Origin of the sequence: Pseudomonas sp. RGM2987 (assembly GCF_022952855.1) — a bacterium.
In the GTDB taxonomy this organism is placed as follows: Bacteria; Pseudomonadota; Gammaproteobacteria; order Pseudomonadales; family Pseudomonadaceae; genus Aquipseudomonas.
Genome location: NZ_JALJDX010000208.1, coordinates 1 through 56,503, shown reverse-complemented (window position 1 = coordinate 56,503; position 56,503 = coordinate 1). Strand labels below are relative to the sequence as shown.

Below are 56,503 nucleotides of genomic sequence, written 5' to 3'. Positions count from 1 at the left end.
CGGGCAGCGTTCGCAACTCGATGAACAGGTTCCGCGGGAGCTGGAGCCGCTGGTGGCGCAGATCAACCATCTGCTGGCCCACACCGAGGACAGCCTCAAGCGTTCGCGCAACGCCCTGGGCAACCTGGGCCATGCCTTGAAAACCCCGCTGGCGGTGCTGCAAAGCCTGGCGTCGAACGAGAAGCTCGATCCGTATCCCGAGTTGCGCAAGTTGATGCTCGATCAGCTGGAGCAGGTCCGGCAACGACTGAACCGTGAACTCAACCGCGCACGCCTGTCCGGCGATGCCTTGCCGGGCGCGCACCTGGACTGTGACCTCGAGCTGCCGGGGCTGCTGGCGACGCTGAACATGATCCATGGCGAGCACTTGCAACTGAGCTACGTCGCTCCGCCGGGCCTGCACTTGCCCTGGGATCGCGAGGATTTGCTGGAACTGTTGGGCAACCTGCTGGACAACGCCTGTAAATGGGCCGACGCCGAGGTGCGGCTGACCCTGACCGAGACGCCCGCGGGTTTCAGCCTGGCTGTGGAGGACGATGGCCCGGGCATCCCCGAGGATCGCCGCGACCAGGTGTTCAGCCGCGGCACGCGCCTGGATGAACAGACCGATGGGCATGGCCTGGGGCTGGGCATTGTGCGGGACATCGTCGACACCTGGGGCGGTACCTTGGCCTTGCACGACAGCGAGTGGGGCGGACTCAAGGTGATGATTGAACTGCCCAAGCGCTGACCACCCACATGAGCTGCGGTTGGCCTAGAGGAGCGAATGACTACTCGGGCTAGCGCACTAACCCCGTGGCGAGGGAGCTTGCTCCCGCTGGACTGCGAAGCAGGCCCAAAACCAGCCCGCGGTTTCCCAGACACACCGCGTCAGCTGGGTCTGCGACTGCTTCGCAGCCGAGCGGGAGCAAGCTCCCTCGCCACAAGGGACTTGTTACCGCCTCAGTATCCGGGACACACACCAAAACCTGTGGGAGCGGGCTTGCTCGCGATAGCGGTGGGTCAGTCACTCTCGATGCTGGCTGATCTGACGCTATCGCGAGCAAGCTCGCTCCCATAGATATAGTGCTGACAACAAACCTTGCGAAAACCCGCCGCATGGCGCTTGCAGCTTGCGGCCGCTTGCTGCAAAGTCGCGCCCTTTTTGTCCGGTGGCTTTCCATCGCTGTGCTTTGAGGTAACGATGATAAATGCAGTAATTGCCGCGGTTGGCGTCATGCTGGTGCTGAGCCTGTCCCGCGTGCATGTGGTAATCGCGCTGATCATTGGCGCGTTGGTGGGTGGTTTGCTGGGTGGACTGGGGATCGAGGCGACGCTCAAGGCGTTCAACGCCGGCCTTGGTGGCGGGGCGACGGTAGCGTTGTCCTATGCCTTGCTGGGTGCTTTCGCGGTGGCGATTGCCAAGTCCGGCATGGCCCACGCCCTGGCGGACAAAGCCCTGGCGATGGTGGACCGCCAGGATGCCGCTGGCGGCTCCGGCGTCAAATGGGTGCTGATTGGCTTGCTGGGAACTGTCGCGGTCGCCTCACAGAATGTCTTGCCGATCCACATCGCCTTCATCCCGCTGCTGGTACCGCCGCTGCTCTACGTGCTGACCAAGCTGCAGCTGGATCGCCGGTTGATCGCCTGTGTCATGACCTTCGGCCTGATCACTCCCTACATGTTCCTGCCGGTGGGCTTCGGCAATATCTTCCTCAACGAAATCCTGCTGGCCAACATCGCCCGCAGCGGCGTGGACGTCAGTGGCATCAACGTCACCCACGCCATGGGCATCCCTGCACTGGGCATGGTGTTCGGCCTGCTGCTGTCATTGTTCAGCTACCGCAGGAAACGCGTCTACGACCTGAAGAAAATCGCCCGGGTCGAGCAAGTGGCGGTGCGCTACAACCCAATGAGCCTGATGGTGGCCGGGCTTGCCGTGGCGGCGGCGTTCGCGGTGCAACTGCTGGTGGATTCGATGATCATCGGCGCCCTGGTCGGCTTCCTGATCTTCTCGCTGTCGGGGGTGGTGCGCTGGCGCGAGACCGACGACCTGTTCACCGAAGGCATGAAGATGATGGCGATGATCGGCTTCATCATGATCGCCGCCTCGGGGTTCGCCGAAGTGATGAAGGCCACCGGTGAAGTCCAGAGCCTGGTGGAAGCTTCCGCCGGCTGGATCGGCCACAACAAGGGCATCGGCGCGCTGCTGATGTTGCTGGTGGGCCTGCTGGTGACCATGGGCATCGGCTCATCGTTCTCCACGGTGCCGATCCTGGCGACGATCTTCGTGCCGCTGTGCCTGCAACTGGGCTTCAGTCCACTGGCGATCGTCTGCATTGTCGGCACCGCCGGCGCCCTGGGCGATGCCGGCTCGCCCGCCTCGGACTCGACCCTGGGCCCGACCTCCGGCCTGAACATCGACGGCCAGCACCACCATATCTGGGACACCGTGGTCCCGACTTTCATCCACTACAACCTACCGCTGCTGGCGTTTGGTTGGGTGGCGGCGATGGTGTTGTAAGGATATTCAAAAAGACTCCAGGACCGAGTCGAACCCTTCGCGAGCAAGCCCGCTCCCACGAAAGATCTGCTGTGAACACAGAATATGTGACTGCCAGCAATCCAGTGTGGGAGCGGGCTTGCTCGCGAAGAGGCCATTGAGTCCAGTGACAAAGCTGTGGACCACTCGCGCCAGTTATCTCACCTTGTCCTACAGTTTTGCCGTGCGATGCCGTTAATACAGCTAACCACGCCAATAACACCTACAAGAGTGAACAGCATGCGCCTGAGCCTGAAGGCTAAAGTCTTGTCCCTGGCAGTACTGCCCGTATTGCTGTCCGCCGTGATCATCAGCCTGACCACGGCTTTCATCTTGAAGGAGCAGGCCAGCAACGAGGTTCAGCAGACTCGCGAGCGGCTGCTTGCCGAGGCCAAGGCCACGCTGCAGAACTACGTGGCGGTGGGGCTCACGGCCATCAAGCCACTGTACGATGCCGCGGCTCCCGGCGATAAAGCAGCGCGGGCCGAGGCGATCAAGCTGCTGTCCAGTGTCAGCTATGGCAAGGACGGTTACTTCTTCGGCTACGACTCCGAAACCGTGCGCCTGTTCAAGGCTAACAGCCCGGACGGCGTGGGCAAGAGCTTCAAGGACAACCGCGACCCGAACGGTGTCTACGTCAACCGTGACCTGGTGAAAGTCGCCAAGGACGGGACCCACTATCTCGAATACAGCTCGCCGTTGCCCAACAGCCAGGAACTGGTGCCCAAGCTTGGTTACACCGAATACCTGTCCAAGTGGGACATGGCGGTGGGCAGTTCGGTCAACCTGGACGGCATCGAAGCCCAGGTGGCGCTGGTGGAAGCCAAGGTCCATGAGCGGGTGCAAGGCGTGATATTGAGCATTGTCGGGATCGCCGCCGTGGTGTTGCTGGTGATTGCGGTGGTGGGCTTGCTGCTCGCCAATACCATCCTGCGGCCGCTGCACCTGATGAAAGACAACCTGGATGACATCGCGGCGGGCGAGGGCGACCTGACCCGGCGTCTGGCGATCACCAGCCAGGACGAACTCGGTCAGCTGGCCGGTTCGTTCAACCGCTTCGTCGACAAGATCCATGGCCTGGTACGCCAGATCACCGACATGACCTCGCAACTGACCGGGCTGGTGACGCAAGTCTCCGAACAGGCCCAACGCTCCGAGCAGGCCATGGAGCGCCAGCGCCACGAAACCGATCAGGTCGCCACGGCGATCAACGAAATGTCCTCGGCCGCCCAGGAAGTCGCTCGCAGTGCCCAGGGCGCTGCGGTTGCTGCCCAGCAGACCGATGAGGAAGGCCAGTCCGCCAAGCGCGTGGTGGCCGGCAGCATCCAGCAGATTCATGCGTTGGTGAATGACATCCGCAGCAGCGGCGTGTCCCTGGACAGCCTGCAACAGGACGTGGCTTCGATTGTCAGCGTGCTGGGGGTGATTCGTTCGATTGCCGAGCAGACCAACCTGCTGGCCTTGAACGCCGCCATCGAGGCCGCGCGGGCCGGGGAAGCGGGGCGTGGGTTTGCGGTGGTGGCCGATGAAGTGCGGGCGCTGGCCAGCCGGACCCAGCAAAGTACCCAGGAAATCCAGGGCATGATCGACCGCCTGCAATCGGGCACCCATGCTGCCGTAGAAGCGATGCGCCGCTCCAGTGAGGCCGGCGATGGCACCTCGGTGCGCGCCAACGAGGCGGGCGCGTCCCTGGACACCATGGCGCAGCTGATCGGCACCATCAACTCGATGAACGCCCAGATCGCCAGCGCCGCCGAGGAACAGACCGCCGTGGCCGAGGAAATCAACCGCAGCGTGCACCAGATCGCCGTGGCGGTGGACAGCGTCGCCGACGAAACCCAACTCGGCGCCCAGACTTCCCGCAGCCTGAACGAACTGGGCCAGCGCCTGGGCAAACTGGTGGGGCAGTTCCGCATCTGACCCAGGCGGTGCGGCAGGAGCTGCCGAAGGCTGCGATCTTTCGCTCCTCGATCCAGATGTATCGCCTGGGCAACCGGGCCCTATCGGGAGCGGAGGATCGCAGCCTTCGGCAGTTTTGCCGCGATCCAAAGGCCGCACCGGCCCCCTGTGGGAGCGGGCTTGCTCGCGAAAGCGGTGTGTCAGAAGTGAATATATTGCCTGACACACCGCATTCGCGAGCAAGCCCACACAAGGACTGGCGGTGGCGGCACTAGGCCTGGCGCACATCCCGCATCAACAACCCGAACCGCAGATCCACCGCATCCGGGATCGGCACATACACCACATGCCCATCCCCCGGCGCGACTTTGATGGCCTGGCCCTTCACGTCCTGCAATTGATGCAGGTCGAAGTGGAAGTTGCCCTTGGGCGTCATCAGTTCCAGATGATCGCCCACCTCGAAACGGTTCTTGACCCGCACCTCGGCCAGCCGCTCGCGGCGTTCGCCGGTCAGTTCGCCAACGAACTGCTGGCGCTCCGAGACCGAATGGCCGTTCTGGTAGTTCTGGTATTCATCATGCACATGGCGCCGTAGGAAACCTTCGGTGTAGCCGCGTTGTGCCAGGGATTCCAGATCAGTCACGAGGCTGCGGTCGAACGCCCGGCCGGCCACCGCGTCATCAATGGCCCGGCGGTACACCTGAGTGGTGCGGGCGCAATAGAAGTGCGACTTGGTCCGGCCTTCGATTTTCAGCGAATGCACGCCCATGTGGGTAAGCCGCTCGACATGCTGCACGGCCCGCAGGTCCTTGGCATTCATGATGTAGGTGCCGTGTTCGTCTTCGAAGGCCGGCATGGCTTCTTCGGGGCGGTTGGCTTCATGCAGCAGGAACACCTGTTCGGTAGGCGTGCCGAGGCCAAGGGTCGGCTCGGGCTGGCAGGTCTGCACGATGTCGCCCACGGTGTTTTCCACCGCCGGTTGCGCCGAATACTTCCAGCGGCAGGCGTTGGTGCAACTGCCCTGGTTGGCGTCGCGCCGGTTCAAATAGCCGGACAGCAGGCAGCGCCCGGAATAGGCCATGCACAGCGCGCCGTGGACGAATACCTCCAGTTCCATGGCCGGCACCTGTTGGCGGATCTCGGCGATTTCCTCCAGGGACAGTTCCCGGGACAGGATGATCCGGCTCAGGCCCTGTTGCTGCCAGAACTCGACGCTCGCCCAGTTCACGGTATTGGCCTGCACCGACAGGTGGATCGGCATCTGCGGGTAGTGCCGGCGAACCAGCATGATCAGCCCCGGGTCGGACATGATCAGCGCGTCCGGCGCCATGGCGATCACCGGCGCCAGGTCCTTGAGGAAGGTGCGCAACTTGGCATTGTGCGGGGCGATGTTGACCACTACGTAGAAGCGCTTGCCCATGGCTTGGGCCTCGCGGATGCCGAGGGCCAGGTTGGCGTGGTCGAATTCATTGTTGCGCACCCGCAAGCTGTAGCGCGGCTGGCCGGCGTAGACCGCGTCGGCCCCATAGGCGAAGGCGTAGCGCATGTTTTTCAGGGTGCCGGCGGGTGCGAGCAGTTCGGGGGCTACGAGAGGCATGGTGGCGTCGGATCGCAAAAAGCGCGCAGGCTAGGCCATGGGCGGCCAAACGGTATTGACCTGGATCAATGCCGACGGAGAAACGCGACGGCACTCCCGCGTGCCCGGGAGGACTAACGTGTATCCCGCCTTTTGGACATGGAAAGCTGATGAATCGAAAGATGCTGCAAAACAAAGCCCAGATGCTATTGCTGATCCTGGTGACCGTCGCCTTCATCTGGATCCTGCTGCCATTCTACGGTGCGGTGTTCTGGGCGGTGATCCTGGGAATCGTCTTTGCGCCGATGCAGCGCCGCCTGCAACTGAAGTTCGGTTGGCAACGCAACATCACGTCGCTATTGACCCTGAGCACCTGCGTGCTCATCGCGATTCTGCCGGTGATCGTCATCAGCACGCTGCTGGTGCAGGAAGGCGCGGCGCTGTACAAGAGCCTGGAAAGCGGGGAGCTGGATATCGCCGATTACCTGGCGCGGTTCAAGGACGCGCTGCCGCCGTACTTCCAGCACCTGCTGGACCGCTTCGGCCTGGGTAACCTGAGTGGGTTACGCGACAAAATCGTCAAGAGCGCGATGCAGGGCAGCGAGTTTTTCGCCACCCAGGCCTTCAGCTTCGGCCAGGGGACGTTCCAGTTCCTGGTCAGTTTCTTTGTGATGCTGTACCTGTTGTTTTTCTTTTTGCGCGATGGTCCGGAGCTGGTGCGCAAGGTGCGCGCGGCTGTGCCCCTGGCTGAGCATCAGAAGCGTCGTTTGCAATTGAAATTCAACCGGGTCGTGCGGGCGACCGTGAAGGGCAATCTGTTGGTTGCCATCACCCAAGGCGCGCTGGGCGGGTTGATCTTCTGGATACTGGGGATCCCGACGGTGTTGCCATGGGCGGTGCTGATGGCGTTCCTCTCGCTGTTGCCGGCCGTCGGGGCGGGCATCGTCTGGGCGCCGGTGGCGGTGTACTTCCTGCTTTCGGGGGCGATATGGCAGGGCGTGGTGCTGGCACTGTTCGGGGTGTTCGTGATTGGCCTGGTGGATAACTTCCTGCGTCCGATCCTGGTGGGCAAGGACACCAAGATGCCCGACTACATGGTGCTGGTCTCGACCCTCGGCGGGCTGGCGGTGTTCGGTTTGAACGGTTTCGTGATCGGACCGCTGATCGCTGCGCTGTTCCTGTCCTGCTGGGCGCTGTTCGTTGAAAGTGGGCCTCGGGTGAACCTGCCCTAGGCGCTCAGTGCGTAGGGGCCGATGCGTTGCGACATGGCCTGGGCGGCGGGCAGTGAGGTCAGCGGGCCGCTGATGGTCACGCCATCCTGCACCAGATACCAGCAGGCCAGCACGCCTCGCTCCCTGAGCACGGCGGGAACGGCACTGCCGATGACGGACATGATCTGAACCTTGGGCATGGGAAACCTCCATTAATCGATGGGGGTTACCTTACGACTCAGCCGGGGGGAAGGAAAAATCAACAGGCTCGATAGTAGGAATCGATGCCGCTCAATCGACGACCAGATCGAGCATATGCACCACTTCATGCTCACTGAGCAGGCCCTTGCGCACCAGGTTTTCCGCCAACAGGGAAAGAAACTTGGCGTTGCGGTGGCCTTCCAGGTGCTTGAGTTCGGTCAGCGCGTTGTACACCTTGCTGGAGGTACACAGGCCAACGATACGGTGGGGGTTTTGTGTAGGCATACCTTCGTCCTTGTTGTTATGAAGCTGTTGTTGACGGACTGCGCCAGTGTGCGGCGCGGTCATGACGCCCGCGTGACAGCTTGGGTTGTAGGAAAAAGAAAGCAGGATTCAGACCATAATGCCTTTTTGGCGCCGGTTTATTGTTCCGTGAGCGACCTCCGGCAGGCTGATATAGCCATGAAGCTGAATCGCGCCCACAAAAAAGCCCCTGGATCTTTCGATTCAGGGGCTTTTCATATTGCTGTCTGGCTCCACGACCTGGACTCGAACCAGGGACCCAGTGATTAACAGTCACTTGCTCTACCAACTGAGCTATCGCGGAATGACGCGTATGTTACTGATTGGAAAAGAGAAGTCAAGCTTTGGGTGATGATTGGGGCGCTGGAAGGGCAGTGGGGTGATCTTCAATCACTTGTTACCGCCTCACCCAGCGCTAAAAAGCGGAAACACAAAAACCAATGTGGGAGCGGGCTTGCTCGCGAATGCGGTGTGTCAGCTACGAATATTTAAACTGACATACCGCCTTCGCGAGCAAGCCCGCTCCCACAGGTCTCAAGGCTCTTTGCTCGGCGAGCCTCAGATCACCTGCACAATCGCCTTGGTCACCGCATCGATGTTGTTCTGGTTCAACGCCGCCACGCAGATGCGGCCGGTGTCCAGGGCGTAGATGCCGAACTCGTTGCGCAGGCGCGTCACTTGTTCAACGGTCAGGCCGGAGTAGGAGAACATCCCGCGCTGGCGTGCGACGAAGCTGAAGTCGCGGTGCGGTGCAGCCTTGGCCAGCATGTCCACCATCTGGTTGCGCATGCCGCGAATGCGCAGGCGCATTTCGGCCAGTTCCGCTTCCCACTGGGCCCGCAGCTCCGGGCTGTTGAGCACGGCGGCAACAATGCTGGCGCCATGGGTTGGCGGGTTTGAGTAGTTGGTGCGGATCACGCGCTTGACCTGGGACAGCACGCGAGCGCTTTCCTCCTTCGATTCGCTGACGATCGACAGGGCGCCGACGCGCTCGCCGTACAGCGAGAACGACTTGGAGAACGAGCTGGACGCGAAGAAGGTCAGGCCCGATTCGGCGAACAGGCGCACGGCCCCCGCGTCTTCGTCGATACCGTCGCCAAAGCCCTGGTAGGCCATGTCCAGGAACGGAACGTGGTTCTTGGCCTTGACCACGGCCAGCACGTTTTTCCAGTCTTCCGGGCTCAGGTCCACACCGGTCGGGTTGTGGCAGCAGGCGTGCAGCACGACGATCGAGCGGTCGGGCAGGGCGTTCAGGTCTTCGAGCAGACCTGCGCGGTTCACGTCATGGGTGGCGGCATCGTAATAGCGGTAGTTCTGCACCGGGAAGCCTGCGGTTTCGAACAGGGCGCGGTGGTTTTCCCAGCTTGGGTCGCTGATGGCGACGACGGCGTCAGGTAGCAGTTGCTTGAGGAAGTCGGCGCCGATCTTCAATGCGCCGGTGCCGCCCACGGCCTGGGTGGTGATGACGCGACCGGAACTGATCAGCGCAGAGTCCTTGCCGAACAGCAGGGTCTGGACCGCTTGGTCGTAGGCGGCGATGCCGTCGATCGGCAGGTAGCCGCGGGAAACGTGCTGGGCCACGCGAATCGTCTCGGCTTCGACCACGGCGCGCAGGAGTGGAATGCGCCCCTCCTCGTTGCAGTAAACACCTACGCCCAGGTTGACCTTATTGGTACGGGTGTCAGCGTTGAATGCTTCGTTGAGGCCCAGGATGGGGTCGCGGGGTGCCAATTCGACAGCGGAAAACAGGCTCATTATTGCGCGGCTCTGAATGGAGTGAGGGGGGACGTGTGGCGCTCCAGCCGGATGCACTAGAGCGGTGCACAAACGGGGAGCTAGTATAGAGGCCATCACCGGCTGCGGCGACAGGCGATTCGGCTTTTACGGTAAGAATTTTGGTTTTTTTTCGACCGTTAGTCCCTTCGCGGCGTCAAAGTCTTCAAGGCTTGTAGGACGTTCGTCTTGAAAGCTAAGGGATTCACCTCCACATTGTGCGCATCCCAGCTTTTTCCTCGGACGACATCAGTCGTTTCGGTCTTTCTCGTTCCTGTCGGCTGGCCGACCGGGGTGAACCCAGAGGTTATGTCATGTCTGAATTCCAGCTAGTCACACGATTCCAGCCCGCCGGCGACCAGCCGGAAGCCATCCGCCTGATGGTCGAGGGCATCGAGGCCGGCCTGGCGCACCAGACGCTGCTCGGTGTGACCGGCTCGGGCAAGACGTTCAGCATCGCCAACGTGATCGCCCAGGTGCAGCGTCCGACCCTGGTGCTGGCGCCGAACAAGACCCTGGCCGCGCAGTTGTACGGTGAGTTCAAGGCGTTCTTTCCGAACAACGCGGTGGAGTACTTCGTCTCTTATTACGACTACTACCAGCCCGAGGCCTACGTGCCATCGTCGGACACCTTCATTGAGAAGGACGCCTCGATCAACGACCACATCGAGCAGATGCGCCTGTCGGCGACCAAGGCGCTGCTCGAGCGCAAGGACGCGATCATCGTTACTACCGTGTCGTGCATCTATGGCCTGGGCAGCCCGGAAACCTATCTGAAGATGGTGCTGCACGTGGACCGCGGCGACAAACTCGACCAGCGTGCCTTGCTGCGGCGCCTGGCCGACTTGCAGTACACCCGCAATGACATGGATTTCGCCCGGGCGACCTTCCGGGTGCGCGGCGATGTGATCGACATCTACCCGGCGGAATCCGACCTGGAAGCGATCCGCATCGAGCTGTTCGATGATGAAGTGGAGAGTATCTCGGCGTTCGACCCGCTGACCGGTGAAGTGATCCGCAAGCTGCCACGCTTTACCTTCTACCCCAAGAGCCACTACGTGACACCGCGGGAAACCCTGCTGGATGCCATCGAAGGGATCAAGGTCGAGCTACAGGAACGCCTGGAATACCTGCGTTCGAACAACAAGCTGGTGGAAGCCCAGCGCCTGGAGCAGCGGACTCGGTTCGACCTGGAAATGATCCTGGAGCTGGGCTACTGCAACGGCATCGAAAACTACTCGCGCTACCTGTCGGGCCGTCCGGCGGGCGCGCCGCCACCGACCCTGTATGACTATCTGCCGGCCGATGCCTTGCTGGTGATCGACGAATCCCACGTCAGCGTGCCCCAGGTCGGCGCGATGTACAAAGGCGACCGTTCGCGCAAGGAAACCCTGGTGGAATACGGCTTCCGCCTGCCTTCGGCGCTGGATAACCGGCCGATGCGCTTCGATGAGTGGGAAAGTGTCAGCCCGCAGACGATTTTCGTCTCGGCCACCCCTGGCAACTACGAGGCCGAGCATGCCGGGCGGGTGGTCGAGCAAGTCGTGCGTCCGACCGGGCTGGTGGATCCGCAGGTCGAAGTGCGGCCGGCGCTGACCCAGGTGGACGACTTGCTGTCGGAAATCACCAAGCGTGTGGCGTTGGAGGAGCGGGTGCTGGTCACCACGCTGACCAAGCGCATGGCCGAAGACCTCACCGACTACCTGGCCGACCACGGTGTGCGGGTGCGTTACCTGCACTCGGACATCGACACGGTAGAGCGGGTCGAGATAATCCGCGACCTGCGTCTGGGGACCTTCGACGTGCTGGTGGGCATCAACCTGCTGCGCGAAGGCCTGGACATGCCGGAAGTGTCGCTGGTGGCGATTCTCGACGCCGACAAGGAAGGCTTCCTGCGCTCCGAGCGCTCGTTGATCCAGACCATCGGTCGGGCGGCGCGTAACCTCAACGGCCGGGCGATTCTCTACGCCGACCGCATCACCGGCTCCATGGAGCGGGCCATCGGTGAGACCGAGCGGCGTCGGGACAAACAGATTGCGTTCAACCTCGCCAATGGCATCACCCCCAAGGGGGTGTTCAAGGACGTCGCCGACATCATGGAAGGCGCCACCGTACCCGGTTCGCGCAGCAAGAAGCGCAAGGGCATGGCCAAGGCCGCCGAAGAAAGCGCCCGCTACGAAGCCGAGCTGCGTTCGCCCAGCGAAATCACCAAGCGTATCCGGCAGTTGGAAGAGAAGATGTACCAACTGGCCCGCGACCTGGAGTTCGAAGCAGCGGCGCAATTGCGTGACGAGATTGGCAAGTTGCGCGAGCGGTTGTTGGCGGTCTGAGGTTTGCGCCGGCCTTTAGGGCCCTTTCGCGAGCAAGCCCGCTCCCACATGGAATGCGTACCCCCTGTGGGAGCGGGCTTGCTCGCGAATGAGGCGACGCGGTCTGACGGTTCCCGCTGATATCCCCCTCCGACTGGAGCCCCCCTGCCATCGCCTGTTACCATTCGCCCCCTGTTTGATCTTCGCTTTTATCTTCTTTCCGAGACATGCCATGACCACCGTCCGTACCCGCATCGCGCCGTCGCCCACTGGCGATCCCCATGTCGGCACCGCTTACATCGCTCTGTTCAACTATTGCTTTGCCAAGCAGCATGGCGGTGAGTTCATCCTGCGGATCGAGGACACCGACCAGTTGCGTTCGACCCGTGAGTCCGAGCAGCAGATTTTCGATGCCCTGCGCTGGTTGGGGATCGAATGGAGCGAAGGCCCGGATGTCGGCGGCCCCCATGGGCCGTACCGGCAGAGCGAGCGTGGCGATATCTACAAACAGTATTGCCAGCAACTGGTCGACATGGGCCATGCGTTCCCGTGCTTCTGCACCGCCGAAGAACTGGACCAGATGCGTGCCGAGCAGATCTCCCGTGGTGAAACCCCGCGCTATGACGGCCGTGCGCTGCTGCTGTCCAAGGAAGAAGTCGCCCGTCGCCTGGCGGCCGGTGAGCCTCATGTCATCCGCATGAAAGTCCCGAGTGAAGGCGTCTGCGTGGTGCCGGACCTGCTGCGTGGCGATGTCGAGATCCCGTGGGATCGCATGGACATGCAAGTGCTGATGAAGACCGACGGCCTGCCGACGTACTTCCTCGCCAACGTGGTCGACGATCACCTGATGGGCATCACCCACGTACTGCGTGGTGAAGAGTGGCTGCCCTCGGCGCCGAAACTGATCCTGCTCTACGAGTACTTCGGTTGGGAACAGCCGCAGCTGTGCTACATGCCGCTGCTGCGTAACCCGGACAAGAGCAAGCTGTCCAAGCGCAAGAACCCGACCTCGGTGACTTTCTACGAGCGCATGGGCTTCATGCCCGAAGCGATGCTCAACTACCTGGGGCGCATGGGCTGGTCGATGCCCGACGAGCGCGAGAAGTTCTCATTGCAGGAAATGGTCGAGCACTTCGACCTGTCGCGCGTCTCCCTGGGCGGCCCGATTTTCGATATCGAGAAACTCTCGTGGCTCAACGGCCAGTGGCTGCGGGACCTGCCGGTGGAAGAGTTCGCCGCACGCGTGCAGAAGTGGGCGTTGAATCCTGAGTACATGATGAAAATCGCCCCCCATGTGCAGGGCAGGGTAGAGACCTTCAGTCAGATCGCCCCGCTGGCCGGTTTCTTCTTCGCCGGTGGCGTGACGCCGGACGCGAAGCTGTTCGAGTCCAAGAAACTCTCGGGCGATCAGGTGCGTCAGTTGATGCAACTGATCCTGTGGAAGCTCGAAAGCCTGCGCCAATGGGAAAAGGACAGCATCACCGCGACCATCCAGGCGGTGGTCGAGTCTCTGGAGCTGAAGTTGCGCGACGCCATGCCGCTGATGTTCGCCGCCATAACCGGCCAGGCCAGCTCGGTGTCCGTGCTTGATGCGATGGAAATCCTCGGACCGGACCTGACGCGTTTCCGTCTGCGCCAGGCCATCGATCTGCTCGGTGGCGTGTCGAAGAAGGAAAACAAGGAGTGGGAAAAACTGCTCGGCGCGATTGCCTAAGCGGTCGATGAGGCAGGGCATACCCCGGTTTTCCGGGGTTTGTCGGTAAGTGATTGTTATCCCGGCAAAAAATTTTCAGATTTGTTGAAAATAAATTTGACAGCCCCCCGATACGCCCTTAAGATTCGCCCCGTCCTCAGCGATGAGGGGCTATAGCTCAGCTGGGAGAGCGCTTGCATGGCATGCAAGAGGTCGACGGTTCGATCCCGTCTAGCTCCACCAATTTACACTTCAAGGTCTGGCCACACCGGCCTTGAAGCGATCAACACTCAGCGTTGATCAGTTGTATAGAAGGGTTTGCGTCCCCTTCGTCTAGTGGCCTAGGACACCGCCCTTTCACGGCGGTAACAGGGGTTCGAGTCCCCTAGGGGACGCCAGTTTTACGAAGCGATGTTGCAAGATGTCGCTGCGCCGCGAGGCGAAAAATCCGGGGCTATAGCTCAGCTGGGAGAGCGCTTGCATGGCATGCAAGAGGTCGACGGTTCGATCCCGTCTAGCTCCACCAATCGACAGGTTCAAGGTCTGGCCACACCGGCCTTGAATCGATCAGTTCTCAGCGCTGATCAAGCAAGAAGGTTTGTGTCCCCTTCGTCTAGTGGCCTAGGACACCGCCCTTTCACGGCGGTAACAGGGGTTCGAGTCCCCTAGGGGACGCCACGATTACCCGCTCTGCGGGATTTTATAAGGGTCATTCAATTCTTGAATGGCCCTTTTGTTTGTCTGGCGTTCAGCCAATTCTCCCTTTCTCAAAGATGATCCTGACAGGCGGTCTGAATTTTCCGCTTGCAGAAAATTATTATGCGAATAATATTCTAGTCGTAATATTCGGAGGCAGCGATGAGCGATAAAAAGGCACAAACCCGTGAACGCATTATCAAGGCCGCCAGCGACGCGTTGATCCAGCGTGGCCCGGCCGAGCCGAGCGTGGGCGAGGTGATGGGCGCAGCCGGGCTGACGGTGGGCGGTTTCTACGCCCATTTCGAAAGCAAGGATGCGTTGATGCTCGAGGCGTTCAAGAAACTGCTCAGCCGGCGCCGCGGCTTGATCGCCGACATGGATGCTGAGCTGACCGGTGAAGAGCGGCGCGCCCTGGTAGCGGCGTTCTACCTGTCGCGCAAGCATCGCGATTCCACCGAGAACGCTTGCCCGATCCCGGCTTCGATCGGCGAGCTGGGTCGTTTGCCGGATCCGTTTCGTGACGTGCTCAGCGAGCACATTGAGTTGATGGCCGCGCAGTTAGCGGCCAGTCCCGAAGATGCCGACAAGGCCCTGGCCGATATCGCCTTGATGGTGGGCGGCCTGGCCCTGGCGCGGGCCTTGGGCCCAGGAGAACTGTCGGATCGTTTGCTGCGTGCCGCCAAGTCGGCAGTGCGCTGAGCGCAAGATGCATGCCTGGAGGTGAGCGATGGACAGGTTGACCTGGATTCGTGGCGTCAATGGCACGCTGGGCCGAGTGGCTCCGCAACTGGTGGCGAAGAAGATGCGATCGCTGTTCATGCGGCCCCGGGATCTGCCGCCTCGGGACTGGGAGTTGCCACTGTTGGCGAGCGCCGAGCGCGTCACCTTGCGCTTCGGTCTCTCGGCCTTGCGTTGGGGCAATGGCCCCGCCGTCTTGCTGATGCACGGTTGGGAAGGGCGGCCCACCCAGTTCGCGGCGTTGATCACTGCGCTGGTGGACGCCGGTTACACCGTGGTGGCGCTGGACGGTCCGGCCCATGGCCGCTCTCCGGGTCGCGAAGCGAACGTCCTGTTGTTCGCCCGGGCCATGCTCGAAGCCGCCGCCGAACTGCCACCGTTGCAGGCTGTGATCGGGCACTCCATGGGCGGCGCCAGCGCCATGCTGGCGGTCCAGTTGGGACTGCGCACCGAGACCCTGGTCAGCATCGCGGCGCCGGCGCGCATCCTGGGTGTATTGCGCGGTTTTGCCCGCCATATGGGTCTGCCGCCTCGCGCGCGATCGGCGTTCATACGCCAGGTGGAAAACGATGTGGGCATGCCCGCGTCGAAGATGGACGTCGCGCATTACCAGATGGACGTGCCGGGGCTGATCGTCCATGCCGAGGATGACACTTCAGTGTCGGTCAAGGAATCGCAACTGATTCATGAGGCCTGGTTCGACAGCCGCTTGCTGCGCTTGCCCCAGGGCGGGCATCAGCGGGTGTTGGCCGATCCCCGTGTGATTGAAGGCGTGTTATCCCTGTTGGCTGGGCGCAGCCTGCAAGCACGGCAGTTGGCCTGAGCTTGAATGGTGGGGGAAGCAAGGCTTGCCCGCGATGATGTCGGTACATTCGCAGTGATGCAGTCTGTCCTGGCGCCATCGCGGGCAAGCCCGGCTCCCACAGGGATCGGGTACACTGCGCCGATCCACATTCGACCGGGAGAGGGGCATGGGCTGGGATCGGGCAACGCCGTTCATCATTGATCTTCAGGTAGGCGCCGAAGACATCGACGGGTTGGGGCACGCCAACAATGCCGTGTACGTCACCTGGCTGGAGCGCTGTGCCTGGCGGCATTCGCAACGCCTGGGGCTGGACCTGGTTGAGTACCGACGGCTGGATCGGGCCATGGCGGTGGTGCGGCATGAAATCGATTACCTGGCGGCGGCCTATGAAGGCGATGAGCTGCAACTGGCGACCTGGATCGTCGACTGGGACCAACGGTTGAAGATGACCCGGCACTTCCAGTTGATCCGCCCCAGCGACAACACCACCCTATTGCGGGCCCAGACCACTTTCGTCTGCATCGAACTGTCCAGCGGCCGACCCAAGCGCATGCCGCCGGAATTCATCGAAGGCTACGGCGCGGCCATGCCCGCGACAGCTTTGTCATGAACTGAACCCTTGTGGGAGCGGGCTTGCTCGCGAATGCGACGGCACATTCAGCATCAATGCAAGCTGCTCCAGCGCTTTCGCGAGCAAGCCCGCTCCCACAATTGGATTTGCGGCGGACTTGATTCCTGAGAGCTGCGCAACCCCCTGTGGGAGCAGGCTTGCTCGCGAATGCGGCGGCACATTCACATCAATGTAGCCTGACCCACCGCTTCGCGAGCAAGCTCGCTCCTACAGGGGGTGGTGGTGAATTCAGATGGTGTGGGCAAAATCCGGTAAACTGCCGCACGTTTTTTCGTTGAGTGTGTTTTTCCATGCAAATTGCCCTGGCGCCCATGGAGGGGTTGGTTGACAACATCCTGCGGGATGTCCTGACCCGCGTTGGCGGTATCGACTGGTGTGTCACCGAGTTCATCCGTATCAACGACCGCCTGCTCACACCGGCCTATTTCCACAAGCTCGCCCCTGAACTGTTGACCGATGCCAAGACCGCCGCCGGCGTGCCATTGCGGGTGCAGCTGCTGGGGTCCGATCCGGTGTGCCTGGCGGAAAACGCGGCGCTGGCCTGTGAGTTGGGTTCGCAAGTCATCGACTTGAACTTCGGTTGCCCAGCCAAGACTGTGAACAAGTCCCGGGGCGGGGCGGTGTTGCTCAAGGAGCCGGAACTGCTCAACCGGATCGTCGAGCACGTACGTCGCGCGGTCCCCGGCCATATCCCTGTCACGGCCAAGATGCGCCTGGGCTTTGATAGCCCGGACGGCGCGCTGGTCTGCGCCACGGCCCTGGCCGAAGGCGGCGCCGAGCACATCGTCGTGCATGCGCGGACCAAGACCGACGGCTACAAGCCACCGGCGCACTGGGAATGGATTCCCCGGGTCCAGGAAGTGGTCAAGGTGCCGGTATTCGCCAACGGTGATATCTGGAGCGTGGACGATTGGCGCCGTTGCCGCGAAATCAGCGGCGTGGAAGACATCATGCTCGGTCGCGGTCTCGTTTCCCGCCCAGACCTCGCCCGGCAGATCGCCGCAGCCCGGGCCGGCGAGGAAGTGGTCCAGATGTCGTGGGCCGAGCTGCAACCGATGCTCCAGGAGTTCTGGCGACAGGTGGTCGAGCAACTGACACCGCGCCAGGCGCCGGGTCGACTGAAGCAATGGCTGGCCATGCTCACCCGCAATTATCCCGAGGCGGTGCAGTTGTTTACGGCCCTGCGCCGGGAAACCGAGCTGGACGCGGTGGGCCATTTGCTGGGCGTACCGCACACGGAAGCGGCCTGAAAAAAATTTCAAAAAAAGCTCTTGAAAAGTTTTTGGCGAACCCTAGATAGGGGTTACGCGATGCCGAATCCGGGTCGCGGAGACAAAAAACCTTGCTGATTTTTCAGGAGATTTGAATCATGAGTACTGCATTTTCGCTGGCCCCGCTGTTCCGTTCCTCGGTAGGTTTCGACCGTTTCAACGATCTGTTCGAAACCGCTTTGCGCAACGAACCGGGCAGCAGCTATCCACCCTACAACGTGGAAAAATACGGTGATGATGAATACCGTATCGTCGTGGCTGCTGCGGGCTTCCGGGAGGAAGACCTGGACCTGCAAGTGGAAAAAGGTGTGCTGACCATCAGCGGCGGTAAGCGCGAGGCCAGCAATGACAGCGTCACCTACCTGCACCAGGGCATTGCCCAGCGTGCATTCAAGCTGTCCTTCCGGTTGGCGGATCATATCGAGATCAAATCCGCCGGCTTGAGCAACGGTCTGTTGAGCATCGACCTGTTGCGGGTGATCCCGGAAGAGGCGAAAGCCAAGCGCATCCCGATCAATGGGGCGCAGCAGCAACCCGCGCTGCAAAACTGATGCACCGCAACTGAAGAAGGGCGCCTAAATGGCGCCCTTCTTCATGTGGGTGTCGCGCCCTGTGGCGAGGGAGCTTGCTCCCGCTGGGGTGCGAAGCAGCCCCGAGAGCTACCGACGGGGAGTGTCAGGCAATTCGGTATCGCGCTTTTTGGGGCTGCTGCGCAGCCCAGCGGGAGCAAGCTCCCTCTCCACAAGGTGCTTGCATTACGGCAACAACCGCTCAAACGCCTCCAGCGGCAACGGTCGGCTGTGCAGATAGCCCTGGTACAAATGGCAATCAAGCCCCTGCAAAAAGTGCAACTGCTCCAGGGTCTCCACGCCTTCGGCAATCATTTCCAGGTTGAGACTGCGGGCCATGGCAACGATGGCGCGGATGATTTCCGCGTCGTTGGGGTCACTGGTGGCATCGCGCACGAATGACTGGTCGATCTTCAGCGTGTCCACCGGTAGGCGCTTGAGGTAGGTCAGCGACGAATAACCGGTACCGAAGTCGTCCATGGCGAAGCTGACCCCGAGTTTCTTGAGTCGGCGCATTTTGCCGATGGTGTCGTCCAGGTTCTGGATCACGATGCCTTCGGTAATTTCCAGCTTCAGCATGGAACAGGGCAGACCGTGGGAGGCGAGGCTGTTTTCGATGCGCTCGACAAAGTCGCTCTGGCGAAATTGGCGCGGACTGATGTTTACACACAGGCTGAACTGCCGCGGGTCGACCTTGCCTTTGGCGATCAGTTGCTTGAAGCCGTCGCAGGCTTCATCGAGGATCCAGGTGCCCACTTCCAGGATCAGTCCGCTGTCTTCCAGCACCTTGATGAATTCGTTAGGCGATTGGGCGCCCAGTTCCGGGTGATGCCAGCGAACCAGGGCCTCGGCGCCAATGATGCGATTGTTCCGGGCATCGACCTGGGGTTGGAAATGCAAGCTGAACTCGCCACGGGCCAAGGCCTGGCGCAGGTCCGTTTCCATGCGCAGCCGTTCGCTGGCGGCTTTTTGCATGGTGGCGTGGAACATCTGTGAGGTGTTGCGCCCCGAATCCTTGGCACGGTACAGCGCGATGTCGGCGCGCTTGAGCAGGTCGGCCGGGGTCGAGCCATGATCGGGAATCAGCGCCATGCCGATGCTCGGCGTGACTTGCAACCGTTGACCATCCAGGGACATGGGCTCTGAAAGCAGTTCGCGCAATGTATCGGCCAGGTTCTGCACTTGTTCGCTGACGACGGCGCGGCTGCCTTCCAGGCCGCTGAGCAGCACCACGAATTCGTCGCCGCCCAGCCGCGCCACGGTGTCTTCCAGGCGTACGCTGGCCTCCAGGCGCGCGGTGATGATCTTCAGCACCGTGTCACCCACCGGATGACCCAGGGAGTCATTGATGTGCTTGAAGTGGTCCAGGTCAAGGAACAGCAGGGCGCCGCGTAAGTTGTGGCGCTTGAGCAGGGCGATCTGCTGGCTCAGCCGGTCCATCAGCAGCGCCCGGTTGGGCAGGTTGGTCAGTGGATCGTGATAGGCGAGGTGGCGGATCTGGGCTTCGGCGTTGCGCAGCAGGCTCACGTCCCGGGCGGTCAGCAGCAGGCAGGCGGTTTCGTTGAGCGTGATGGGCTCGACCGACACCTCCACGGTGAGGATTTCTCCACGTTTGTTGCGCCCGAGCATCTCCTGATGATGCACGCGGCCCTTGAGTTGCAGCTCGGTCAGCAGGCTATTGCGCTGTTTTTCTTCGGCCCAGATGCCGACCTCATAGACCGTGTGGCCAACCACCTCGTCGGCACGGTAGCCGGTCAGGCGGCAGAACCCATCGTTGACCTCCAGGTAGCGGCCGCTTTCCCTTTCGGTGATGGTGATGGCGTCGGGACTTGAGTGGAACGCCTTGGCGAATTTCTCTTCGCTGGCCTTGAGCGCCGCTTCGGAGCGCTGCTGTTGGGTGATGTCCCGCAGGGTGGTGACGATGCACGGTTGATTACCGACGTTGATCTGCCGGCTGGAGATCACGCAGGTCAGCGGTTGACCGTTCTTGTGATGGACGACGATGGCGACGTTGTTCAGGGACTGCTCGCGGATCACTCGTTCAATGCGTTGCAGGCTGCTGCCCGGGGCATCCCAGAGCCCAATTTCATCGGCGGTACGGTCGATTACGTCACTGGCGACCCAGCCGAAGGTCTGGCTGAAACTGGAGTTGATCTCAAGGAATCGCCCAGTGTCCTGGTGGGTGACGCAAATCGGATCCGGGCTGACATGAAACAGCGTGGCGAATTTTTCTTCCGACGCCGCCAGGCTCTGTTCGCGTTCGACCTGGTCGGTGATGTCCAGCAGCGTCCCGGCCATGCGCAACGGGCTGCCGTCGTCGTTGCGATAGAGCCGGGCACGGCTTTCCAGGTAGCGCGAGCTGCCGTCCGGCAGTTGCACGCGGTAGGTCAGTTGGTAGTTGCCGGCCGGGCCTTCGCGCAGGCTGCGATAGGCGTTACGCATGTTGTTGCGTTCTTCGGTGGGCACGCCGTCGAAAAACGCGTCGAACGATTCATGGAATGGCTTGGGTTCCAGGCCATGGAGCTGCGCGGCCCGGGCCGAGCCGTAGAGCATGCCGCTGGGGATGTGCCAGTCCCATGTACCCAATTGCGCCGAATCGAGGGCCAGGTCGAGGCGTTCCTGGCTGTCCTTGAGCGCCTGTTCGGCCTGTTTGCGCTCGGTGGTGTCGAGGAAGGTACTGAGCAAGTAGGGCTGGCCTTCGATTTCGACCTTCTGCGCGCTGAGAAGACCGGTGTGAACCAGCTCGTTACTGGCCCGCAATTGCACCTCCATGCTTGCCAGTTCGCCTTTGGCCTGGATCGCTTCGAGCAGTTTTGCCCGCTGCGAAGGTTGCACCCACAGGCCCAGTTCCAGCGTCGTGCGGCCGATGATGTCGTGCAACGGCCAGCCAAACAGGCTTTCGAAATATTTGTTGGCTTCGATGATCAGCCCATCTTCCTGGCGGGTCAGCAAGACCATGTTCGGGCAAAGATGAAACAGCGTCGCGAAGCGCTTTTCCGAACTGCGCAGGGCCTGTTCGCGCTCGCGCTGGTGGGTGATCTCGCGGATCACGCCGATCATGCGCGGGCGGCCGTGCTTGTCGGGTAACACGCTGCCGTTGATTTCCAGCCAGTGCAGGCTGCCATCGGGCCAGACGATGCGGTGATGCATCGCCTGTTCCAACGGTGCGCCGGCAACCGCCGCATGGAAGGCGCGGATGGCCCTCGCCCGGTCCTCGGGCAGCAGCAGGTCCAGGTAGTCGACATCGGTGGGCAGCGGCTGGCGCGGGTCGAATCCGAACAGCGCCTGGGTGCCTCGGGACCAACTGATTTGCCCGGTCTCGATGTCCCATGACCAGGCTCCCAGTCGCGCGCCGTTCAGGGCGGCCAGCAACTGCGGCGCACTGTCCCAGCTTTGCTCGGACCGTTTCGGGTCAAGCGCCTGGATACGCGGCAGGGGTGGGATGTGGTCAGCGGGATTGGGCATTGTATAGCGGGCCTTGAGCAGGTTGGGGCGTTAGGCACGGGCAGTGCGGCTCTATAGGAGTAGCACAACCTATGCCGTTGTCCCTGGCAGATCGATTTGTGCATCCAGTAAGGCCATGAAAGCCCGTGCAGCATTCGAAAGCGTCCGTTCGGTATGCAAGATATAGCCTAGCTGGCGACTGAGCTGTATGCCTGGCAAAGGAATGCGCGCCACCTGTTCGTCGAGCATGGTGCGCGGCAAAACGCTCCAGGCCAGGCCGATGGAGACCATCATCTTTATGGTTTCCAGATAATTCGTGCTCATGGCGATGTTGGGCGTCAGGCCCTGGGCCTCGAACAGTCGCTGCACGATGTGATGGGTGAAGGTGTTGCCGCCGGGGAACACCGCCGGATGCAGGGCGATGTCCGCCAGGCTGACCGCGCCGTTTTCCAGCAGCACGTGCTCCGGGGCCACCACGAAATCCAGCGGGTCGTCCCATACCGGCGTGGCGCGCACCAGCGTGTGCGGCTCGGGGGCGAGCGTGATGACCGCCAGTTCCGCCCGGCCATGGAGGATTTCCTCGTAGGCCACTTCCGAATCCAGGAACTGGATATCCAGTGCGACCTGTGGGTAGCGGCGGGTGAATTCCCTTAATAAAGGCGGCAGGCGGTGCAGGCCGATGTGGTGGCTGGTGGCGAGGGTCAGTCGGCCGGTCACTTCGCCGGTCAGGTTGGTCAGGGCGCGGCGGGTATCGTCCAGCACGTTGAGAATCTGATAGGCCCGTGGCAGCAGGGCCCGGCCGGCCTCGGTCAAGCCCACCTCACGACCCAGGCGGTCGAACAGGCGCACCTTGAGCTGCTGTTCAAGCCCGGCAATCCGCTTGCTGATGGCCGGCTGCGTCAGGTGCAAACGTTCCCCGGCACCCGAGAAACTGCCGGTCTCGGCGATGGCAATGAAAGCGTTGAGATTGGCGAGGTCCATGGCGATTCCGTTCGAATTCCAGTTGGTTATGCAAAGCATGAAAAATATGAATTTGAGTTATTTAATGTAACCCCATAGCATTCAGCCTCACAAGCCAAGGGGTTATTGAATTCAAGACCCAGGGCATAGAAACAAGCTGATGAGGAACCGTCTGATGGCCGGCAAAACGCTCTACGACAAGCTCTGGGATTCGCATTTGGTCAAGCAGCGCGACGATGGCTCCGCGCTGATCTACATCGACCGTCACATCATCCACGAAGTGACTTCGCCGCAAGCCTTCGAAGGCCTGCGCCTGGCCGGGCGCAAGCCATGGCGCATCGATGCCAACATCGCGACCCCGGACCACAACGTACCGACCACCCCGGAGCGCAAGGGCGGCATCGAAGCCATTGCCGACCAGGTTTCTCGTTTGCAGGTTCAGACCCTCGACGATAACTGTGACGAGTACGGCATCGTCGAATTCAAAATGAATGACGTGCGCCAGGGCATCGTCCATGTGATCGGCCCGGAGCAGGGTGCGACCTTGCCCGGCATGACCGTGGTCTGCGGCGACTCCCACACCTCGACCCACGGTGCTTTCGGGGCCCTGGCCCATGGCATTGGCACATCCGAGGTCGAGCATGTGCTCGCCACCCAGTGCCTGGTTGCCAAGAAAATGAAGAACATGCTGGTGCGCGTCGAAGGCCAGTTGCCGTTCGGCGTGACCGCCAAGGACATCGTCCTGGCCGTGATCGGCAAGATCGGCACCGCCGGTGGTAACGGCCATGCCATTGAGTTCGCCGGCAGCGCGATTCGCGACTTGTCCGTCGAAGGCCGCATGACCATCTGCAACATGTCCATCGAGGCCGGTGCCCGCGTCGGGCTGGTGGCCGCCGATGAAAAAACCGTGGCCTACGTCAAAGGCCGCCCGTTCGCCCCCAAAGGCGCCGAATGGGATATGGCGGTTGAAGCCTGGAAAGACCTGGTGTCTGATGCCGACGCGAAGTTCGACACAGTGGTTGAGCTCGACGCCGCGCAGATCAAGCCGCAAGTCAGCTGGGGCACATCGCCTGAGATGGTATTGGCGGTGGACCAGAACGTACCCGATCCGGCCAAGGAAATGGACCTGGTCAAGCGCGACTCCATCGTCCGTGCCTTGAAATACATGGGCTTGAGCGCTAACCAGGCGATCACCGATATCCAGCTCGATCGCGTGTTCATTGGTTCCTGCACCAACTCGCGGATCGAAGACCTGCGCGCCGCTGCGGTGATTGCCAAGGGCCGCAAGGTGGCCTCGACCATCAAGCAGGCCATCGTGGTGCCGGGCTCGGGGCTGGTGAAGGCCCAGGCGGAAGCGGAAGGGCTGGACAAGATTTTCCTCGAAGCCGGTTTCGAATGGCGCGAACCAGGCTGCTCGATGTGCCTGGCGATGAACCCGGACCGCCTGGAGTCGGGCGAGCATTGTGCTTCCACCTCCAACCGTAACTTCGAAGGCCGTCAAGGCGCCGGTGGCCGTACGCACCTGGTGAGCCCGGCCATGGCCGCGGCGGCAGCTGTCAACGGCCGTTTCGTCGACGTCCGCGAATTGATCTGAAGGAGCGCAGCATGAAAGCTTTTACCCAGCACACCGGTCTTGTCGCGCCTTTGGATCGTGCCAACGTCGACACCGACCAGATCATTCCCAAGCAGTTCTTGAAATCCATCAAGCGCACCGGCTTCGGCCCGAACCTGTTCGACGAATGGCGTTACCTGGATGTCGGTCAGCCGTACCAGGACAACTCCAGGCGCCCGCTGAACAAGGATTTCGTACTCAACGCCGAGCGCTACCAGGGTGCCAGCGTGTTGCTCGCCCGCGAGAACTTCGGCTGCGGTTCGAGCCGCGAGCACGCGCCATGGGCGCTGGAAGAGTACGGTTTTCGCAGCATCATCGCGCCGAGCTACGCCGACATCTTCTTCAACAACAGCTTCAAGAACGGCTTGCTGCCGATCATCCTCAGCGACGCTGAAGTGGACGAGCTGTTCCAGCAGGTCGAGGCCAACCCGGGCTACCAGTTGCAGATCGACCTCGCGGCGCAGACCGTGACCCGTCCCGACGGCAAGGTGCTGGGGTTCGAGATTGATGCGTTCCGCAAGCATTGCCTGCTCAATGGCCTGGACGACATTGGCCTGACGTTGCAGGACGGCGAGGCAATCGCGGCGTTTGAAGCCAAGCATCGGGCGAGCCAGCCTTGGTTGTTTCGCGACGCTTGATTGACCTGAGATTGGTGTGAGTAGTGCCGGCCTCTTCGCGGGCAAGCCCGCTCCCACAGGGTTTTGTGAGCACCGCTGATCCAATGTGGGAGCGGGCTTGCTCGCGAAGGCGGCAGTACTGACACAACAAGGCCACACCCCAAAAGGAAATCCCATGACCAGCACCGCCCACAGTCAAGTCGTACAAAAGCAATTCGGTGAACAGGCCTCGGCCTACCTGAGCAGTGCCGTGCACGCCCAGGGCGCTGAGTTCGCGCTGCTACAGGCTGAGCTTGCCGGTCATGCCGGCGCCCGCGTGCTGGACCTCGGCTGCGGTGCCGGGCATGTGAGTTTTCACGTCGCGCCCCTGGCCGGGGAGGTCGTGGCTTACGACCTGTCCCAGCAGATGCTCGACGTCGTGGCTGCGGCGGCAACGGAGCGTGGCCTGGGCAACATCACCACGGTGTGCGGTGCCGCCGAGCGCCTGCCGTTCGCCGATGGCGAGTTCGATTTCGTGTTCAGCCGCTATTCGGCGCATCATTGGAGCGACTTGAACCTGGCGTTGCGCGAAGTGCGCCGCGTGCTCAAGCCGGGTGGGGTGATGGCGTTCATTGATATCCTGTCCCCGGGCACGCCGTTGCTGGACACCTACCTGCAAAGCATCGAGGTGCTGCGCGACACCAGTCACGTGCGCGATTATTCGGCCGCCGAGTGGTTGCGCCACGTCAGCGAGGCAGGGCTGTACACCCGCAGCATCACGCGCCAGCGCCTGCGGCTGGAATACCAGTCCTGGGTCGAGCGCATGCGCACCCCCGAGGTGATGCGGGGGGCGATTCTCGAGCTGCAACGCTCGATGGGCGATGAAGTGCGCGAATATTTTGAGATTGAGGCCGATGGTTCGTTCAGTACAGATGTACTGGTGCTGTGGGCCGAGCGATAGCATTTTTCCGGGTGCGTCCAGGACGCACCGATAGAACAAACGAGGAAAGCATGAGCAAGCAGATTCTGATTCTCCCAGGCGACGGTATTGGCCCGGAAATCATGGCCGAAGCGGTCAAGGTCCTGGAGCTGGCCAATGACAAATATGGCCTGGGCTTCGAACTCAGCCATGACGTGATCGGCGGCGCCGCCATCGACAAACACGGCGTGCCCCTGGCCGACGAAACCCTGGACCGCGCCCGCGCCGCCGATGCGGTGCTGCTGGGAGCCGTGGGCGGCCCGAAATGGGACAAGATCGAGCGGGACATCCGCCCTGAGCGCGGCCTGCTGAAGATTCGCGCGCAACTGGGCCTGTTCGGCAACCTGCGGCCGGCGATCCTTTATCCGCAACTGGCCGACGCTTCGAGCCTGAAACCGGAAATCGTCTCCGGCCTGGACATCCTGATCGTCCGTGAGCTGACCGGCGGTATCTACTTCGGCGCTCCGCGTGGCACTCGCGAGCTGGAAAACGGCGAGCGCCAGGCCTACGACACCCTGCCGTACAGCGAAAGCGAAATCCGCCGGATCGCCCGGGTCGGTTTCGACATGGCGCGGGTGCGTGGCAAGAAGCTGTGCTCGGTGGACAAGGCCAACGTGCTTGCTTCCAGCCAACTGTGGCGTGAAGTGGTCGAGCAGGTGGCCAAGGATTACCCGGACGTCGAACTCAGCCACATGTACGTCGACAACGCTGCCATGCAACTGGTGCGTGCGCCGAAGCAGTTCGATGTGATCGTCACCGATAACCTGTTTGGCGACATCCTGTCAGACCAGGCGTCGATGCTCACCGGCTCCATCGGCATGCTGCCGTCGGCCTCCCTGGACACCCACAACAAGGGTATGTACGAGCCGTGCCACGGTTCGGCGCCGGACATCGCGGGGCAGGGTATTGCCAACCCGCTGGCGACCATCTTGTCGGTGTCGATGATGCTGCGCTACAGCTTCAACCTCACGGACGCCGCCGATGCCATCGAGCAGGCGGTCAGCGTGGTGTTGGACCAGGGCTTGCGCACGGGCGACATCTGGTCGGCCGGTTGTACCAAAGTCGGTACCCAGCAAATGGGCGACGCAGTAGTCGCCGCGCTGCGGAATCTGTAATCTCTCGGGCCCACCGCTTCGACGGTGGCCCACTTTTGTATAGGTGTAGTTGCGATGAAACGTGTAGGTCTGATCGGTTGGCGCGGCATGGTCGGTTCCGTGCTCATGCAGCGAATGCTGGAAGAGCAGGATTTCGATCTCATTGAACCGGTGTTCTTCACCACTTCCAATGTCGGTGGCCAAGGCCCGTCCGTGGGCAAGGACACCGGTGCGCTCAAGGATGCCTACAGCATCGACGAGCTCAAGACCCTTGACGTGATCCTGACCTGCCAGGGTGGCGACTACACCAGCGAAGTCTTCCCCAAGCTGCGTGAAGCCGGCTGGCAGGGCTACTGGATCGACGCCGCTTCCAGCCTGCGGATGCAGGACGACGCGGTGATCATCCTCGATCCGGTGAACCGTAAGGTCATCGACCAGCAGCTGGATGCGGGCACCAAGAACTACATCGGTGGCAACTGCACCGTCAGCCTGATGCTGATGGGCTTGGGCGGGCTGTTCGAAGCCGGCCTGGTGGAGTGGATGAGTGCCATGACCTACCAGGCGGCATCGGGCGCCGGCGCGCAGAACATGCGTGAGCTGATCAAGCAGATGGGCGCGACCCACGCTGCCGTCGCCGATGACCTGGCCAACCCGGCCAGCGCCATCCTGGACATCGACCGCAAGGTTGCCGAAGCGATGCGCAGCGATGCGTACCCGACCGAGAACTTCGGTGTGCCGCTGGCCGGCAGCCTGATCCCATGGATCGACAAAGAGCTGCCGAACGGCCAGAGCCGTGAAGAGTGGAAGGCCCAGGCCGAAACCAACAAGATCCTGGGTCGCTTCAAGAGCCCGATCCCGGTGGACGGCATCTGCGTGCGCATCGGCGCCATGCGCTGCCATAGCCAGGCGCTGACCATCAAGCTGAACAAGGACGTGCCGATCGCCGACATCGAGGGGCTGATCAGCCAGCACAACCCTTGGGTCAAGCTGGTGCCGAACAACCGCGACATCAGCATGCAGGAGCTGAGCCCGACCAAGGTCACCGGCACCCTGAACGTGCCGGTGGGCCGCCTGCGCAAACTGAACATGGGCTCGCAGTTCGTCGGCGCCTTCACCGTCGGCGACCAGTTGCTGTGGGGCGCGGCCGAACCGCTGCGCCGCATGCTGCGGATCCTGCTCGAGCGTTGATTCGATGCGGCTGTGAAAGAACCCGTGCCTTGTGAGAGGTGCGGGTTTTTTTATCTCGGTTGGGTGAGGTTCTCTGTGGCGAGGGAGCTTGCTCCCGCTGGGCTGCGAAGCAGGCCCAAAACTCTAGCGGTTGCTGCGCAACCGAGCGGGAGCAAGCTCCCTCGCCACAGGTTCTCTTGTGTTCAATTGCTTGCCCGCCCACCGCCCGGTAAAGTGCCGCTCCCCCCGTTTTACCCGAGGTAGACCCATGAGCCAGTCCATTGATATTGCCGTGATCGGCGCCACCGGTACTGTCGGCGAAGCCCTTGTCCAGATTCTCGAAGAGCGGGACTTCCCGATCGGCAACCTGCACCTGCTGGCCAGCAGCGAATCGGCAGGCAGCTCGGTGATGTTTCGCAAGAAAAACGTGCGGGTGCGAGAGGTCGACGACTTCGACTTCAGCAAAGTCCAACTGGCGTTCTTCGCCGCTGGCCCGGCGGTGTCCCTGAGTTTCGCCCCGCGCGCCAGCGCCGCCGGTTGTGCGCTGATCGATTTGTCGGGCGCCTTGCCGCCGGAGCAGGCGCCGCAGATCGTGCCGGAAGCCAACGCCCAGGTGTTGGCCGGTCTGGCAAAACCCTTCCAGGTCAGCAGTCCCAGCGCTTCGGCCACGGCGCTGGCGGTGGCACTCGCACCACTGCGCGATTGCCTGGACTTGCAGCGCATCAGCGTGACCGCCAGCCTCGCGGTGTCCGCCCAGGGCCGCGTCGCTGTGAGCGAACTGGCACGCCAGACCGCCGAGCTGCTCAACGTCCGGCCATTGGAACCGAAGTTTTTCGATCGGCAGATGGCATTCAACCTGTTGGCCCAGGTGGGTCCGGCGGATGAGCAGGGCCACACGCAGTTGGAAAAGCGCCTGGTGCGTGAGTTGCGCCAGGTGTTGAATCAACCTTTGTTAAAAATTTCAGTGACTTGCATTCAAGCTCCAGTGTTTTTCGGCGATAGCTTTAGCGTGACTGTACAGTCTGCCAAGGCCGTTGACCTGGCCCAGGTGAATGCCGCCCTGGAAGCCGCGCCCGGTATTGAGCTGGTAGAGGCGGGTGATTACCCGACGCCAGTGGGCGATGCGGTGGGCCAGGATGTGGTTTACGTGGGACGTGTGCGCGGCGGCATCGACGATCCGGCGGAACTTAATATGTGGCTGACGTCAGATAACGTGCGCAAGGGCGCGGCACTCAATGCGGTGCAGGTGGCGGAGTTGTTGATAAAAGAGTTGCTGTAAAAGATACTTGGCGGCAATTTGTCGAATGATTCTAGCTGGGCGCTATGCTTGGTCAGGATGCTGAAGGCGAACCTCCCTCTGGAGGCTTTCCCGGGGCATGAGTGAAACGATCGCGCGCACCGTCGCTTCGGGGCTGCGCGCAATGCCTTACGGCAGCGGCATCAACACGTTCTCGCTGGCCGAGGAATGTTCAAACAAAGGAAGAGGCTATGGTTCAAGTTCGCAAACTGGTATTAGCAATAGCGGCCGCCTCGGCGCTGTCTTCCGGTATGGCGCAGGCGCTCGGGCTTGGGGAGTTGACCCTGAAGTCGACGCCGAACCAACCCCTGATTGCTGAGATCGAACTGCTCGACGTCCAGCAATTGACTGCTGCCGAAGTCGTGCCGAGCCTGGCCTCGCCCGATGACTTCGCCAAGGCCGGGGTCGACCGCCAGGCCTTCCTCAATGACCTGGCCTTCACCCCGGTCATCAACGCCAACGGCAAGAGCGTGCTGCGGGTAACGTCCAGCCGGCCGCTGTCCGAACCGATGGTCAAGTTCCTGGTGCAGGTGATGTGGCCCAACGGTCGCCTGTTGCGTGACTACAGTGTTTTGCTCGATCCGTCCAAATTCTCGCCGCAGGCCGCTGACGCCGCCCGGGCCAAGCCGTCTCAGGTTGTCTCCACGCCGGTCACTGGCGCTACCAAGCCGTCCCAGTACACCACTACGCCGCGCGACACCTTGTGGGAAATCGCCGCCAAGGTGCGCAACGGCGGATCGGTCCAGCAAACCATGCTGGCGATCCAGGCGCTGAACCCGAACGCTTTCATCAACGGCAATATCAATCTGCTCAAGACCGGCCAGGTGCTGCGTCTGCCGGACCCGGTACAAAGCACGGCCTTGCCGCAACCCCAGGCCATCGCTGAAGTCGCCGCGCAGAACGCCGCCTGGCGTTCCGGACGCCGCAGCGTGGCGGGTGCCGGCAAGCAGCAGTTGGACGCGACCAAGCGGGGTCGCGGCGAAGGCGCACCGGCGCAAGCCGCCGGTCGCGACAACCTGAGCCTGGTCTCGGCCGAATCGGCGAAGGCGGGCGCCAAGGGCAAGGGCGCTGCCGGTGATGCCCAGGCACTGAACAACAAGCTTGCAGTGACCCAGGAAAGCCTCGATGCGGCTCGCCGGGATAACGAAGAACTGAAAAGTCGCATGGCTGATCTGCAGAGCCAGCTGGACAAGTTGCAGCGCCTGATCGAGCTGAAGAACAATCAGCTGGCCAAGATGCAGGCCGACGGCGCGGCGGTTCCGCCGGCTGGTGAAGCACCTCCAGTGATGTCGGCGGAGTTGGCCCAGGCGCCAGCGGCACGGGCTCCGGCCGTGGCGCCTACACCTGCGCCCGCGCCTGAAGCAGCGGCTGAAGCGACGCCACCTGTCGCGCCGGTCGAGCCAGCGCCTCCTGCTTCCAATGAGCAGAAATACAACGACCTGCTGACCAATCCGATCTTGCTGGGGTTGATTGGCGGTGGGGCTCTGCTCCTTCTGTTGCTGCTGTTGTTGCTTGCCCGCCGGCGCAAGGCCCAGCAGGAAGCCGAGAAACACTTGCGCATGGCGCGCGCCCTCGAGGAGGAGGCCGACTTCTCCCCGGAGCTCGATCTGCCCCCGAACAGTTTCGAGGGCATTGAGGTCCCACCGCCGAGCGTGAAGCTCGAGCCCGCTCCTGCGCCGGTAGCCAGGCCGGCCCCGGTGGTCGCGCCAGTGATCGTTACACCGCCTATTGCCGCGCCACTGGTGGCGCCGGCAGCCGAGCGCTCCGACGACGTGCTGCCCCAGGCCCAGGCCCACATCGATCGTGGTCGCTTGAACCAGGCCGCTGACATGCTGGAGCAGGGCATCAAGGCCGAGCCTGGGCGCAGCGACCTGCGCCTCAAACTCATGGAAGTCTATGGGCAGCAGGGTGACCGCGATGCATTCGTTGCCCAGGAGCGCCAACTGGTGGCCAATGGCGATAACTACGCTCAGGTCGAACAGCTCAAGAGCCGTTTCCCGGCCATGGCGGTCGCCGCCACTGCCGGTCTCGCCGCGGCAGCTGTAGCAGCCGAGCTGGATGCTCAGTACGTCAAGGAGCTGCTGGAAGACAAGGCGCCAACCAACGAGGAGTTGGACAGCGCCTTCGACCTGAGCCTGGAAGACCTGGACGCGACGCCGGTTGCGCCGGCCTCCGAGCCTGTCGCCGAGCTGGATGCGTTCCCGGAAGATGACGACCTGAGTTTCGAGTCGGTGCTCCAGCAGCAGACCCAGGCCAACGAAAGCCTGGACGACTTGTCGGAATTCGACCTGGACCTGGGTGCCGATGCGCCGGCACCCGTGGCGGCTCTGGATGATGAAGACTTCCTGCTGGATCTGGGCGACGACCTGAAGGGCTTCGACTTGCCTGCGGCCGACGTGCCAGCGGTGTCTGACACGCCGGCGGACGATCTTGAGCTGCCAGCGGACTTCGACCTCTCCCTGGCCGACGAAATGGACGCGCCTGCCGCGCCCAAGGATGCCTTCGAGTCGGAGCTGGACGACGTCAACGCCGAGCTGGATCGGCTGTCCGACAGCCTGGGTCAGCCGACCTTTACTGCTGAAGACGCAATGGTCGGCGCCGAGGATGAGCCGGACTTCGACTTCCTCAGCGGTACTGACGAGGTGGCGACCAAGCTCGACCTGGCCCAGGCCTACATCGACATGGGCGACAACGACGGCGCCCGGGATATCCTCGGCGAAGTCCTCAGCGAAGGCGATGCCACCCAGCAGAGCGAAGCCAAAGAGATGCTGTCGCGCCTGGCGTGAAGTTCTCGAGTTAGCAGAAACGGCAGCCGGTGAGGCTGCCGTTTTTTTTTAGGCGAAAGGTGGTTGGCGCCTGGGCGGGCCTCATCGCGAGCAGGCTCGCTCCCACATGGGATTTTCGGTGTTGCAGGTTCTGTGTTTACCCCGGCCCCTGTGAGAGCGGGCTTGCTCGCGAAAGCGTCGTGTCAGGCGACATCAATATTGACTGTGCTGCCGTCTTCGCGAGCAAGCCCGCTCCCACATGGGGAACGCCAATCCCGCATCCGCCGCTGCCCCTGTGGGAGCGAGCCTGCTCGCGATGACGCCAGCCTGTTCACCACTGTATCGACAGTTGCACTGGCATCCCAAACCTGCGGCCTTATAATGCCCGCCTTTGCGTACCTCAGCAGGCTGTAATTCCTTGGCAAACATAGACAACCCGGCCGCCGAAATGGCGGCCGAAGGCTTTTCCCGGATCGCCTTGGGCATTGAATACAAAGGCTCGCGCTATCGCGGCTGGCAGCGCCAGGCTTCCGGCGTATTGACCGTGCAGGAAACCCTGGAAAACGCACTGTCCAAAGTCGCCGACTCACCCGTGTCGTTGCATTGCGCCGGCCGGACCGATGCCGGCGTGCACGCCTGCGGCCAGGTGGTTCACTTCGACACCCAGGCCGAGCGCTCGATGAAAGCCTGGGTCATGGGCGCCAATATCAACCTGCCCCATGATGTCAGTGTCAGTTGGGCCAAGGTGATGCCGGCGCATTTCCATGCGCGCTTCAAGGCCATCGCCCGGCGTTATCGCTACGTGATCTACAACGATCAGATCCGCCCGGCGCACCTGAACGAAGAAATCACCTGGAACCACCGCCCGCTAGACGTCGAGCGCATGGCCGAGGCCGCGCAGTACCTGGTCGGCGTGCATGATTTCAGTGCCTTTCGTGCCGGGCAGTGCCAGGCCAAATCGCCGATCAAGGAGCTGCATCACCTGCGCGTGACCCGTCACGGCAAGATGATCGTGCTGGACATCCGCGCCAGTGCCTTCCTGCACCACATGGTGCGCAATATCGCGGGTGTGTTGATGACCATTGGCGCCGGTGAGCGACCGGTGGAGTGGATCAAGGACGTGCTCGACAGTCGGGTCCGGCGCTCCGGCGGCGTGACCGCGCATCCATTCGGCCTGTACCTGGTGCAGGTCGAATACCGCGATGAATTCGAGTTGCCGCAGCGTTACATCGGGCCACATTTCCTCACGGGCTTCTCCGAACTCGACGGCTGACGCCCTGCGCAGCATTTGCTACCATCCGGGACTTTCACGGATTTGCCTTGGAGTTTTCACGACATGTCGGCCGTTCGCAGCAAGATTTGCGGGATCACCCGCGTCGAGGACGCGTTGGCGGCGGTCGAGGCCGGGGCCGACGCCATCGGGCTGGTGTTCTACGCCAAGAGCCCAAGGGCGGTGACGGTGCAGCAGGCGAGGGCGATCATCCAGGCCTTGCCGCCGTTCGTGACCCCGGTAGGCCTGTTCGTCGACGCCAGTCGTTGCGAACTGGGCGAGATACTCGATGCGGTGCCGCTGGCCCTGTTGCAGTTTCATGGCGACGAGACGCCCGCCGATTGTGAAGGCTGGCATCGTCCGTACATCAAGGCATTGCGGGTCAAGGCCGGGGATGACATCGCCGCCCGTTGTGACGCCTTTGTCGGCGCCAGCGGCATTTTGCTCGATACCTACGTAGAAGGCGTTCCCGGCGGTACCGGCGAAGCGTTCGACTGGTCGTTGGTGCCCCAGGGCCTGAGCAAACCGATCATCCTGGCCGGTGGCCTGACGGCGGACAACGTCGCCGGGGCTATTCGTCAGGTTCGCCCTTACGCGGTGGACGTGAGCGGTGGGGTGGAGCAGGGCAAGGGCATCAAGGATCCAGCAAAGATTCGCGCGTTCATGGCGGCTGTGCGCAGCTGCCAGTCGTCAATGTGACGGCTGGCAGACTGCCGCCGTCCATACCTGCACTGTACAAAGCAGGCAGGCACCGTCTTCGGGCGGGCCAATAGCGTTGGGGCAACCGCAGTGCAGCGGTTGTCGGGATGGCTGAGGTCGATTGGCTGCACGCAGGTCATGTTTCGCGCTGACCGTGGCGGCCTCTGGAACCTCGCCGCACAAATGAATTTAGCTCAAGGGCATACGCGGGGCCGCGAACCAGAGCGTTCGGGCCGCCGGTACTGGAGAAAGAAAGCATGAGCAACTGGTTGGTAGACAAACTGATCCCTTCGATCATGCGTTCCGAGGTGAAGAAAAGCTCGGTGCCTGAAGGTCTGTGGCACAAATGTCCATCCTGCGAAGCGGTGCTGTACCGCCCGGAGCTGGAAAAGACCCTGGACGTTTGCCCCAAGTGCAACCACCACATGCGCATCGGCGCGCGTGCCCGTATCGATATCTTCCTGGACGCTGAAGGCCGCGTGGAGCTGGGTGCCGACCTGGAGCCGGTGGATCGTCTGAAATTCCGCGACGGCAAGAAATACAAGGATCGCCTGACCGCTGCCCAGAAGCAGACCGGTGAAAAGGACGCCCTGGTGTCCATGAGCGGCACCCTGCTGGGCATGCCGGTGGTGGTCTCGGCGTTCGAATTCTCGTTCATGGGCGGTTCCATGGGGGCTATCGTCGGCGAGCGCTTCGTTCGTGCCGCCAACCATGCCCTGGAAAACCGTTGCCCGATGATCTGCTTCGCTGCTTCCGGCGGCGCGCGGATGCAGGAAGCACTGATCTCCCTGATGCAAATGGCCAAGACCTCTGCGGTGCTGGCGCGTCTGCGTGAAGAAGGTATTCCGTTCATTTCGGTACTGACCGACCCGGTCTACGGTGGTGTTTCCGCCAGCCTGGCGATGCTGGGCGACGTGATCGTCGGCGAGCCGAAAGCCCTGATCGGCTTCGCCGGTCCGCGAGTGATCGAGCAGACCGTGCGCGAGAAACTGCCGGAAGGCTTCCAGCGCAGCGAGTTCCTGCTGGAGCACGGCGCGATTGACCTGATCATCGACCGTCGTGAGCTGCGTCCGCGCCTGGGTAACCTGCTGGCGCAACTGATGGGCCTGCCGACGCCGACCTTCGTCGCGGCGCCGATCGAGCCGATCGTGGTTCCACCGGTCCCTGCCGGGCTATGACCCAACGCACCCTGGGCGACTGGCTCGCCTACCTTGAGCAGTTGCATCCTTCGGCCATCGACATGGGGCTGGAGCGCTCACAAGCGGTAGCGTCCCGCATGGGACTGGCCAAGCCGGCGCCCCGGGTCATCACCGTCACCGGCACCAACGGCAAGGGTTCGACCTGCGCCTTCGTGGCCTCGCTGCTGCGGGCCCAGGGGCTGACTGTCGGCGTCTACAGTTCGCCGCACCTGCTGCGCTACAACGAGCGGGTGCAGGTCAATGGCGTCGAAGCCTCTGACGCCGCGCTGTGCGAAGCTTTTGCCGCGGTAGAAGCCGGGCGTGGCGATATATCCCTGACTTACTTCGAGATGGGCACCCTGGCGGCGTTCTGGCTGTTTGCCCGGGCCGGTCTTGATGCTGTCGTGCTGGAAGTCGGCCTGGGCGGGCGGCTGGACACGGTCAACCTGGTGGATGCGGACATCGCGCTGGTCACCAGTATCGGCGTGGACCATGCCGACTACCTGGGCGACACCCGCGAATCCGTGGCCTTCGAGAAGGCCGGTATCTTTCGCCAGGGCGCGCCCGCACTCTGTGGCGACCTCAATCCACCCCAGCCATTGCTGGACAAGGTTCGCGAACTGAGCTGCCCGTTCTTTCTGCGCGGTCGGGATTTCGACCTGGCAATGACCGAGCAGCATTGGCAATGGCGTGGCAGCGATGCCCAGGGTAATCCAGTGGAGTTGCGCGACCTGCCGCTGCTGGACCTGCCGATGGAAAACGCTGCGCTGGCGCTTCAGGCCTATCTGCTGCTGGGGCTGCCGTGGGATGCCAGGCAGATCATCGAGGCTCTGCAGGCGACGCGCATTGTCGGTCGCCTCGACCGCCGGCAGTTCGACTGGCAAGGCAAGCGTGTGAACCTGCTGCTGGATGTCGGCCACAATCCCCATGCGGCTCAGTACCTGGCCGAGCGCTTGGCGCGGCGGCCGGTGACAGGTCGACGTCTGGCGGTGTTCGGCTTGCTGTCGGACAAGGATCTGGATGGCGTTGTCGCCGCGTTGGATGCTAGTGTCCAACAGTGGGCGGTCACACCGCTGGATTCGCCGCGCTCACGTACGGCGACGCAGTTGCAGGAGGCCTTGCAGCGCCACGGTGCCGTCGTACAAGCCTATGGCAGCGTGGCGGCCGCGCTGGAAGGGCAGGCCGCCCAGGCGACGGCCGAGGACGAAATTCTGCTGTTCGGATCATTTTTTTGTGTTGCCGAGGCCCTTCAATGGCTGGCCCGGCACACCACGGAGGAAGCGGCAGATGGCATTGCTGGATAAGGCGTACAAGCAGCGCATGGTCGGGGCCCTGGTATTGGTGGCCCTGGCGGTGATTTTCTTGCCGATGCTGTTTTCCCGTCAGGATGAGCAGCGCCAGGTCACCGTCGATGCGCCAGCAGCGCCCCAGGCGCCGGCGGTTGCGCCGGTGCAGGTCCAGCCGGTAGCGGTGCCTGAACCGCAGGAGTTGCCTCAAGAGCCTGTGCCGAGTGACGAAGAGCTGGCCGGGCAGCCTGCTGCGCCGTCGACGCCGATTGCGCCTGCACCCTCTGCGCCCGTGGCCAATGCTCCGGCTGCGCCGACCAAACCGGCTGTCGCGCCGACGCCTGTTCCGGCCGCTCCGGCGGTCAAGCCGGCCCCGACCCAGCCGATCACCGCTGCGCCCAGCAAGCCGGACACGACCCAGAGTCGGGTGGATGCCAATGGTCTGTCGGTCAGTTGGTCGGTGCAACTGGCGAGCCTGACCAGTCGTGAAAGTGCCGAAAACCTGCAGAAAACCTTGCGCAGCCAAGGCTACAACGCCTATATCCGCTCCGCAGACGGCAAGAACCGGGTCTTCGTCGGCCCGTTGATCGAGCGCGCCGAAGCCGACCGCCTGCGTGATCTGCTGGGTCGCCAGCAGAACCTCAAGGGTTTTGTGGTGCGCTTCCAGCCCGAGCGCGGTTAACGGCGATTTATCTGATTTCAAACACGCAGCTTACCGACAGCCCTGCGCTCTGCTAAAATGCGCCGCCTCATCCGTCCGTAGGCTGCACCGTGCCATTTACCTGGGTTGACTGGGCGATCGTTGCGATCGTCGCCATCTCCGCATTGATCAGTCTGAGCCGCGGCTTCGTCAAGGAAGCCCTCTCGCTGCTGACCTGGATCATCGCGGGAGTCGTAGCCTGGATGTTTGGTGGCTCGCTGTCCCAGTACCTCGCCGGATACATCGAAACCCCGTCGGCTCGCGTGATCGCGGGCTGTGCCATCCTTTTCGTCGCCACCTTGCTGGTTGGCGCCATGATCAATTATCTGATCGGCGAACTGATTCGCGTCACCGGGCTTTCCGGGACGGACCGGTTCCTGGGCATGGCCTTTGGCGCCGCGCGTGGCGCGTTGCTGGTGGTCGTGGCTGTCGGGCTGTTGAGCCTGGGGCCGGTGCAGCAGGATACGTGGTGGCAGGAGTCCCGGCTCGTGCCAAAATTTCTATTGGTCGCAGACTGGTCCAAGAACCTGATCCTGGGTTGGAGCAGTCAGTGGCTTGCCAGCGGTATCAGCGTACCCGCTGAAATACCGTTCAAGGAACAGCTCTTGCCGATGGCCAAAACGCCGCAGTAAGGGTTGTTCAGTTCAGATCCATTAAGTAGGGGTTGCGTCGCATGTGTGGCATCGTCGGTATCGTCGGTAAGTCGAACGTCAATCAGGCGCTGTATGACGCGCTAACCGTGCTCCAGCACCGCGGCCAGGACGCTGCCGGTATCGTGACCAGCCATGATGGCCGGTTATTCCTGCGCAAGGACAACGGCCTGGTACGTGACGTGTTCCACCAGCGTCACATGCAGCGCCTGGTCGGCCACATGGGCATCGGCCATGTGCGCTACCCGACTGCGGGCAGCTCGACGTCGGCGGAGGCCCAGCCGTTCTACGTCAACTCGCCGTACGGCATCACCCTGGCGCACAACGGCAACCTGACCAACGTCGAGCAGTTGGCCAAGGAAATCTACGAATCGGACCTGCGTCACGTCAACACCAGTTCCGACTCGGAAGTGATGCTCAACGTGTTCGCCCATGAACTGGCCCAGCGCGGCAAGCTGCAGCCTACCGAAGAAGACGTGTTTGCCGCCGTGACCGACGTGCACAACCGTTGCGTGGGCGGCTACTCGGTGGTGGCGATGATCACCGGCTACGGCATCGTCGGTTTCCGCGACCCCCATGGCATCCGTCCGATCGTGTTCGGCCAGCGTCACACTGACGAAGGCGTCGAGTACATGATCGCCTCCGAAAGCGTGTCCCTGGACGTGCTGGGCTTTACCCTGATCCGCGACCTGGCGCCAGGCGAAGCGGTGTACATCACCGAAGACGGCAAGCTGCACACCCGTCAGTGCGCGACCAACCCGAGCCTGACCCCGTGCATCTTCGAGCACGTCTACCTGGCGCGTCCGGATTCGATCATCGACGGCATTTCGGTATACAAGGCTCGCCTGCGCATGGGCGAGAAGCTGGCCGAGAAGATCCTGCGCGAGCGTCCGGACCACGACATCGACGTGGTCATCCCGATCCCGGATACCAGCCGCACCGCGGCCCTGGAACTGGCTAACCATCTGGGCGTCAAGTTCCGCGAAGGTTTCGTCAAGAACCGCTACATCGGCCGTACCTTTATCATGCCGGGCCAAGCGGCACGGAAAAAATCCGTACGCCAGAAGCTCAACGCCATCGAGCTGGAGTTCCGCGGCAAGAACGTGATGCTGGTGGACGACTCCATCGTCCGTGGCACCACCTGCAAGCAGATCATCCAGATGGCCCGTGAAGCCGGCGCCAAGAACGTGTATTTCTGCTCCGCGGCCCCAGCCGTGCGTTACCCGAACGTCTACGGCATCGATATGCCAAGTGCCCATGAACTGATCGCTCACAACCGCAGCACCCAGGACGTGGCCGACCTGATCGGCGCCGACTGGTTGATCTATCAGGACCTGCCGGACCTGATCGAAGCGGTTGGCGGCGGCAAGATCAAGATCGAGCAATTCGACTGCGCCGTATTCGACGGCAAGTACGTCACCGGCGACATCGACGAGGCCTACCTGAACAAGATCGAGAACGCACGTAACGATGCGTCCAAGGTCAAGACTCAGGCGGTCAGTGCGATCATCGATCTGTACAACAACTGATAGACGAACCGGCCCTGAGGGGCCGGTTTGCGTTTAACCGATTGAAGGAGTGGCAGCATGAGTCAGGATTGGGATGCCGGTCGGCTGGACAGCGACCTTGAAGGCGTAGCGTTCGATACCCTGGCGGTTCGCGCCGGCCAGCACCGCACGCCGGAAGCCGAGCACGGCGATCCGATGTTCTTTACCTCCAGCTACGTGTTCCGCACCGCAGCCGATGCGGCGGCGAGGTTTGCTGGAGAAGTGCCGGGCAACGTCTACTCGCGCTACACCAACCCGACCGTCCGGGCTTTCGAGGAGCGCATCGCGGCCCTGGAAGGCGCCGAGCAGGCAGTGGCGACTGCCACCGGCATGGCCGCGATCATGGCTGTAGTCATGAGCCTGTGCAGTGGCGGTGACCACGTGCTGGTGTCGCGCAGCGTCTTCGGCTCGACCATCAGCCTTTTCGAAAAGTACCTCAAGCGCTTCGGTGTCGAAGTCGACTACGTGCCCCTGGCGGATTTGTCCGGTTGGGATGCGGCGATCAAGGCCAACACCAAGCTGCTGTTTGTCGAATCGCCTTCCAACCCCCTGGCTGAACTGGTGGACATTGCCGCGCTGGCGGAAATCGCTCACGCCAAGGGTGCCATGCTGGTGGTGGATAACTGCTTCTGCACGCCTGCGCTGCAGCAGCCCTTGAAGCTGGGGGCGGACGTGGTGGTGCATTCGGCAACCAAGTTCATCGACGGCCAGGGTCGTTGCATGGGCGGCGTGGTGGCCGGTCGTGGCGAGCAGATGAAAGAAGTGGTGGGCTTCCTGCGTACCGCCGGGCCGACCCTCAGCCCGTTCAACGCCTGGATCTTCCTCAAGGGTCTGGAAACCCTCGGCCTGCGGATGAAAGCCCATTGCGCCAACGCCCAGGCCGTGGCCGAGTGGCTGGAACAGCAGGACGGCATCGAGAAGGTGCATTACGCCGGCCTCAAGAGTCATCCGCAACATGACCTGGCCGTGCGCCAGCAGCGCGGCTTTGGCGCAGTGGTGAGCTTTGAAGTCAAAGGGGGCAAGGAGGGTGCCTGGCGCTTCATCGACGCGACACGGCTGATCTCCATCACTGCCAACCTGGGTGACAGCAAGACTACCATTACCCACCCGAGCACCACCTCCCACGGCCGTCTGTCGCCCCAGGAGCGTGAAGCTGCGGGCATTCGTGACAGCCTGATCCGTGTTGCGGTCGGCCTGGAAGACGTGGCCGACCTGCAAGCCGACCTGGCCCGTGGGTTGGCGGCTTTGTGATCGAGCTGGCTACGCCGCCCAGCGGCACTCATGGCCGGGTTGCCCTGGTTACGGGCGCCGCACGCGGCATTGGCCTGGGCATCGCCGCCTGGTTGATCTGCGAAGGCTGGCAGGTGGTGTTGACCGACCTGGACCGCGAACGCGGTTCCAAGGTGGCGAAAACCTTGGGTGATAACGCCTGGTTCATCGCCATGGACGTCGCGGACGAGGCGCAGGTCGCTACCGGTATCGCCGAGGTGCTCGGACAGTTCGGGCGGCTTGACGCGCTGGTGTGCAACGCGGCCATCGCCGACCCGCACAACATCACCCTGGAAAGCCTGGACCTGGCCTACTGGAATCGGGTCCTGGCGGTAAACCTGGGCGGGCCGATGCTGCTGGCCAAGCACTGTGCGCCGTACCTGCGCGCTCACAACGGCGCCATCGTCAACCTGGCCTCGACCCGCGCCGGCCAATCGGAGCCTGATACCGAAGCCTATGCGGCGAGCAAGGGTGGTTTGCTGGCCCTGACCCACGCCTTGGCGATCAGCCTTGGTCCGGAGATCCGGGTCAACGCCGTCAGCCCAGGTTGGATTGACGCCCGGGACCCGTCCCAGCGCCGCGCCGAGCCACTGACCGACGCCGACCACGCCCAGCATCCTGCGGGGAGGGTCGGTACGGTGGAGGACGTAGCGGCGATGGTGGCGTGGCTGTTGTCGCGCAACGCCGGTTTCGTCACGGGTCAGGAGTTCGTGGTAGACGGCGGCATGACCAAGAAAATGATTTACGAGTGAAACTGGTTGAAACTGTTTTGAAAAAACTTCAACCCTGCTATTGACTTAGCTTCGTTACCTGCGTAAATTTCGCGGCCTCAACGAAGCAAAGGGTGATTAGCTCAGCCGGGAGAGCGTCTGCCTTACAAGCAGAATGTCGGCGGTTCGATCCCGTCATCACCCACCATGTTTTACGAGAGTCTTGCGAAAGCAGGACGGAAGCTGTCAAAAGCCTCCACCGACGCGCAGCGGTAGTTCAGTCGGTTAGAATACCGGCCTGTCACGCCGGGGGTCGCGGGTTCGAGTCCCGTCCGCTGCGCCATATTTTGCGAAGCAGGTTTGCCTGGTTCGAGATCAAGACCCAAGGGTCAAGGTCAGACGAGTTAAATGGACGCAAGTCCACAGCGATACGCAGCGGTAGTTCAGTCGGTTAGAATACCGGCCTGTCACGCCGGGGGTCGCGGGTTCGAGTCCCGTCCGCTGCGCCATATCTGCTTCGAGGCCCACTGAACGCCTTGAAGCTAAGAAGAAAGCCGTAGGCATCTTCCAATCGATAGCAAAGACCCTGGTCGAAAGACCGGGGTTTTTTGTTTTCGGCATAATGATCTCGAGTGTAGGAACAATCGCCGTGGCGAGGGAGCTTGCTCCCGCTGGGCTGCGAAGCAGCCCCTTTCCAGATCCACGAAGCGCTCGGGGCGGGGTCTCAGAACCCTAGCCGATCCCGCAACCCGTAATACCAGGCCCCCATCGCCGCAAACGGCGTGCGCAACAACTGGCCGCCCGGGAACGGGTAATGGGGCAGGTCCGCAAACGCATCAAAACGCTCAGCCTGACCACGAAGTGCCTCCGCCAGGACCTTGCCCGCCAGGTGCGTATACGTCACGCCATGGCCGCTGCAACCCTGGGAGTAATAGATGTTGTCCCCCAGGCGCCCCACTTGAGGAAGGCGCGACAACGTCAGTAGGAAATTTCCGGTCCAGGCGTAGTCGATCTTCACATCCTTGAGCTGCGGGAACGCCTTGAGCATCTTCGGCCGGATGATCGCCTCGATGTTCGCCGGATCCCTCGCGCCATACACCACGCCACCGCCGAAGATCAGGCGTTTGTCGCCTGTCAGCCGGTAGTAGTCGAGCAGGTAGTTGCAATCTTCGACGCAGTAATCCTGGGGCAGCAAGCTGTGCGCCAGTTCATCACCCAACGGTTCTGTAGTAATGACTTGCGTGCCGCACGGCATGGACTTGGCTGCCAATTCCGGCACCAGATTACCGAGGTAGGCGTTGCCCGCCACGATAATGAATTTGGCCCTGACCTTGCCCTGGGGCGTGTGCACAACCGGATTGGCGCCGCGCTCAATGCGAACGGCCGGCGACTGCTCATGAATCACCCCGCCCAAGGACTCCACCGCCGCCGCTTCGCCCAACGCCAGGTTGAGCGGATGGATATGCCCGCCGCTCATGTCCAGCATCCCGCCGACATACTCTTCACAAGCCACCACTTCGCGAATACGGCGCTGATCCATCAACTCCAACTGTGTGTGACCGAAACGCTCCCATAGGCGCTTCTGGGACTCCAGATGCCCCATTTGCTTGGTGGTGAGTGCGGCGAATACACCACCATCTTTCAAATCGCACTGAATCTGATACTTCGCCACCCGCTCGCGAATGATCCGGCCGCCCTCGAAGGCCATTTTACCCAGCAACTGCGCCTGCGCAGGCCCGACGCTGCGCTCGATCACATCGATGTCGCGGCTATAACTGTTAACGATCTGCCCGCCGTTGCGACCCGATGCGCCAAAACCGACCTTGGCGGCTTCAAGGACCGTGACCTTGAAACCGTTCTCCAGCAAAAACAGGGCAGAGGACAGGCCGGTGTAACCCGCACCGATCACACACACATCGGTCTCGACTTCATCCTGCAGGGCCGGGCGTGACGGAGCCGGGTTGGCCGACGCGGCGTAATAAGACGCTGGGTAGGGAGTGTTCGCCATTCTGCAACCTCTGTTTTATATTTTTTACGAATGCGCAGATCCTACCCGAGATAAAAATCGCCCGCCAGCCACCGGCAAATCTTCGCCCGGCGGGTGAAATTAAATATTTTGCATATTCATAGGGTTAGGTGAAAAAAAGGTGTTGACACCCCTTTGGAATTCCGTAGAATGCCGCCTCACAGCAGGCACGTAGCTCAGTTGGTTAGAGCACCACCTTGACATGGTGGGGGTCGTTGGTTCGAGTCCAATCGCGCCTACCAAACAAAATCCGCTCTGCTGGGCGGTCTAGAGGGGTTACCGGAAACGGTAGCCCCTTTTTGCTTTCTGCCATTTGCAAAACTTTTGCAAAACCCCCACCTCAGAACGCCAATTCGGCGCACACCTCGACGTATTCAATCGTCTTATCTCCATGCTCCTCCTGGTAGTGCTTGGTCATCTTCTCGTCCGAGTGGCCCATCAAGGCCTGGATGTACTCCATTGGGAAATTTTGTTGCTCATAGAGCCATGCGCCCAAAGGGCGGATCTCGTGAAAAGTGGGGCGCTCACCGGCCGGGACATGGTCGTAGGCCTGGGCTGCGTCCCGTGCCTTGCTGAACTCCTTGGTCAGGTAGTCAGGCGTCACCGATGTCCAGTGGTCTTTCGCATCAATCTGCTCCCGACGCCGGGCCTTTGGCTTGTAGTGGATCAAGTACGGCGACATGATCGGCGAGCGAAGGCGCTCACCAACCACCTCGCGCAACGCAGCTCCCATGGTGATTTTCAAGTGAACCGGATTGTCGTACCCCTGAGTTTTCCTAAAGAACGCTCCCAAAATGTCGATAGACTTTTATCGTGCATTCATGGAGCGGATGGATATGTTTGGTTTCCTGGCCGGCAAGGCAAAGGCGTTGTCCGAAACAGTTAGCGAGAAAGTCGTCTCGGCAAAGGACGCAGTTCTTGACTCGGTCGGAGAGGGCGCGAATTCAGCTTTCAAGTATTTGGAAGAGAGCTGGCCGCAGATCGAGCGCGTGTTGGTTGATGGCATGCTCACTGTAACGCATGACCGAATAAAGGATGATGAGGTTTTCATGCTTGTTGCGGAGAAAGCTTTCGAGCTTCTGCCAGCACCTGTACGGCTGGTGCTACCAAGGGCCGCTTTTCTGGCCCACACTGAAAAGCATCGTGCAGTCATCGTAGAAAAGATTGAGGCGAAAAGGGAGCAGCGGCTAGCGCTTGATGCCCCGGCAGCTTCGGAACCTCCATCAACGCCATCCAGCACTTAATCGGGTCTCTGATTCTCCCCTTGTGCAGAGGGATCAGGGACTCGCCTGGCGTTTTCATTGTCTTGGTAGACCCATCTCGACCGAAATTGCCGCCTTGCAAACATCTACGCTGGTGAAGTCTTCCGCTTGCCATTTTCATTTTCTCGGGTGCAGTCTGCGCCCACTACCTGACCGGTCTCATCAGTTCCTACTTTGGCGTGGTCGAGCCGCGCAGTGTTGCGGGCGTCGGGTTCCTGCTGGGGACGTTCGGCGGCTCGCTCATTGCCGCCATCACCCGGGCCATCAAAGCCGCTGACCTCTGGGCCTTCATTCGCCAGCGGTTCGGAGGAGGCAACGGGTCATGGATGGAGGCAGCGAATGGGCATTCTGGTGGGGGGCTCAGTCAGGGAAGTACACTCGTCGCGGGAGCGTTGCCAAATTGATTGAGGCTTATATGAAAAAGGTAATTTTGGCACTCTCATTGGTCTCACTGGTTGCCTGCATGCCTTATCAATCAGTGACCTCGACGGATCCAAATTGGATGCGTATGGGGGGAGATGCGCCTGAGGGCTATCCAAGGACGTTTGTTGAGAACCTGAGCGGCAACTGCTCTTTGGTTACCGAGTCATGGTCTGAGAGTAGAATCAACGGTCGTCTTCTGTGGACCAAGAAGCAGTCTCGAAAGGCTGCTACCTGCCCAAAGGCCTCACCTCTTTAAACCCATTTCTGAATATGGAAATTCGATGAACCCATCCAAGCTTTCGACTTCACTGTCCTGCGCTATTGCCATCTTGATGCTAAGTGGATGCGCTGCCTCCGTGAAAAGCGGCGGAACCGAAGCGCTGGTCATTCATGAGTCGGCCAAGCAGAACCTGGTGGTCAACTTCCAGGGAACCGGCAAGGTTGAACAAAACGAGGACTGGCCTCGTTTGAAGCAGGAATGGAATGAAGCTCTGCGAGCGGAAGCAACCCGTGCCGGTTACAACCTTGCGGAAACCGGGGCACCGGGCCCACAGGGTAAAGAGGGTGTCGGTATCAAGATCAACGTGACCAATTTCCGTTACCTGTCGCCGGGCGCACGTTACGGGGCTGGGGTCATGGTCGGAAACGCGTGGGTCAACTCCAGTGCAGATTATTCGGACTTGAAATCTGGTCGCCTGATTGGCACCCGGACCTATGACACGACGTCGTCTGCTTGGGAGGGGGTCATGTCGGCGATGACCCAAAAGCAGGTCCAGGCGATTTCTCAGCAAATCATCAGTGATATCAAAAGCGCAAAAGCGGAGTAACGCATGGTCTTGCGGCGCTTCTATTGGAGGTAGATATTGTCGGTTGGACGAGCCCAGCCCTGTGCTGGGCTTCTTTGTTTCACATCGTCCAGATTACTTTCTGCGGCGTATCTCGTTGAAACGGATGCAGCAACGCCCCGAAGAAGAATTAATCAATGGCCAGGAAACTCCAGGAAAGCACAGCGGTGACCGCTGCTGACATTGAGCGCTCTATCCAGGCACTCAACAAAATGGCTGAACGCCTCTGGGGCGACGGTCGGGAAGCGGAGGCGAAAGCCTTGCTGGACGCCTTGGATGCTTTAAACAGAGCGCTCGACAGGATCAGGATCGGGGAGAGCCGTAGGGTTCTTCATTGAAGCGGGGATGGAACACTGCCAGTCCTGACTGTCCACTATGGTCGACTTGCCGTTGCTGAAATCTCTTATGCAATCCTCGGAAACAGGTGTCTTGTGGTATTCGATTTATCAGCCCTATAGTTCTTCCGTCGCCCTGATGGTAACTCGGGTTTGGCGACTCGATTGAATGAAGCAGGCCTTTCCTTCAATTCAGCGAGGTACCAGCCATGAACCGATACATGCCCATCACCGGCATCGACATCACTCCCGCAGCACTGCTCATCGACACCGAAGCGCCCCTTGATGTCCTTTTCGAAACGGCCGATTACCGTATCCGTACCGTCACTCAGGTCCTGGAAAATATCGCGTTTCGTTCGGACATCAGTTCAGACACCGTGGTACTCACCGATTTTTGTAAATTGCTAACGACATCGTTGCGTGATGGATGTGACGTGATGGACGTGATCGGAAGGCGGCTGCGGGCGCAGGCGGCGGAATAACTGAGACGGGCGGCTTCTGAGTCGCCCGTTTCATGGGAACTGCAAAAGTACAACAGTGGTCTCGTTAGCCTGTATCATGCTGTGGTTGAGGCAATACTCTCAGGTCTTTTTTTCTGAGCCATGGGGAGGAACGCGGCAGCCCTTTAGAAGCTCATTCGTGTTATGAGAATGATGGATACTTGGAGGGAAGATTTTATGACTGAGACTGTAAAAAAACCTCTTTCAGAGCAAGCCATCCGGAATCTGGAGATGCAGATTCCGGATGTGGCAGCAGGAGCCACTCATGCGGCGTTCTTCCGCGCCCTTGCGGCTGGACATGTGGTGCTCAAGGTTGAAGGTAACCAGATAGTTGAGTCGAAGGCTGACGGCAGTGTACGGGTGGTTGGCGAGGCCAAGCCTCGTCGCAAGGTGACTGTCGGAGAAGTCGTCAAGGTGCGTCGTATTAATGCCAGTGCCTAGGTTACGAGTGTTTGCAGGCCCTAATGGGTCCGGCAAGAGCACGATCAAAGAGCAGATTCCCGCCAACCTCATTGGCACGTATGTAAACGCTGACGAGATAGAGAAGGAGGCCAGAGCTTCCGGTTTCGTTGATCTTGCTCAATTCGACGTCACAACGACTCTAAAGGCTTTGCAAGGGTTCTTTGCTGGTCACCCGCTACTTCAGAAAGCAGGGCAACAAGGTCATGCAGGCCTGATAGCTCTAGACGATCAGCGCGTAGATTTTCGTGGCGTCCAGGTAAGCTCCTATTATGCTTCTGTGATGTCTGACTTCATTAGGCACAATCTGCTTGCCCAGAAGGTCAGTTTTACATTTGAAACCGTAATGTCTTTTAAGGACAAAGTTGAGTTCATGCAGCTGGCACAAGCCAATGGCTACAGAACATATCTATATTTTGTCGCGACCGAGTCTCCAGAAATCAATATCAACCGGGTTGCGAACCGTGTCGACGATGGTGGCCACGACGTGGCGCAAGAAAAAATTGTTGAACGTTATTACCGCTCGGTTGAGCTTCTTCCTGTCGCTATCGCTGCTTCGGATCGTGCTTATATTTTCGATAACTCCAGGGAGCAATCCGTTCTGCTGGCCGAAGTTACCGATGGGACGGAACTCCAGTTCCATGAAGAAGAAATACCGGATTGGTTCATTCACGGGTACGTGGACAAGGTTACGAGCTATGGCGGGTGTTAAATACCAACGGCACGACGGTAAGATCAGTGCATAGTGATTTCGGAGCCACCGCATGAAGTTTTTCCTGGCCTCCCTGGCCGTTGTGTCATTGACAGGCTGCTCCACACTCTCCGAAACCTTCGACGAGCGCCCGCGCTGCGGCCCCCATCCCTATTGTGGATCCTCGAGCGATATTGAGCTGATCAAGGCCGCAACGGACGAAAACGCCGGCATTTTCCGCGCCTTGGTACCGCTGGCGGTGATCGACCTGCCGTTCAGCATTGTCGCCGATACGTTGTTCTTGCCGTATACGGCCTTTGCCAGTGACCCGGCTCGGGACTGAGCCGTCAGCCATACCCCGACCATGAACCGGTTTCCTGCGCTGAACAAGGAGCACGAAAGTGACAAGCAAGTTAGTGGCGTGCGCGTTATGTCTGGTGAGCGTATTGACTGTTCAGGCTGCCCACAGCAGCGGGGTGGACGAGTCTGAAGAGAGCGCATCAACGCTCTGCAAAATACTCGATGGCCTCGATGCCTTGACCCAGGCTTCGGAGTTCTCGGCCAAGAGCCGGACGGTCAACATTGTCATAGACGGCTCTGCAGCAGACGCCAAAAAGCTCTGCCCGGAAATCAACGCTCTCGTCGAGCAGAACGAATTGGTTTTTGCCAAGGGTTGGGCGGTCGAAATCGTATCTTCCAGGCCGGACTATTCGGTTATCGGGACTTGTCCGTTGTAGTCGAGCTGTTCCAGCCTCGCCAGGTATTCGCTGGCCTTGCGATATTTCTCGACCCGCTCCACGTCTTCCTGGCTCGGACACTCAATCCGCGTCAAATCACTGTTCTCCGCAAGGTCAGCCAACTTTACCCGACGGGCCAGCGGATCACGTGCAGCGCGTTCAATAAAGGCCTGGTAAGTCTCGCCTTCGCGTTTGGTCAGCGATTCAATAGCGGCCAGGACGGCTTCGCCGAAGCCCGCATTGCGCAGGTCGGCGAGCGACACCTTGGTATCTTCGACCACGTCATGCAACACCGCCGCCATTCGCTCTTCGTCACTCGTCAGGCGCAACATGACTCTCAACGGATGTAGGATGTAGGGCGAGCCACCTTTATCGATCTGCCCTTCGTGGGCCTGTGCCGCGATGGATATAGCCTTTTCCAGTGTACTCATGCCCTGTCTCGCTTTGCTTTGTGTTATCGGCGCCAGATTCTCAACTTTGATGGCTGCACACGGACATCGTAGCGAATGTCTTGACGGTTCGCTGGTGCAGCTTTCCGGAACAGGTTCTTGCACTCAGCGCGAACGCGGAGCAACGACGCACCTGAAGTAAAGTATCCGTGGCGCTGAAATTTGCGTAGTCTCGCGGGAGTTACGGAGCAGTCGGTTTTTACGGAATCTGGATGAGTAGAAGAATGCAGGAGGGGCCTGATTGGGTGGTGTGGTGCGTGAGCTTGGGGCTGTTCATCGCCGGGGGTATTTTCTTTAAAGTCGTTCCCGGCAGCCTGAGCATGACGGATTTTGTAGCAATGGTTTCCGCGATAGGGACATTTGCAGCGGCGGTCGCTGCTTGGCAGAGTGCGAAAATTTCGAAGGAGGCGGCGACCCAAAGCCGCAACGCGACTAGGTTCAATGAACTAACCTCCCACAAAAAACATTTTGACGAGCTGCTTCAACAGGTGGAGCGTGATCTTGAAGTTGTTTTCTACAACGGCACAAAGCTCTACGACGATATTTTTCCCAGCAACAGGGACTTGACCAAACCGTTCTCAATTATAGGTACCGGGGAGTGCCTGGGAGCTTGGGAAAGCACCTATAACGCTTTGGGTGGCTTTTCCCATGGCGGTTATAAGGAATCGATCGGAATACAGCGCTGGGTGATTACCGCAATGCATCTGGTGGGGAGTATGCAAATGCGTACTTTGCGAAACAGCTGCCATCAAATCTATTTGGATGGATACACGCCTACAGGGATCGATGAAGATCATCCGGCAAAATATATGATAAAAATCTGTGATGTGTTGAATAGAATTTATCAGTTCAGCTTCGTCGAGATTTCAGTCAGTGTGTTTCCTGCTTCAGCTGTATTCGAAGAGGCATTTAAAAAATACTTTGCGTCTGTCGTAAGTGGCAATACAAATCATCAGTTCCGCGGCCCTCGATAGCTTTCCGTCTAAGCGAGGGCTGGGAGCGGATGAGGCGTGCCCCCAGCATAGTGCTTATTCCACGCTACAGATCCACCGATGGTTATGTCGGTAGGGAGCGCGAATAAATGCTACCTCAGACACCATTACCATCCCACGATCCTGAAGTGCCTCGGTCAGTTCTACGAGTGTCTCTGCTTCGATAGTCATTGCTGTTACCTCGTCAGATTACTACGTTCATAATTCTTGACCGAGCGCTTTGAGCAATAATTCATTTTTTCTATTCAGGGGACGCTGCCCGCCAATAAGGAGCCCCACGTCATGCGTAGGGCTCGCAACCCTCATTGACCAAGGTGCTTGCGAACATCCACCACCATCGGCCCAACCGCCTTCACCGCCGCCTTTAACTGGTCTTCAGTGACCCTGAACTCCTTCGTCCAGTACTTCAATTCCCACTCTTCGGAAGTATTAATACGGTTCCGGTCCTGGGGGCCGCGGTTGCTCAAGTTATCAGTCATTGCCTCGTTCCTTGTATAAGGCCTGGGATCGCCAGGCGACAACAAGGTAGACCGCTGGGCTTAACGATTTGCGCCAGACAATTGTGGAAGGTCTTCACTCACGACACTGAACAGCGCCGAGCTTTCCGTCATCCAAGACGCAAGTACCTGAACCAGACGTCGCCGGATACGGCGAGAGTGGTCTCGGTTATGCGATGCAGGATACCCAGGCCTGGTTCATCGTCCTCATGAAAGCCGGCAAAGACTGTGCGTCCTCCCACTGCGGGTATGAGCAACTCCACTTCGGTTGCAGTCGAGTTACTGGTGTACCCCATGACCAGTCTGATTCTTTGTCCTTCTCGCGGGGGATGAGGTAGCTCGAGGTTGCCCGGCTTCCCATGCAGGTCCTCGCCGAGGGGCCAGAGTTTTCTGCTGTTGTTGATAAAGAATTTCGGGCGCTCCAGCAATGCACCCAGGAGTGTCGAAAGCCTGTCCTGCACCGGCACCCTGAATGTGCAATCGATTAAACGGATATCGCAGTTCTGTCCGGCAGTGACCCAGTCTTGATCCTCGTCGGCTTCAACGAGCAATGCCCCATACGCTTGGAGCAGGACAGACGCAACGGGAGGTTGGGGGCTTGAGCAGTTGATTCTTGAGACGCAACCGCCGGTCATGGTGTATTCGCCTGGGGCTTGTGGCTTGAAGGCGATCCCGTCTTCCTGGCCAACGCCACGGCAATTTCTGATGGACGCAATCACCCGGAAGTTTGCGTTATTACCCCGAGTAGCAATGGATTCCCCCACGATGTTTTCCAGGTCGAGCTTGAGCGCGAACAGGGACTGCTTCGAGGGGAGCCTGTCATCGAGATTGACTTCCACATTCAAACCGCTGCCATGGGCATTGTGGACGGTGAGTTCCTCACATACTGCAATGGACGCGTCGGCGAATTGAATTTTGCCGGGCCTGACCCAGAGTCGTTGCGGCACATTCAATTGGGATCGATATTGAAGGCCATCGACGATGATCCTGCGCCAGAATCGATATTCGATCGGGGTCCCCACGGGTTTGGCTGTGCCAGGGCTTTGCGTGTGTAGGAGAAGCTCCAAGTCGCCGACCGCTCTGTGACTGATGATTGTAATGTTACGCATCAAGAGGTCGCCATCACAGAAGCCTCCCGTGTCGCCTCTTCCTTTTACAAACCCGTCGCTGCGATGCGCCATGCTACGAGCATGGAAGGTAACTGTGTCGAGGTCCAGATTGCCGAGCGCCGTCACCAGAATCCCGCTGTGGCCTACCACCATGTTGCGCAATCGCAACCATTCCATGAATGGCTGATGGAAATCCACACGGCTGAGCACGCCGTCTCGGAAGGTGACCCGTTGGCAAAGATTGCTACCGGTCGCCCCCCATCCTTCCCCGTCGGCATGGGGGGTTATTTCAATGTCGTAGCAGGTATTGAGCTGGAAGTTATAGGCATAGTTGAAGTCTGCGTTTCGGATGACCCACTGCATTTCTGTGCGAGCCCTGACCTGACAACATTCAGAAAAATAAATGTAGGTTGGATTTCGGGGCGTATAAATATTTTCATCCTGGATGAAGCGCACATCCAGATCGAGCAGGCTGGTACTTACCCGGACATATTCATTCGACACGGCATTGTTGCGGATATCCAGCGTTAATCCCTTGACCGTGCGTCGTCGCTCTTCCATTTGAAACACTTTGACGGAGGATACGTTAACGTCCGCCAAGGAGTACCTCAATGGCGAGCACACAACGCCATCTTTGTAGACTCTGTTTAACTCAATCCGTTTTTTTGTCTCCGAACGATAGGTATAAAAATCCTGTTCCGTGTAGATGATGACGAAGCTGTCACTGACTTCCGGACGGCCGAACCAGCCCGAGAATCGCGACGAGCCTACATCCAGATCCTGAGAACTCATCAAAAGCCTGACGACCGGAGAGTCTGGTCCATAGGTCTGTGGGCTGTTCTTTCGGGCGAAGACAAAACGCCCGGACCAGGACGAACAATCGAAGATGGCGCCGGAGAAATCGCAATCAGTGGTGAGTTCAACCAGGCCGTTATCCAAGAGCTTGAATCGGCCCCTTGCAACCAGCGTCGCTTGTGCTTCGTTGGCCGCGCTTGCTGCTTTCTGCAACGCGGGCAAGCAATCCTCGTTGCCTGAGGGGTCTGCACCGAATGCCGCCAAGGACATTCGCTCCGATGCGTCGGGAAGTACGCGAAGCTTCAATCCTGCGGCAGTCTCCAGATGAGGTTCAGCCGTCTGGACCATGACTTCATAGCGGAAGCCTTGCGCCAGGAGGATGTCTCCGGCCGAGATCGCCGAGTAATCAAGGTCAACATCTTCCAGCATTTCGGAAACTGAACTAAACAAGGCGCCAATGCGTGCAGACAGGCGGCGCGTGAGTTTGGCTTCAGTAATTGAATGATCAGGCAATTCTTCAAATTGACAGTCCATGGCGCGGTTTCCTACGCAGGAAACGTAGAGGTATTACCTCAACGTTGAAATCAAGTGTCGATGAACTCCGGATATTAGGCGGTCAGCTTTGCGACAGACGAGTTGAATGAGTAACTACTTATGTAGCCTGACTCATATTCAGTTTTTAACTGTCAGGTATGACAGGCGCGACAAACGGTCAACTTAGGATGGGCTGGTGTTGCGGGAGTCGGCTTTGCTCGTTGTGGCGATCTGAAGGGAGTGCCCACTGCTTGAAAGTGGGCGGTATCCCTAAGCCTTCAACCTGAACAACAGGTCATGCCGCCGCTCCCTCGCCAAACCCGTGTTCTTGCATTGCCATCATAAAGGGCAACGGCATGGCTTGTTTCACCTCAACGGACGCCACTTCAAAACCACCCACTATCTGCCCATGAAGCTCGCTCAGCCGGATCGACTCTTCTTCCTTTGCCTTTGCCATTCTCGCGTGGTTCGCTGCGATTTCATTGAGAGTTGACACGGTACATCTCCGGTGGCTGACCAAGCATGATTGAGTTGCCGCAGCGTCAGAATATCGTCGTCCTGGCTGCTACGGCCTTTGCTGCAAACCCTAAGCCAGACGTGGCCGAGCAAGGCCCGGCCACGCTTTGCAGGCGACGAATGGAGGTTCGAACGCCAGGGACCCTTCAACCATGCCTCAGCAATAAGTCACTGATAATACAAGCGGACCCATCCGTATCCGGACGTCGGTACACCAACATCTGGCCGGTCAGGAAGCTGGCGTAACCGTGAACGTCTACAGTTACTGTGCATCAGCCCTTGAGAGAACCACCATGTCCAAATTGCATTCGTTGATTGCAGTGATCGCCTGCCTTACCGTTGTGGCCACTTCCGCGACCGTCCTGGCGGACCCGGGCAACGGCAAGGGAAACGCTAAATTCGATCAAGGCCAGGGTCATGGTCAAGGAGGTAAGGGCGGGCAGGGCAACAAGGGTGGCAAGGCCAACCCGCCCGGCGGCGACTGGCACGACGGCCCAAGCATCGACCGCGGCGGTGTCCTTGGTGTGATCGGCGGTTACCGTGACTATTGGCGCCCGGGCCCGGCACTGCCCCCGGGTATCCAGAAAAGCCTCGCCCGCGGCAAGCCGTTGCCTCCAGGTATCGCCAAGAAGCTGGACGGACGTCTGCTGGGTCGGTTGCCGCACTATGACGGTTATGAATGGCAGCAGGTGGGCACCGATCTGATTCTGGTGGCGATCGCCAGCGGCATCATCTATGAAGTGCTGAACGGTGCGTTCGACTGACGCGCTGGCCAGTCAGTGAGACGAACCTTATGTGGGAGCGAGCTTGCTCGCGATGACGGCGTGTCAGTTACTGCATTGTCGGCTGAACTGACGCTATCGCGAGCAAGCTCGCTCCCACAGGTTTTGTATCAGTTTTCAAGTTGGCGCAGGCGCTTGTACAGGGTATTGCGGCTGACCCCCAGCCGTCGCGCCAGGTGCGAAATATTCCCGCCCACTGCCTGCAACTGCCTGTTCAAATCCTCTGCATCGTTCAGGTCCACCGCCAGCGGTTCGGGAGTGTCTACCGGCTCCATTTCAAGATCGACAAAGAAGTCGTCCGGCAGGTGTTCCGGGCGGATTGGTTGTTCCTCGGCCATCGCCAGGGCCACTTGCAGCACGCTGCTGACCTGGCGCAGGTTGCCCGGCCATGGATGGCGTTCGAACAGGTCCAGGACCTCGCGGCTCAAGCCGGCCCATTGGGTCGGTTCGCGGTGGTGTTCCCAGAGGCGTTTGAACAGCGCCTGCTTGTCGCTGCGTTCGCGCAGGGGCGGCAGTTCCAGGGTCAGGCCGCCGATGCGGTAGTACAGGTCTTCACGGAACCGGCCCAGTTGCACCTGTTCACGGAGCAGGCGGTTGGTGGCGGAAATGATGCGGATGTCCACCGGGAACAGCTCGGCGCTGCCCACCGGTTGCACGCAACGCTCCTGTAAAACCCGCAGCAGCCGGGCCTGGGTCGGCAGGGGCATGTCGCCAATCTCGTCGAGGAACAGTGTGCCGTGGTCGGCTTTGCGGATCAGGCCGATGCTGCCTTTCTGGTTGGCACCGGTGAAGGCGCCTTTTTCGTAACCGAACAGTTCCGATTCCACCAGCTCGGCGGGGATCGCCGCGCAGTTGACCGCGATGAACGCTTGCTTGCAGCGCGAGCTGGCCTGGTGCAGGGCCTTGACGAACACTTCCTTGCCGACCCCGGTCTCGCCATGGATCAGCAACGGAATGTCTTTTTCCAGCAGACGTTCGGCCTGGCGCACGGCTTTTTCCACGCGGCTGTCACCAAAATGCAGGGTGTTGAGGCTGATGGCGTTGCTGGCGGGCACCGGCACGGGTGTAGGTGTAGGTGTAGGTGCGGGCTCGGCAAACACGCGCGGCTTGATCGACAGCTGGCTGGGGCGCTTGAGCAGGCATTGGAAGCGGTTGCGCCCCGATGCCTGCAACGAGAACGGCAGGCCGTCGGGCTGGTTCAGCAACTCCATCAGCGAGACCTTGAACAGGCTTTCGATGCTCACCCGCGACAGGCTCAGGCCCAGCAGATTATCGGCCCGGCGGTTGGCCGACAGCACCTGGCCGGTTTCATCGAAAATCAGCAGCCCGGCCCATTGGCTGTCGAGGTTGTTCAACCCGGTATTGAAGGTCAGCTGGAAGTGTTCACCGCGAAACAGGTTGAGGATCAGCCGGTTCTCCACGGTCTGGCTCATCATCTTGACCATGCCCAGGGTGTGCGAGGGCGGCAGGTAGCTGTCGCTGGAGACGTCCAGCACGGCGATGACCTTGCGCTCGGCATCGAAGATCGGCGCGGCCGAGCCAGTCATGAAGCGGTTGGCCTTGAGAAAGTGTTCATCGTGCTCGATGTGCACCGCCTGCTCGCAGGCCAGGGCGGTGCCGATAGCGTTGGTGCCGGTGCAGCGCTCCATCCAGCTCGCCCCGGCGCTGAAGCCGTGGGCCAGTTTCGGCTCGATGAACCGTTGGGTGCCCCACGAGGTGAGCACCTGGCCCTGGTTGTCGGCCAGCATGATCAGGCAATTGGAATTGCTCAGGATGTTCTCGTAATACGGCAGCACTTCCTGGTGGGTGGTTTGCACCAGCGAATGCTGGCTTTCCAGCAACTGGGCGATGCCTTCGGCGGGCAGCGGCTCGAAGGAGGGCACGCTCTGATGGCTCAAGCCAAAGGCGCGGCAACGGGACCAGGAAGCCTGGATGATGGCCTCGTGGGACAAGGCAGGAGCTGGTGCGGCCATGGGGCACTCTCGCAGGAGCTTTTTATTGTTGGGGTGAGTCTCGCACATCCTCCTTGTGCTGGGGCAGGTCTGGATGTGACTGAGTGCACATCCCCTGTGGGAGCGGGCTTGCTCGCGAAAGCGGTGGATCAGATACATGAATGTCGACTGATACAC

At 60.7% G+C, this 56,503-nt stretch carries 50 protein-coding genes, 9 tRNA genes and 1 pseudogene (1 of these 60 cut by a window edge); 46 read left to right on the top strand and 14 right to left on the bottom strand.

Annotated elements, in window-relative coordinates; all coding sequences use genetic code 11:
• From RGM2987_RS18400 to RGM2987_RS18390, 3 genes are all read left to right on the top strand, one after another.
• Positions 1-730 carry the 3' portion of a sensor histidine kinase gene (locus tag RGM2987_RS18400; protein WP_245143970.1) on the top strand. Its footprint begins 584 nt before the window's first position, so only the last 730 of its 1,314 coding nucleotides appear in the window; the start codon falls outside the window, past its left edge; its stop codon occupies positions 728-730.
• 456 nt (positions 731-1,186) lie between these two features.
• Positions 1,187-2,503 (top strand): Na+/H+ antiporter NhaC family protein, encoded by a 1,317-nt coding sequence (locus tag RGM2987_RS18395; RefSeq protein WP_245144010.1) that lies wholly within the window; start codon positions 1,187-1,189, stop codon positions 2,501-2,503.
• A 258-nt stretch (positions 2,504-2,761) separates the two neighbouring features.
• A complete protein-coding gene (locus RGM2987_RS18390) occupies positions 2,762-4,441 on the top strand; it encodes a methyl-accepting chemotaxis protein (protein WP_245143967.1) in 1,680 nt (559 codons plus the stop codon).
• Between the two features lie 250 nt (positions 4,442-4,691).
• Here RGM2987_RS18390 and yegQ read toward each other — a convergent pair whose 3' ends face one another.
• On the bottom strand, positions 4,692-6,017 hold the full coding sequence (yegQ, locus tag RGM2987_RS18385) for a tRNA 5-hydroxyuridine modification protein YegQ (RefSeq protein WP_245143965.1): 1,326 nt from the start codon (positions 6,015-6,017) through the stop codon (positions 4,692-4,694).
• 149 nt (positions 6,018-6,166) lie between these two features.
• Between yegQ and RGM2987_RS18380 the strand changes: the two genes are divergently transcribed.
• Positions 6,167-7,228, top strand: a complete 1,062-nt coding sequence (locus RGM2987_RS18380; protein WP_245143963.1) for an AI-2E family transporter — start codon at positions 6,167-6,169, stop codon at positions 7,226-7,228.
• Here RGM2987_RS18380 and RGM2987_RS18375 read toward each other — a convergent pair.
• The 4 genes from RGM2987_RS18375 to RGM2987_RS18360 all read right to left on the bottom strand — a co-directional run bounded on the left by RGM2987_RS18375 (position 7,225) and on the right by RGM2987_RS18360 (position 9,466).
• Entirely contained in the window at positions 7,225-7,407 is a 183-nt protein-coding gene (locus RGM2987_RS18375; protein WP_245143961.1) for a hypothetical protein, read from the bottom strand. The two genes, RGM2987_RS18380 and RGM2987_RS18375, sit on opposite strands and share 4 nt — an antisense overlap.
• A gap of 91 nt (positions 7,408-7,498) precedes the next feature.
• Positions 7,499-7,693, bottom strand: a complete 195-nt coding sequence (locus RGM2987_RS18370; RefSeq protein ID WP_245143958.1) for a hypothetical protein — start codon at positions 7,691-7,693, stop codon at positions 7,499-7,501.
• Between the two features lie 246 nt (positions 7,694-7,939).
• Positions 7,940-8,015, bottom strand: a tRNA-Asn gene (locus tag RGM2987_RS18365).
• Positions 8,016-8,269: 254 nt separating this feature from the next.
• Positions 8,270-9,466, bottom strand: coding sequence for an amino acid aminotransferase (locus RGM2987_RS18360; RefSeq protein WP_245143956.1), 1,197 nt, complete (start codon positions 9,464-9,466; stop codon positions 8,270-8,272).
• Between the two features lie 332 nt (positions 9,467-9,798).
• Here RGM2987_RS18360 and uvrB point away from each other — a divergent pair, with 332 nt between their 5' ends.
• The 11 genes from uvrB (at position 9,799) to RGM2987_RS18305 (ending at position 18,181) form a co-directional block, all read left to right on the top strand.
• On the top strand, positions 9,799-11,814 hold the full coding sequence (gene uvrB, locus RGM2987_RS18355; protein ID WP_245143954.1) for an excinuclease ABC subunit UvrB: 2,016 nt from the start codon (positions 9,799-9,801) through the stop codon (positions 11,812-11,814).
• A gap of 211 nt (positions 11,815-12,025) precedes the next feature.
• Positions 12,026-13,507, top strand: coding sequence for a glutamate--tRNA ligase (gltX, locus tag RGM2987_RS18350; protein WP_245143950.1), 1,482 nt, complete (start codon positions 12,026-12,028; stop codon positions 13,505-13,507).
• Positions 13,508-13,653: 146 nt separating this feature from the next.
• Positions 13,654-13,729, top strand: a tRNA-Ala gene (locus RGM2987_RS18345).
• Between the two features lie 79 nt (positions 13,730-13,808).
• Positions 13,809-13,884: transfer RNA gene (locus RGM2987_RS18340), tRNA-Glu, on the top strand.
• Between the two features lie 52 nt (positions 13,885-13,936).
• A tRNA-Ala gene (locus RGM2987_RS18335) sits at positions 13,937-14,012 on the top strand.
• 76 nt (positions 14,013-14,088) lie between these two features.
• Positions 14,089-14,164 (top strand) — tRNA-Glu (locus RGM2987_RS18330).
• A gap of 180 nt (positions 14,165-14,344) precedes the next feature.
• Positions 14,345-14,884, top strand: coding sequence for a TetR/AcrR family transcriptional regulator (locus RGM2987_RS18325; RefSeq protein WP_245143947.1), 540 nt, complete (start codon positions 14,345-14,347; stop codon positions 14,882-14,884).
• Positions 14,885-14,912: 28 nt separating this feature from the next.
• On the top strand, positions 14,913-15,746 hold the full coding sequence (locus RGM2987_RS18320; protein WP_245143945.1) for an alpha/beta fold hydrolase: 834 nt from the start codon (positions 14,913-14,915) through the stop codon (positions 15,744-15,746).
• 148 nt (positions 15,747-15,894) lie between these two features.
• Complete coding sequence (locus RGM2987_RS18315) at positions 15,895-16,338, top strand: thioesterase family protein (protein WP_245143943.1); 444 nt, start codon at positions 15,895-15,897, stop codon at positions 16,336-16,338.
• Between the two features lie 311 nt (positions 16,339-16,649).
• Positions 16,650-17,609, top strand: a complete 960-nt coding sequence (locus RGM2987_RS18310) for a tRNA-dihydrouridine synthase (RefSeq protein WP_245143940.1) — start codon at positions 16,650-16,652, stop codon at positions 17,607-17,609.
• 119 nt (positions 17,610-17,728) lie between these two features.
• Positions 17,729-18,181: an Hsp20 family protein gene (locus tag RGM2987_RS18305; RefSeq protein WP_047700569.1), complete on the top strand. Its 453-nt coding sequence runs from the start codon at positions 17,729-17,731 to the stop codon at positions 18,179-18,181.
• A gap of 204 nt (positions 18,182-18,385) precedes the next feature.
• On the opposite strand, the gene RGM2987_RS18300 is transcribed toward RGM2987_RS18305, so the two are convergent.
• Both RGM2987_RS18300 and RGM2987_RS18295 read right to left on the bottom strand, forming a co-directional pair.
• Complete coding sequence (locus tag RGM2987_RS18300) at positions 18,386-21,664, bottom strand: EAL domain-containing protein (RefSeq protein WP_245143938.1); 3,279 nt, start codon at positions 21,662-21,664, stop codon at positions 18,386-18,388.
• A 69-nt stretch (positions 21,665-21,733) separates the two neighbouring features.
• A complete protein-coding gene (locus RGM2987_RS18295) occupies positions 21,734-22,624 on the bottom strand; it encodes a LysR family transcriptional regulator (RefSeq protein WP_245143936.1) in 891 nt (296 codons plus the stop codon).
• 154 nt (positions 22,625-22,778) lie between these two features.
• Between RGM2987_RS18295 and leuC the strand changes: the two genes are divergently transcribed.
• The 19 genes from leuC to RGM2987_RS18200 all read left to right on the top strand — a co-directional run bounded on the left by leuC (position 22,779) and on the right by RGM2987_RS18200 (position 41,931).
• Positions 22,779-24,197 (top strand): 3-isopropylmalate dehydratase large subunit, encoded by a 1,419-nt coding sequence (gene leuC / locus RGM2987_RS18290; RefSeq protein WP_245143933.1) that lies wholly within the window; start codon positions 22,779-22,781, stop codon positions 24,195-24,197.
• Between the two features lie 11 nt (positions 24,198-24,208).
• Positions 24,209-24,853 carry a 3-isopropylmalate dehydratase small subunit gene (gene leuD / locus RGM2987_RS18285; protein ID WP_245143931.1) on the top strand — a complete coding sequence of 215 codons (645 nt, stop codon included), beginning with the start codon at positions 24,209-24,211 and terminating at the stop codon, positions 24,851-24,853.
• Between the two features lie 154 nt (positions 24,854-25,007).
• On the top strand, positions 25,008-25,772 hold the full coding sequence (locus tag RGM2987_RS18280; protein ID WP_245143929.1) for a class I SAM-dependent methyltransferase: 765 nt from the start codon (positions 25,008-25,010) through the stop codon (positions 25,770-25,772).
• A 50-nt stretch (positions 25,773-25,822) separates the two neighbouring features.
• Entirely contained in the window at positions 25,823-26,905 is a 1,083-nt protein-coding gene (gene leuB / locus RGM2987_RS18275) for a 3-isopropylmalate dehydrogenase (RefSeq protein WP_245143927.1), read from the top strand.
• 54 nt (positions 26,906-26,959) lie between these two features.
• A complete protein-coding gene (asd, locus tag RGM2987_RS18270) occupies positions 26,960-28,072 on the top strand; it encodes an aspartate-semialdehyde dehydrogenase (protein ID WP_245143925.1) in 1,113 nt (370 codons plus the stop codon).
• Between the two features lie 247 nt (positions 28,073-28,319).
• On the top strand, positions 28,320-29,330 hold the full coding sequence (locus RGM2987_RS18265) for an aspartate-semialdehyde dehydrogenase (protein ID WP_245143922.1): 1,011 nt from the start codon (positions 28,320-28,322) through the stop codon (positions 29,328-29,330).
• 209 nt (positions 29,331-29,539) lie between these two features.
• Positions 29,540-32,134 carry a FimV/HubP family polar landmark protein gene (locus RGM2987_RS18260; RefSeq protein ID WP_245143919.1) on the top strand — a complete coding sequence of 865 codons (2,595 nt, stop codon included), beginning with the start codon at positions 29,540-29,542 and terminating at the stop codon, positions 32,132-32,134.
• 427 nt (positions 32,135-32,561) lie between these two features.
• Positions 32,562-33,386, top strand: a complete 825-nt coding sequence (truA, locus tag RGM2987_RS18255) for a tRNA pseudouridine(38-40) synthase TruA (protein ID WP_245144009.1) — start codon at positions 32,562-32,564, stop codon at positions 33,384-33,386.
• A gap of 63 nt (positions 33,387-33,449) precedes the next feature.
• Positions 33,450-34,082 carry a phosphoribosylanthranilate isomerase gene (locus tag RGM2987_RS18250; RefSeq protein WP_245143917.1) on the top strand — a complete coding sequence of 211 codons (633 nt, stop codon included), beginning with the start codon at positions 33,450-33,452 and terminating at the stop codon, positions 34,080-34,082.
• A gap of 257 nt (positions 34,083-34,339) precedes the next feature.
• The gene (gene accD, locus RGM2987_RS18245) at positions 34,340-35,260 is read left to right on the top strand and encodes an acetyl-CoA carboxylase, carboxyltransferase subunit beta (RefSeq protein ID WP_245143914.1); all 921 of its coding nucleotides are present in this window, start codon (positions 34,340-34,342) and stop codon (positions 35,258-35,260) included.
• A complete protein-coding gene (folC, locus tag RGM2987_RS18240) occupies positions 35,257-36,564 on the top strand; it encodes a bifunctional tetrahydrofolate synthase/dihydrofolate synthase (RefSeq protein WP_245143912.1) in 1,308 nt (435 codons plus the stop codon). The genes accD and folC overlap by 4 nt, the downstream gene beginning before the upstream one ends.
• Positions 36,548-37,228 carry an SPOR domain-containing protein gene (locus tag RGM2987_RS18235; RefSeq protein ID WP_245143909.1) on the top strand — a complete coding sequence of 227 codons (681 nt, stop codon included), beginning with the start codon at positions 36,548-36,550 and terminating at the stop codon, positions 37,226-37,228. Before folC ends, RGM2987_RS18235 begins: the two co-directional genes overlap by 17 nt.
• A gap of 89 nt (positions 37,229-37,317) precedes the next feature.
• Positions 37,318-37,878: a CvpA family protein gene (locus tag RGM2987_RS18230; protein ID WP_245143907.1), complete on the top strand. Its 561-nt coding sequence runs from the start codon at positions 37,318-37,320 to the stop codon at positions 37,876-37,878.
• A gap of 41 nt (positions 37,879-37,919) precedes the next feature.
• Positions 37,920-39,425, top strand: coding sequence for an amidophosphoribosyltransferase (purF, locus tag RGM2987_RS18225; RefSeq protein ID WP_245143905.1), 1,506 nt, complete (start codon positions 37,920-37,922; stop codon positions 39,423-39,425).
• Between the two features lie 57 nt (positions 39,426-39,482).
• Entirely contained in the window at positions 39,483-40,694 is a 1,212-nt protein-coding gene (locus RGM2987_RS18220) for an O-succinylhomoserine sulfhydrylase (protein ID WP_245143903.1), read from the top strand.
• Positions 40,691-41,464 (top strand): SDR family oxidoreductase, encoded by a 774-nt coding sequence (locus tag RGM2987_RS18215; protein ID WP_245143900.1) that lies wholly within the window; start codon positions 40,691-40,693, stop codon positions 41,462-41,464. Before RGM2987_RS18220 ends, RGM2987_RS18215 begins: the two co-directional genes overlap by 4 nt.
• A 90-nt stretch (positions 41,465-41,554) precedes the next feature.
• Positions 41,555-41,630 (top strand) — tRNA-Val (locus tag RGM2987_RS18210).
• Between the two features lie 58 nt (positions 41,631-41,688).
• Positions 41,689-41,765: transfer RNA gene (locus RGM2987_RS18205), tRNA-Asp, on the top strand.
• An 89-nt stretch (positions 41,766-41,854) separates the two neighbouring features.
• A tRNA-Asp gene (locus RGM2987_RS18200) sits at positions 41,855-41,931 on the top strand.
• Positions 41,932-42,146: 215 nt separating this feature from the next.
• Here RGM2987_RS18200 and RGM2987_RS18195 read toward each other — a convergent pair.
• Positions 42,147-43,430 (bottom strand): FAD-binding oxidoreductase, encoded by a 1,284-nt coding sequence (locus RGM2987_RS18195; protein ID WP_245143898.1) that lies wholly within the window; start codon positions 43,428-43,430, stop codon positions 42,147-42,149.
• A gap of 183 nt (positions 43,431-43,613) precedes the next feature.
• Between RGM2987_RS18195 and RGM2987_RS18190 the strand changes: the two genes are divergently transcribed.
• Positions 43,614-43,690: transfer RNA gene (locus RGM2987_RS18190), tRNA-Val, on the top strand.
• A gap of 98 nt (positions 43,691-43,788) precedes the next feature.
• On the opposite strand, the gene RGM2987_RS18185 is transcribed toward RGM2987_RS18190, so the two are convergent.
• Complete coding sequence (locus tag RGM2987_RS18185) at positions 43,789-44,193, bottom strand: tyrosine-type recombinase/integrase (RefSeq protein ID WP_245143895.1); 405 nt, start codon at positions 44,191-44,193, stop codon at positions 43,789-43,791.
• A 49-nt stretch (positions 44,194-44,242) separates the two neighbouring features.
• On the opposite strand from RGM2987_RS18185, the gene RGM2987_RS18180 reads away from it, so the two are divergent.
• The 9 genes and pseudogenes from RGM2987_RS18180 (at position 44,243) to RGM2987_RS18140 (ending at position 48,700) form a co-directional block, all read left to right on the top strand.
• Positions 44,243-44,692 carry a hypothetical protein gene (locus tag RGM2987_RS18180; protein ID WP_245143893.1) on the top strand — a complete coding sequence of 150 codons (450 nt, stop codon included), beginning with the start codon at positions 44,243-44,245 and terminating at the stop codon, positions 44,690-44,692.
• Positions 44,693-44,823: 131 nt separating this feature from the next.
• Positions 44,824-45,027 (top strand): annotated as a pseudogene (locus RGM2987_RS18175) (MFS transporter); the annotation flags it as partial.
• Between the two features lie 387 nt (positions 45,028-45,414).
• Complete coding sequence (locus RGM2987_RS18170) at positions 45,415-45,960, top strand: hypothetical protein (protein ID WP_245143891.1); 546 nt, start codon at positions 45,415-45,417, stop codon at positions 45,958-45,960.
• Between the two features lie 155 nt (positions 45,961-46,115).
• A complete protein-coding gene (locus tag RGM2987_RS18165) occupies positions 46,116-46,316 on the top strand; it encodes a hypothetical protein (RefSeq protein ID WP_245143889.1) in 201 nt (66 codons plus the stop codon).
• A gap of 206 nt (positions 46,317-46,522) precedes the next feature.
• A complete protein-coding gene (locus RGM2987_RS18160) occupies positions 46,523-46,795 on the top strand; it encodes a hypothetical protein (protein WP_245143888.1) in 273 nt (90 codons plus the stop codon).
• Positions 46,796-46,990: 195 nt separating this feature from the next.
• Positions 46,991-47,254, top strand: a complete 264-nt coding sequence (locus RGM2987_RS18155; RefSeq protein WP_245143887.1) for a hypothetical protein — start codon at positions 46,991-46,993, stop codon at positions 47,252-47,254.
• Positions 47,241-47,984 (top strand): zeta toxin family protein, encoded by a 744-nt coding sequence (locus RGM2987_RS18150; protein ID WP_245143886.1) that lies wholly within the window; start codon positions 47,241-47,243, stop codon positions 47,982-47,984. The genes RGM2987_RS18155 and RGM2987_RS18150 overlap by 14 nt, the downstream gene beginning before the upstream one ends.
• A gap of 52 nt (positions 47,985-48,036) precedes the next feature.
• Entirely contained in the window at positions 48,037-48,306 is a 270-nt protein-coding gene (locus RGM2987_RS18145; protein ID WP_245143885.1) for a YceK/YidQ family lipoprotein, read from the top strand.
• Positions 48,307-48,364: 58 nt separating this feature from the next.
• Positions 48,365-48,700 (top strand): hypothetical protein, encoded by a 336-nt coding sequence (locus tag RGM2987_RS18140; protein WP_245143883.1) that lies wholly within the window; start codon positions 48,365-48,367, stop codon positions 48,698-48,700.
• Here RGM2987_RS18140 and RGM2987_RS18135 read toward each other — a convergent pair.
• The gene (locus RGM2987_RS18135) at positions 48,670-49,131 is read right to left on the bottom strand and encodes an HD domain-containing protein (RefSeq protein WP_245143882.1); all 462 of its coding nucleotides are present in this window, start codon (positions 49,129-49,131) and stop codon (positions 48,670-48,672) included. The genes RGM2987_RS18140 and RGM2987_RS18135 overlap by 31 nt on opposite strands.
• 230 nt (positions 49,132-49,361) lie before the next feature.
• Between RGM2987_RS18135 and RGM2987_RS18130 the strand changes: the two genes are divergently transcribed.
• Complete coding sequence (locus RGM2987_RS18130) at positions 49,362-50,123, top strand: hypothetical protein (RefSeq protein WP_245143881.1); 762 nt, start codon at positions 49,362-49,364, stop codon at positions 50,121-50,123.
• A 320-nt stretch (positions 50,124-50,443) separates the two neighbouring features.
• On the opposite strand, the gene RGM2987_RS18125 is transcribed toward RGM2987_RS18130, so the two are convergent.
• From RGM2987_RS18125 to RGM2987_RS18115, 3 genes are all read right to left on the bottom strand, one after another.
• Positions 50,444-50,620 carry a DUF3606 domain-containing protein gene (locus RGM2987_RS18125; protein ID WP_245143880.1) on the bottom strand — a complete coding sequence of 59 codons (177 nt, stop codon included), beginning with the start codon at positions 50,618-50,620 and terminating at the stop codon, positions 50,444-50,446.
• Between the two features lie 128 nt (positions 50,621-50,748).
• Complete coding sequence (locus RGM2987_RS18120) at positions 50,749-53,076, bottom strand: hypothetical protein (RefSeq protein WP_245143879.1); 2,328 nt, start codon at positions 53,074-53,076, stop codon at positions 50,749-50,751.
• 295 nt (positions 53,077-53,371) lie between these two features.
• Positions 53,372-53,572, bottom strand: coding sequence for a hypothetical protein (locus tag RGM2987_RS18115; protein WP_245143877.1), 201 nt, complete (start codon positions 53,570-53,572; stop codon positions 53,372-53,374).
• Positions 53,573-53,885: 313 nt separating this feature from the next.
• Here RGM2987_RS18115 and RGM2987_RS18110 point away from each other — a divergent pair, with 313 nt between their 5' ends.
• Positions 53,886-54,356: an anti-virulence regulator CigR family protein gene (locus tag RGM2987_RS18110; protein ID WP_245143873.1), complete on the top strand. Its 471-nt coding sequence runs from the start codon at positions 53,886-53,888 to the stop codon at positions 54,354-54,356.
• Between the two features lie 128 nt (positions 54,357-54,484).
• On the opposite strand, the gene RGM2987_RS18105 is transcribed toward RGM2987_RS18110, so the two are convergent.
• Positions 54,485-56,347 carry a sigma-54-dependent Fis family transcriptional regulator gene (locus RGM2987_RS18105; RefSeq protein WP_245143869.1) on the bottom strand — a complete coding sequence of 621 codons (1,863 nt, stop codon included), beginning with the start codon at positions 56,345-56,347 and terminating at the stop codon, positions 54,485-54,487.
• Between the last annotated feature and the right edge of the window lie 156 nt (positions 56,348-56,503).

What these genes read in the sequence shown, in the direction of transcription:
- RGM2987_RS18180 (WP_245143893.1), top strand. Translation starts at nt 44,243, where the DNA reads ATGTCGATAGACTTTTATCGTGCATTCATGGAGCGGATGGATATGTTT.
- RGM2987_RS18310 (WP_245143940.1), top strand. Translation starts at nt 16,650, where the DNA reads ATGCAAATTGCCCTGGCGCCCATGGAGGGGTTGGTTGACAACATCCTG.
- RGM2987_RS18155 (WP_245143887.1), top strand. Translation starts at nt 46,991, where the DNA reads ATGACTGAGACTGTAAAAAAACCTCTTTCAGAGCAAGCCATCCGGAAT.
- RGM2987_RS18135 (WP_245143882.1), bottom strand. Translation starts at nt 49,131, where the DNA reads ATGAGTACACTGGAAAAGGCTATATCCATCGCGGCACAGGCCCACGAA.
- RGM2987_RS18390 (WP_245143967.1), top strand. Translation starts at nt 2,762, where the DNA reads ATGCGCCTGAGCCTGAAGGCTAAAGTCTTGTCCCTGGCAGTACTGCCC.
- RGM2987_RS18315 (WP_245143943.1), top strand. Translation starts at nt 15,895, where the DNA reads ATGGGCTGGGATCGGGCAACGCCGTTCATCATTGATCTTCAGGTAGGC.
- asd (WP_245143925.1), top strand. Translation starts at nt 26,960, where the DNA reads ATGAAACGTGTAGGTCTGATCGGTTGGCGCGGCATGGTCGGTTCCGTG.
- RGM2987_RS18130 (WP_245143881.1), top strand. Translation starts at nt 49,362, where the DNA reads ATGAGTAGAAGAATGCAGGAGGGGCCTGATTGGGTGGTGTGGTGCGTG.
- RGM2987_RS18300 (WP_245143938.1), bottom strand. Translation starts at nt 21,664, where the DNA reads ATGCCCAATCCCGCTGACCACATCCCACCCCTGCCGCGTATCCAGGCG.
- RGM2987_RS18170 (WP_245143891.1), top strand. Translation starts at nt 45,415, where the DNA reads ATGAACCCATCCAAGCTTTCGACTTCACTGTCCTGCGCTATTGCCATC.
- truA (WP_245144009.1), top strand. Translation starts at nt 32,562, where the DNA reads ATGGCGGCCGAAGGCTTTTCCCGGATCGCCTTGGGCATTGAATACAAA.
- yegQ (WP_245143965.1), bottom strand. Translation starts at nt 6,017, where the DNA reads ATGCCTCTCGTAGCCCCCGAACTGCTCGCACCCGCCGGCACCCTGAAA.
- RGM2987_RS18360 (WP_245143956.1), bottom strand. Translation starts at nt 9,466, where the DNA reads ATGAGCCTGTTTTCCGCTGTCGAATTGGCACCCCGCGACCCCATCCTG.
- folC (WP_245143912.1), top strand. Translation starts at nt 35,257, where the DNA reads ATGACCCAACGCACCCTGGGCGACTGGCTCGCCTACCTTGAGCAGTTG.
- RGM2987_RS18380 (WP_245143963.1), top strand. Translation starts at nt 6,167, where the DNA reads ATGAATCGAAAGATGCTGCAAAACAAAGCCCAGATGCTATTGCTGATC.
- RGM2987_RS18110 (WP_245143873.1), top strand. Translation starts at nt 53,886, where the DNA reads ATGTCCAAATTGCATTCGTTGATTGCAGTGATCGCCTGCCTTACCGTT.
- RGM2987_RS18280 (WP_245143929.1), top strand. Translation starts at nt 25,008, where the DNA reads ATGACCAGCACCGCCCACAGTCAAGTCGTACAAAAGCAATTCGGTGAA.
- RGM2987_RS18120 (WP_245143879.1), bottom strand. Translation starts at nt 53,076, where the DNA reads ATGGACTGTCAATTTGAAGAATTGCCTGATCATTCAATTACTGAAGCC.
- RGM2987_RS18375 (WP_245143961.1), bottom strand. Translation starts at nt 7,407, where the DNA reads ATGCCCAAGGTTCAGATCATGTCCGTCATCGGCAGTGCCGTTCCCGCC.
- RGM2987_RS18295 (WP_245143936.1), bottom strand. Translation starts at nt 22,624, where the DNA reads ATGGACCTCGCCAATCTCAACGCTTTCATTGCCATCGCCGAGACCGGC.
- RGM2987_RS18265 (WP_245143922.1), top strand. Translation starts at nt 28,320, where the DNA reads ATGAGCCAGTCCATTGATATTGCCGTGATCGGCGCCACCGGTACTGTC.
- RGM2987_RS18145 (WP_245143885.1), top strand. Translation starts at nt 48,037, where the DNA reads ATGAAGTTTTTCCTGGCCTCCCTGGCCGTTGTGTCATTGACAGGCTGC.
- RGM2987_RS18305 (WP_047700569.1), top strand. Translation starts at nt 17,729, where the DNA reads ATGAGTACTGCATTTTCGCTGGCCCCGCTGTTCCGTTCCTCGGTAGGT.
- leuD (WP_245143931.1), top strand. Translation starts at nt 24,209, where the DNA reads ATGAAAGCTTTTACCCAGCACACCGGTCTTGTCGCGCCTTTGGATCGT.
- leuB (WP_245143927.1), top strand. Translation starts at nt 25,823, where the DNA reads ATGAGCAAGCAGATTCTGATTCTCCCAGGCGACGGTATTGGCCCGGAA.
- purF (WP_245143905.1), top strand. Translation starts at nt 37,920, where the DNA reads ATGTGTGGCATCGTCGGTATCGTCGGTAAGTCGAACGTCAATCAGGCG.
- RGM2987_RS18320 (WP_245143945.1), top strand. Translation starts at nt 14,913, where the DNA reads ATGGACAGGTTGACCTGGATTCGTGGCGTCAATGGCACGCTGGGCCGA.
- RGM2987_RS18260 (WP_245143919.1), top strand. Translation starts at nt 29,540, where the DNA reads ATGGTTCAAGTTCGCAAACTGGTATTAGCAATAGCGGCCGCCTCGGCG.
- RGM2987_RS18195 (WP_245143898.1), bottom strand. Translation starts at nt 43,430, where the DNA reads ATGGCGAACACTCCCTACCCAGCGTCTTATTACGCCGCGTCGGCCAAC.
- RGM2987_RS18325 (WP_245143947.1), top strand. Translation starts at nt 14,345, where the DNA reads ATGAGCGATAAAAAGGCACAAACCCGTGAACGCATTATCAAGGCCGCC.
- RGM2987_RS18235 (WP_245143909.1), top strand. Translation starts at nt 36,548, where the DNA reads ATGGCATTGCTGGATAAGGCGTACAAGCAGCGCATGGTCGGGGCCCTG.
- RGM2987_RS18125 (WP_245143880.1), bottom strand. Translation starts at nt 50,620, where the DNA reads ATGACTGATAACTTGAGCAACCGCGGCCCCCAGGACCGGAACCGTATT.
- RGM2987_RS18165 (WP_245143889.1), top strand. Translation starts at nt 46,116, where the DNA reads ATGGCCAGGAAACTCCAGGAAAGCACAGCGGTGACCGCTGCTGACATT.
- leuC (WP_245143933.1), top strand. Translation starts at nt 22,779, where the DNA reads ATGGCCGGCAAAACGCTCTACGACAAGCTCTGGGATTCGCATTTGGTC.
- RGM2987_RS18370 (WP_245143958.1), bottom strand. Translation starts at nt 7,693, where the DNA reads ATGCCTACACAAAACCCCCACCGTATCGTTGGCCTGTGTACCTCCAGC.
- uvrB (WP_245143954.1), top strand. Translation starts at nt 9,799, where the DNA reads ATGTCTGAATTCCAGCTAGTCACACGATTCCAGCCCGCCGGCGACCAG.
- accD (WP_245143914.1), top strand. Translation starts at nt 34,340, where the DNA reads ATGAGCAACTGGTTGGTAGACAAACTGATCCCTTCGATCATGCGTTCC.
- RGM2987_RS18105 (WP_245143869.1), bottom strand. Translation starts at nt 56,347, where the DNA reads ATGGCCGCACCAGCTCCTGCCTTGTCCCACGAGGCCATCATCCAGGCT.
- RGM2987_RS18150 (WP_245143886.1), top strand. Translation starts at nt 47,241, where the DNA reads ATGCCAGTGCCTAGGTTACGAGTGTTTGCAGGCCCTAATGGGTCCGGC.
- RGM2987_RS18250 (WP_245143917.1), top strand. Translation starts at nt 33,450, where the DNA reads ATGTCGGCCGTTCGCAGCAAGATTTGCGGGATCACCCGCGTCGAGGAC.
- RGM2987_RS18160 (WP_245143888.1), top strand. Translation starts at nt 46,523, where the DNA reads ATGAACCGATACATGCCCATCACCGGCATCGACATCACTCCCGCAGCA.
- RGM2987_RS18220 (WP_245143903.1), top strand. Translation starts at nt 39,483, where the DNA reads ATGAGTCAGGATTGGGATGCCGGTCGGCTGGACAGCGACCTTGAAGGC.
- gltX (WP_245143950.1), top strand. Translation starts at nt 12,026, where the DNA reads ATGACCACCGTCCGTACCCGCATCGCGCCGTCGCCCACTGGCGATCCC.